Annotated in this window: 56 protein-coding genes, 4 tRNA genes and 1 pseudogene (1 of these 61 running past the window's edge); 50 read left to right on the forward strand and 11 right to left on the reverse strand. The window is 69.4% G+C overall.

Annotation, left to right across the window (positions count from 1 at the left end; translation table 11 throughout):
* The 10 genes and pseudogenes from ABD329_RS32900 to ABD329_RS32945 form a co-directional block, all read left to right on the forward strand.
* Positions 1 to 634: pseudogene (locus ABD329_RS32900) on the forward strand (hypothetical protein); the annotation flags it as partial.
* Positions 631 to 1596, forward strand: a complete 966-nt coding sequence (locus ABD329_RS32905) for an NADH-quinone oxidoreductase subunit H (RefSeq protein WP_198278509.1) — start codon at positions 631 to 633, stop codon at positions 1594 to 1596. The pseudogene ABD329_RS32900 and the gene ABD329_RS32905, both read left to right, overlap by 4 nt.
* Entirely contained in the window at positions 1596 to 2264 is a 669-nt protein-coding gene (locus ABD329_RS32910; protein WP_246618634.1) for a NuoI/complex I 23 kDa subunit family protein, read from the forward strand. The genes ABD329_RS32905 and ABD329_RS32910 overlap by 1 nt, the downstream gene beginning before the upstream one ends.
* Positions 2261 to 2896, forward strand: a complete 636-nt coding sequence (locus ABD329_RS32915; RefSeq protein ID WP_198278508.1) for an NADH-quinone oxidoreductase subunit J family protein — start codon at positions 2261 to 2263, stop codon at positions 2894 to 2896. The genes ABD329_RS32910 and ABD329_RS32915 overlap by 4 nt, the downstream gene beginning before the upstream one ends.
* A complete protein-coding gene (nuoK, locus tag ABD329_RS32920; protein ID WP_198278507.1) occupies positions 2896 to 3297 on the forward strand; it encodes an NADH-quinone oxidoreductase subunit NuoK in 402 nt (133 codons plus the stop codon). Before ABD329_RS32915 ends, nuoK begins: the two co-directional genes overlap by 1 nt.
* Entirely contained in the window at positions 3294 to 5312 is a 2019-nt protein-coding gene (locus tag ABD329_RS32925) for an NADH-quinone oxidoreductase subunit 5 family protein (RefSeq protein WP_198278506.1), read from the forward strand. The genes nuoK and ABD329_RS32925 overlap by 4 nt, the downstream gene beginning before the upstream one ends.
* Before the next feature lie 3 nt (positions 5313 to 5315).
* Positions 5316 to 6905 (forward strand): complex I subunit 4 family protein, encoded by a 1590-nt coding sequence (locus ABD329_RS32930; RefSeq protein ID WP_198278505.1) that lies wholly within the window; start codon positions 5316 to 5318, stop codon positions 6903 to 6905.
* Positions 6902 to 8461: an NADH-quinone oxidoreductase subunit N gene (locus tag ABD329_RS32935; RefSeq protein ID WP_198278504.1), complete on the forward strand. Its 1560-nt coding sequence runs from the start codon at positions 6902 to 6904 to the stop codon at positions 8459 to 8461. Before ABD329_RS32930 ends, ABD329_RS32935 begins: the two co-directional genes overlap by 4 nt.
* A gap of 146 nt (positions 8462 to 8607) precedes the next feature.
* Entirely contained in the window at positions 8608 to 9474 is an 867-nt protein-coding gene (gene htpX, locus ABD329_RS32940; RefSeq protein ID WP_198278503.1) for a zinc metalloprotease HtpX, read from the forward strand.
* Positions 9471 to 9863 carry a YccF domain-containing protein gene (locus tag ABD329_RS32945; protein ID WP_198278502.1) on the forward strand — a complete coding sequence of 131 codons (393 nt, stop codon included), beginning with the start codon at positions 9471 to 9473 and terminating at the stop codon, positions 9861 to 9863. The genes htpX and ABD329_RS32945 overlap by 4 nt, the downstream gene beginning before the upstream one ends.
* A gap of 74 nt (positions 9864 to 9937) precedes the next feature.
* On the opposite strand, the gene ABD329_RS32950 is transcribed toward ABD329_RS32945, so the two are convergent.
* Positions 9938 to 10426, reverse strand: coding sequence for a YajQ family cyclic di-GMP-binding protein (locus ABD329_RS32950; protein WP_037963620.1), 489 nt, complete (start codon positions 10424 to 10426; stop codon positions 9938 to 9940).
* Between the two features lie 189 nt (positions 10427 to 10615).
* Between ABD329_RS32950 and ABD329_RS32955 the strand changes: the two genes are divergently transcribed.
* Positions 10616 to 10697 (forward strand) — tRNA-Tyr (locus ABD329_RS32955).
* Between the two features lie 84 nt (positions 10698 to 10781).
* Here the strand turns inward: ABD329_RS32955 and ABD329_RS32960 are convergent.
* The 3 genes from ABD329_RS32960 to ABD329_RS32970 form a co-directional block, all read right to left on the reverse strand.
* Positions 10782 to 11072 carry an ANTAR domain-containing protein gene (locus ABD329_RS32960; protein ID WP_309142785.1) on the reverse strand — a complete coding sequence of 97 codons (291 nt, stop codon included), beginning with the start codon at positions 11070 to 11072 and terminating at the stop codon, positions 10782 to 10784.
* A gap of 155 nt (positions 11073 to 11227) precedes the next feature.
* Complete coding sequence (locus tag ABD329_RS32965; protein WP_309142784.1) at positions 11228 to 12226, reverse strand: helix-turn-helix transcriptional regulator; 999 nt, start codon at positions 12224 to 12226, stop codon at positions 11228 to 11230.
* Positions 12227 to 12360: 134 nt separating this feature from the next.
* Positions 12361 to 13875, reverse strand: coding sequence for a glycoside hydrolase family 30 protein (locus ABD329_RS32970; RefSeq protein WP_198278501.1), 1515 nt, complete (start codon positions 13873 to 13875; stop codon positions 12361 to 12363).
* Between the two features lie 362 nt (positions 13876 to 14237).
* Here ABD329_RS32970 and ABD329_RS32975 point away from each other — a divergent pair, with 362 nt between their 5' ends.
* Positions 14238 to 14684 carry an MscL family protein gene (locus ABD329_RS32975; protein ID WP_198278500.1) on the forward strand — a complete coding sequence of 149 codons (447 nt, stop codon included), beginning with the start codon at positions 14238 to 14240 and terminating at the stop codon, positions 14682 to 14684.
* A gap of 54 nt (positions 14685 to 14738) precedes the next feature.
* Here the strand turns inward: ABD329_RS32975 and ABD329_RS32980 are convergent, their stop codons facing one another.
* Entirely contained in the window at positions 14739 to 15977 is a 1239-nt protein-coding gene (locus tag ABD329_RS32980) for an amidohydrolase family protein (RefSeq protein ID WP_344317325.1), read from the reverse strand.
* A 174-nt stretch (positions 15978 to 16151) separates the two neighbouring features.
* On the opposite strand from ABD329_RS32980, the gene ABD329_RS32985 reads away from it, so the two are divergent.
* Together ABD329_RS32985 and ABD329_RS32990 are read left to right on the forward strand one after the other, a co-directional pair.
* Positions 16152 to 16997, forward strand: coding sequence for a DUF1206 domain-containing protein (locus tag ABD329_RS32985; RefSeq protein WP_344317326.1), 846 nt, complete (start codon positions 16152 to 16154; stop codon positions 16995 to 16997).
* 168 nt (positions 16998 to 17165) lie between these two features.
* Entirely contained in the window at positions 17166 to 17624 is a 459-nt protein-coding gene (locus ABD329_RS32990) for a DUF3574 domain-containing protein (RefSeq protein ID WP_344317327.1), read from the forward strand.
* 25 nt (positions 17625 to 17649) lie between these two features.
* Here ABD329_RS32990 and ABD329_RS32995 read toward each other — a convergent pair whose 3' ends face one another.
* Entirely contained in the window at positions 17650 to 18315 is a 666-nt protein-coding gene (locus ABD329_RS32995; RefSeq protein WP_344317328.1) for an NAD(P)H-binding protein, read from the reverse strand.
* 24 nt (positions 18316 to 18339) lie between these two features.
* A complete protein-coding gene (locus ABD329_RS33000; protein WP_344317329.1) occupies positions 18340 to 19620 on the reverse strand; it encodes an amidohydrolase family protein in 1281 nt (426 codons plus the stop codon).
* Between the two features lie 227 nt (positions 19621 to 19847).
* Between ABD329_RS33000 and ABD329_RS33005 the strand changes: the two genes are divergently transcribed.
* The 6 genes from ABD329_RS33005 to ABD329_RS33030 all read left to right on the forward strand — a co-directional run bounded on the left by ABD329_RS33005 (position 19848) and on the right by ABD329_RS33030 (position 22439).
* Positions 19848 to 19920 (forward strand) — tRNA-Thr (locus ABD329_RS33005).
* A 59-nt stretch (positions 19921 to 19979) separates the two neighbouring features.
* A tRNA-Met gene (locus ABD329_RS33010) sits at positions 19980 to 20052 on the forward strand.
* An 87-nt stretch (positions 20053 to 20139) separates the two neighbouring features.
* Positions 20140 to 20304, forward strand: a complete 165-nt coding sequence (rpmG, locus tag ABD329_RS33015; protein WP_009715907.1) for a 50S ribosomal protein L33 — start codon at positions 20140 to 20142, stop codon at positions 20302 to 20304.
* An 84-nt stretch (positions 20305 to 20388) separates the two neighbouring features.
* A complete protein-coding gene (locus ABD329_RS33020; RefSeq protein WP_344317330.1) occupies positions 20389 to 20859 on the forward strand; it encodes an FAS1-like dehydratase domain-containing protein in 471 nt (156 codons plus the stop codon).
* Complete coding sequence (locus tag ABD329_RS33025) at positions 20856 to 21290, forward strand: MaoC/PaaZ C-terminal domain-containing protein (RefSeq protein ID WP_344317331.1); 435 nt, start codon at positions 20856 to 20858, stop codon at positions 21288 to 21290. Before ABD329_RS33020 ends, ABD329_RS33025 begins: the two co-directional genes overlap by 4 nt.
* Positions 21291 to 21383: 93 nt before the next feature.
* Complete coding sequence (locus tag ABD329_RS33030) at positions 21384 to 22439, forward strand: UDP-N-acetylmuramate dehydrogenase (protein WP_344317332.1); 1056 nt, start codon at positions 21384 to 21386, stop codon at positions 22437 to 22439.
* A gap of 33 nt (positions 22440 to 22472) precedes the next feature.
* Here ABD329_RS33030 and ABD329_RS33035 read toward each other — a convergent pair whose 3' ends face one another.
* Both ABD329_RS33035 and ABD329_RS33040 read right to left on the reverse strand, forming a co-directional pair.
* Entirely contained in the window at positions 22473 to 23492 is a 1020-nt protein-coding gene (locus ABD329_RS33035; RefSeq protein ID WP_344317345.1) for an adenosine deaminase, read from the reverse strand.
* A 143-nt stretch (positions 23493 to 23635) separates the two neighbouring features.
* Positions 23636 to 24874: a pyridoxal phosphate-dependent aminotransferase gene (locus ABD329_RS33040; RefSeq protein ID WP_344317333.1), complete on the reverse strand. Its 1239-nt coding sequence runs from the start codon at positions 24872 to 24874 to the stop codon at positions 23636 to 23638.
* A 181-nt stretch (positions 24875 to 25055) separates the two neighbouring features.
* On the opposite strand from ABD329_RS33040, the gene ABD329_RS33045 reads away from it, so the two are divergent.
* The 16 genes from ABD329_RS33045 (at position 25056) to ABD329_RS33120 (ending at position 44877) form a co-directional block, all read left to right on the forward strand.
* A tRNA-Trp gene (locus tag ABD329_RS33045) sits at positions 25056 to 25128 on the forward strand.
* 107 nt (positions 25129 to 25235) lie between these two features.
* Entirely contained in the window at positions 25236 to 25526 is a 291-nt protein-coding gene (secE, locus tag ABD329_RS33050) for a preprotein translocase subunit SecE (protein ID WP_037952862.1), read from the forward strand.
* 84 nt (positions 25527 to 25610) lie between these two features.
* Positions 25611 to 26459 (forward strand): transcription termination/antitermination protein NusG, encoded by an 849-nt coding sequence (gene nusG, locus ABD329_RS33055; protein ID WP_344317334.1) that lies wholly within the window; start codon positions 25611 to 25613, stop codon positions 26457 to 26459.
* 179 nt (positions 26460 to 26638) lie between these two features.
* The gene (gene rplK, locus ABD329_RS33060; RefSeq protein WP_020869305.1) at positions 26639 to 27073 is read left to right on the forward strand and encodes a 50S ribosomal protein L11; all 435 of its coding nucleotides are present in this window, start codon (positions 26639 to 26641) and stop codon (positions 27071 to 27073) included.
* Between the two features lie 95 nt (positions 27074 to 27168).
* Positions 27169 to 27888, forward strand: coding sequence for a 50S ribosomal protein L1 (rplA, locus tag ABD329_RS33065; protein ID WP_344317335.1), 720 nt, complete (start codon positions 27169 to 27171; stop codon positions 27886 to 27888).
* A 145-nt stretch (positions 27889 to 28033) separates the two neighbouring features.
* On the forward strand, positions 28034 to 28924 hold the full coding sequence (locus ABD329_RS33070) for an SCO4651 family lipoprotein (RefSeq protein WP_486388704.1): 891 nt from the start codon (positions 28034 to 28036) through the stop codon (positions 28922 to 28924).
* 276 nt (positions 28925 to 29200) lie between these two features.
* Complete coding sequence (gene rplJ, locus ABD329_RS33075; protein ID WP_020869302.1) at positions 29201 to 29764, forward strand: 50S ribosomal protein L10; 564 nt, start codon at positions 29201 to 29203, stop codon at positions 29762 to 29764.
* Between the two features lie 84 nt (positions 29765 to 29848).
* Positions 29849 to 30238 (forward strand): 50S ribosomal protein L7/L12, encoded by a 390-nt coding sequence (rplL, locus tag ABD329_RS33080; protein ID WP_037952872.1) that lies wholly within the window; start codon positions 29849 to 29851, stop codon positions 30236 to 30238.
* Positions 30239 to 30846: 608 nt separating this feature from the next.
* A complete protein-coding gene (gene rpoB / locus ABD329_RS33085) occupies positions 30847 to 34329 on the forward strand; it encodes a DNA-directed RNA polymerase subunit beta (RefSeq protein ID WP_344317337.1) in 3483 nt (1160 codons plus the stop codon).
* A gap of 98 nt (positions 34330 to 34427) precedes the next feature.
* Complete coding sequence (locus tag ABD329_RS33090; protein WP_086880015.1) at positions 34428 to 38327, forward strand: DNA-directed RNA polymerase subunit beta'; 3900 nt, start codon at positions 34428 to 34430, stop codon at positions 38325 to 38327.
* A 330-nt stretch (positions 38328 to 38657) separates the two neighbouring features.
* Positions 38658 to 39029, forward strand: coding sequence for a 30S ribosomal protein S12 (rpsL, locus tag ABD329_RS33095; RefSeq protein ID WP_014054153.1), 372 nt, complete (start codon positions 38658 to 38660; stop codon positions 39027 to 39029).
* A gap of 2 nt (positions 39030 to 39031) precedes the next feature.
* Entirely contained in the window at positions 39032 to 39502 is a 471-nt protein-coding gene (gene rpsG / locus ABD329_RS33100) for a 30S ribosomal protein S7 (protein WP_014178748.1), read from the forward strand.
* Between the two features lie 38 nt (positions 39503 to 39540).
* Positions 39541 to 41661: an elongation factor G gene (fusA, locus tag ABD329_RS33105; protein WP_037952877.1), complete on the forward strand. Its 2121-nt coding sequence runs from the start codon at positions 39541 to 39543 to the stop codon at positions 41659 to 41661.
* 225 nt (positions 41662 to 41886) lie between these two features.
* Positions 41887 to 43080 carry an elongation factor Tu gene (gene tuf, locus ABD329_RS33110; RefSeq protein WP_020869272.1) on the forward strand — a complete coding sequence of 398 codons (1194 nt, stop codon included), beginning with the start codon at positions 41887 to 41889 and terminating at the stop codon, positions 43078 to 43080.
* Between the two features lie 116 nt (positions 43081 to 43196).
* The gene (locus ABD329_RS33115) at positions 43197 to 43775 is read left to right on the forward strand and encodes a hypothetical protein (protein ID WP_344317338.1); all 579 of its coding nucleotides are present in this window, start codon (positions 43197 to 43199) and stop codon (positions 43773 to 43775) included.
* The gene (locus ABD329_RS33120; RefSeq protein WP_344317340.1) at positions 43768 to 44877 is read left to right on the forward strand and encodes an SRPBCC family protein; all 1110 of its coding nucleotides are present in this window, start codon (positions 43768 to 43770) and stop codon (positions 44875 to 44877) included. The genes ABD329_RS33115 and ABD329_RS33120 overlap by 8 nt, the downstream gene beginning before the upstream one ends.
* 442 nt (positions 44878 to 45319) lie before the next feature.
* Here ABD329_RS33120 and ABD329_RS33125 read toward each other — a convergent pair whose 3' ends face one another.
* Positions 45320 to 47473 (reverse strand): PIG-L family deacetylase, encoded by a 2154-nt coding sequence (locus tag ABD329_RS33125; RefSeq protein WP_344317341.1) that lies wholly within the window; start codon positions 47471 to 47473, stop codon positions 45320 to 45322.
* A gap of 205 nt (positions 47474 to 47678) precedes the next feature.
* The gene (locus ABD329_RS33130) at positions 47679 to 48485 is read right to left on the reverse strand and encodes a DUF3152 domain-containing protein (RefSeq protein ID WP_344317342.1); all 807 of its coding nucleotides are present in this window, start codon (positions 48483 to 48485) and stop codon (positions 47679 to 47681) included.
* Positions 48486 to 49029: 544 nt separating this feature from the next.
* Between ABD329_RS33130 and rpsJ the strand changes: the two genes are divergently transcribed.
* The 14 genes from rpsJ to rplE form a co-directional block, all read left to right on the forward strand.
* Complete coding sequence (gene rpsJ, locus ABD329_RS33135; RefSeq protein ID WP_003948644.1) at positions 49030 to 49338, forward strand: 30S ribosomal protein S10; 309 nt, start codon at positions 49030 to 49032, stop codon at positions 49336 to 49338.
* A 13-nt stretch (positions 49339 to 49351) separates the two neighbouring features.
* Positions 49352 to 49996: a 50S ribosomal protein L3 gene (gene rplC, locus ABD329_RS33140; protein ID WP_020869262.1), complete on the forward strand. Its 645-nt coding sequence runs from the start codon at positions 49352 to 49354 to the stop codon at positions 49994 to 49996.
* 8 nt (positions 49997 to 50004) lie between these two features.
* Complete coding sequence (rplD, locus tag ABD329_RS33145; protein WP_037952891.1) at positions 50005 to 50658, forward strand: 50S ribosomal protein L4; 654 nt, start codon at positions 50005 to 50007, stop codon at positions 50656 to 50658.
* The gene (rplW, locus tag ABD329_RS33150) at positions 50658 to 50984 is read left to right on the forward strand and encodes a 50S ribosomal protein L23 (protein ID WP_020869260.1); all 327 of its coding nucleotides are present in this window, start codon (positions 50658 to 50660) and stop codon (positions 50982 to 50984) included. Before rplD ends, rplW begins: the two co-directional genes overlap by 1 nt.
* A 47-nt stretch (positions 50985 to 51031) precedes the next feature.
* Entirely contained in the window at positions 51032 to 51868 is an 837-nt protein-coding gene (rplB, locus tag ABD329_RS33155) for a 50S ribosomal protein L2 (RefSeq protein ID WP_198277580.1), read from the forward strand.
* Between the two features lie 12 nt (positions 51869 to 51880).
* Positions 51881 to 52162, forward strand: coding sequence for a 30S ribosomal protein S19 (gene rpsS, locus ABD329_RS33160; RefSeq protein ID WP_020869258.1), 282 nt, complete (start codon positions 51881 to 51883; stop codon positions 52160 to 52162).
* 40 nt (positions 52163 to 52202) lie between these two features.
* On the forward strand, positions 52203 to 52550 hold the full coding sequence (gene rplV / locus ABD329_RS33165) for a 50S ribosomal protein L22 (protein WP_059148970.1): 348 nt from the start codon (positions 52203 to 52205) through the stop codon (positions 52548 to 52550).
* A complete protein-coding gene (gene rpsC, locus ABD329_RS33170; protein ID WP_037952894.1) occupies positions 52550 to 53380 on the forward strand; it encodes a 30S ribosomal protein S3 in 831 nt (276 codons plus the stop codon). Before rplV ends, rpsC begins: the two co-directional genes overlap by 1 nt.
* A 4-nt stretch (positions 53381 to 53384) precedes the next feature.
* Complete coding sequence (gene rplP / locus ABD329_RS33175) at positions 53385 to 53804, forward strand: 50S ribosomal protein L16 (protein ID WP_014178774.1); 420 nt, start codon at positions 53385 to 53387, stop codon at positions 53802 to 53804.
* The gene (gene rpmC / locus ABD329_RS33180) at positions 53804 to 54028 is read left to right on the forward strand and encodes a 50S ribosomal protein L29 (protein ID WP_009715874.1); all 225 of its coding nucleotides are present in this window, start codon (positions 53804 to 53806) and stop codon (positions 54026 to 54028) included. Before rplP ends, rpmC begins: the two co-directional genes overlap by 1 nt.
* Positions 54028 to 54315: a 30S ribosomal protein S17 gene (rpsQ, locus tag ABD329_RS33185; RefSeq protein ID WP_014054172.1), complete on the forward strand. Its 288-nt coding sequence runs from the start codon at positions 54028 to 54030 to the stop codon at positions 54313 to 54315. The genes rpmC and rpsQ overlap by 1 nt, the downstream gene beginning before the upstream one ends.
* A gap of 100 nt (positions 54316 to 54415) precedes the next feature.
* The gene (gene rplN, locus ABD329_RS33190; protein WP_003998823.1) at positions 54416 to 54784 is read left to right on the forward strand and encodes a 50S ribosomal protein L14; all 369 of its coding nucleotides are present in this window, start codon (positions 54416 to 54418) and stop codon (positions 54782 to 54784) included.
* Positions 54785 to 54787: 3 nt separating this feature from the next.
* Positions 54788 to 55111, forward strand: coding sequence for a 50S ribosomal protein L24 (gene rplX, locus ABD329_RS33195; RefSeq protein WP_198277579.1), 324 nt, complete (start codon positions 54788 to 54790; stop codon positions 55109 to 55111).
* Positions 55111 to 55652 carry the 5' portion of a 50S ribosomal protein L5 gene (gene rplE, locus ABD329_RS33200; protein ID WP_020869255.1) on the forward strand. The gene runs 19 nt beyond the window's last position, so 542 of the gene's 561 nt are visible here — the first part of the coding sequence; its start codon is at positions 55111 to 55113; its stop codon lies beyond the right edge, outside the window. The genes rplX and rplE overlap by 1 nt, the downstream gene beginning before the upstream one ends.

Below are 55652 nucleotides of genomic sequence, written 5' to 3' on the forward strand. Positions count from 1 at the left end.
CGCCGGTGGGCGGGGCGCGGCCGACGAGCCGTCGGCGCCCCAAGCCCCGACGCGCCCGCGGCGCCCCGCGCCGCAGCGCCGCTCGTCCGACGCCCCCTGGCACCACGCGCGCCCCGCGCGTGAGCCGAAGGCACCGGAACCGGAAGCGGAGACCGAGGCGAGCGGAGACGGACGCGGCGCGAAACCCGACCCCGCGCCCGACACCCCGGCCACCCCGGACGCCGCGCCCGACGCCCCGGGCACCCCGGACGCCGCGCCCGACGCCCCGGGCACCCCGGACGCACCGGCCACCTCGGACCCCGTGCCCGGCACCTCGGGCACCCCGGACGCCGCACCCGGCGCCCCGGATGCACCGGCCACCCCGGACGCCGCGTCCGGCACCTCGGGCATGCCGGTCGTCCCGGATCCCGCACCGGACGCGCCCGACACCCCGGACGCCGCACCCGACGCCCCGGGCACCCCGGATGCACCGGCCACCCCGGACGCCGCACCCGGCACCCCCGGTACCCCGGGCGCGCCGGACGCCGACGCCCCCGACGCACCCGGCACCCCGGACACACCGGATACACCGGACACCCCGGACGAGGCCGCCCCCGGCCACGACACCGACGACCAGCCAGGAGGCACCGCGTGAACGACGTCCTCGACGTCGCGCTGCGACTGCTCGCCCTCCTGCTCGCCTTCCTCGTGCTGCCCCTGGTCGTGGGGCAGACCGAGCACAAGGTCATGGCCCATATGCAGGGCCGTCTCGGGCCGATGTACGCGGGCGGCTTCCACGGATGGGCCCAGCTGGTCGCGGACGGCGTGAAGTTCGCGCAGAAGGAAGACGTCGTACCGGCCGGAGCCGACCGGCGGGTCTTCCAGCTCGCGCCCGCCGTCGCCCTGCTGCCGTACCTCCTCGTCCTCGTCGCGATCCCGATCGGCCCCGCCGAGGGCGCGGTCGGCCAGGTCCTGGACGCGGGCATCTTCTTCGTGCTCGCCGTGATGGGCGTCGGGGTGCTCGGCTCGCTGATGGCGGGCTGGGCCTCGGCGAACAAGTTCTCCCTGCTCGGCGGCCTGCGCACGGCCGCCCAGCTCATGGCGTACGAGCTGCCGATGCTGCTCGCCGCCGCCTCCGTGGCGATGGCGGCGGGTACGGTCTCGCTGCCCGGCATCCTCGACGCGTTCGAGTGGTGGTGGGTGCCGTGGCAGATCGTCGGCGGGCTGGTGTTCTTCACCGCCGGTCTCGCCGAGCTCCAGCGCCCGCCGTTCGACGCGCCGATCGCCGACTCCGAGATCATCTTCGGTGCGTACACCGAGTACACGGGCCTGCGGTTCGCGCTCTTCCTGCTCGCCGAGTACGCGGGCATCGTCGTCCTGTGCGGGCTGACCACCGTCCTCTTCCTCGGTGGCTGGCACGGGCCGTCCGCCGACGGACTCGGCTGGCTGTGGACCCTGCTGAAGACGGCCGTCCTCGCCTTCATCGTGATCTGGCTGCGGGTCAGCTATCCGCGGCTGCGCGAGGACCAGCTCCAGCGGTTCGCCTGGACCTGCCTCATTCCGCTCTCACTGGCCCAGATCGCCCTCACCGGCGTCGTCAAGGTGGTGATCTCCTGATGGGCATCCCCGGATCCGGTCTGGCCAAGGGCCTGGCCGTCACCCTCCGCACGATGACCCGGAAGTCGCACACCGCGCAGTATCCGGACGCGCAGCCCGAGCTGCCGCCCCGCACCCGCGGGGTGATCGGGCTGTTCGAGGAGAACTGCACGGTGTGCATGCTGTGCGCCCGCGAATGCCCGGACTGGTGCATCTATATCGACTCGCACAAGGAGACCGTGCCCCCGGCCGCTCCGGGCGGGCGCGAGCGCAGCCGCAATGTGCTGGACCGGTTCGCGATCGACTTCGCGCTGTGCATGTACTGCGGTATCTGCATCGAGGTGTGCCCTTTCGACGCGCTGTTCTGGTCGCCGGAGTTCGAGTACGCGGAGGAGGACATCCGCGACCTCACCCATGAGCGGGACAAGCTCCGCGAGTGGATGTGGACGGTGCCCGCGCCGCCCGCGCTCGACCCGCGCGCGGAGGAGCCCAAGGAGATCGCCGCCGCCCGTAAGGCCGCCGACAAGCTCGCCGCCGCCGAGGCCGCAGAAGCCGCGGAGGCCGCACAGGCCGCCGAGGCCGCACAGGCCGAGGCCGAGCGCGGATCCGGCGGGACCGCCGGTAACGGCAACGGCAACGGCAACGGCAGCGGAAACGGGACCGAGAACGGAAACGGAGCCGCCTTGTGAGCCCTGCGGTCCACTTGGCCGCCACCGGCCACGGGTTCCTGTCGCCGACCGGAGTCGAGATCGCCTTCCTGCTGGTGGGCATCGCGACCTTCGGCGCGGCCGTCGTCACCGTCACCACCAAGCAGCTGGTGCACGCCGCCCTGTGGCTGGTGGTGGCGCTCGGCGGTCTCGCCGTGGAGTACCTCCTGCTCACGGCGGAGTTCATCGCCTGGGTGCAGGTGCTGATCTACGTCGGGTCCGTCGTCGTCCTCCTCCTCTTCGGGCTGATGCTCACCAGGGCCCCCATCGGCCGCTCCCCGGACGCCGATTCGGGCAACCGCCCGGCCGCGCTCGCGGTGGCCGTGGCCGCCGCGGGCGTTCTGGTGTGGGTGGTCGTGGACGCCTTCCGGACCACCTGGATCGAGCTGGACAAGGGCGTGCAGGGCTCCACCGCCGTCTCCGGCGAGAGCCTCTTCCGCCACTGGGTGCTGCCGTTCGAGGCGCTGTCCGTACTGCTCCTCGCCGCGCTCGTGGGCGCGATCGTCCTCTCCCGCAAGAGCGGTGCCGACAGCGGCGGCGCCGGAAGCGGTGGTGCCGACAGCGGCGGCGCCGACAGTGGCCGGACCACCGGCCACGGCAAGGAGAAGCGCTGATGCACCTCGCCTACCCCGCCGTGCTCGCCGTCCTCCTCTTCTGCACCGGTCTGTACGGCGTCCTCGCCCGCCGCAACGCGATCCTGGTGCTGATGTCGGTCGAGCTGATGCTCAACGCCGTCAACCTCAACCTCGTCGCCTTCGACGTCTGGCTCCGCGACACCCTGCACGCGGGCCAGGCGCTGACCCTCTTCACCATCGCCATCGCCGCCGCCGAGATCGGCATCGGCCTCGCCATCGTCCTGCTCGTGTATCGCAACAGCGGCACCTCCGACGTCGATCGGCTGCGGGACCTGGCCGACCCCCCGTCAGCCGGCCAGGACCCGATGGACGACAGCATGGCAGCCCCCACTGACAACGCCGCCGACCAGGCACGACGCGCCCGGAGGCAGACCGCGTGACGACCACGACCGCCGCCGCTCTCGTCCCCCTCCTGCCGTTCCTCGGCGCCGTCGCCGGGCTCCTGCTGGGCCGCCGCGCCCCCGGTTTCGTCCGCCCCCTCGCGGTGCTGCCGACCCTCGCCGCGGCCGGGCTCGCCGTGCTCGTGGCCGTGCGGCAGGGCGGCGGAGCGGGCGGTGGCACGGCCCCGCTCACCGCCGCGACCCGGCTCGCCGACACCGGCTCGGTCCCCGTCGACCTGGCCCTCCAGATCGACGGCTTCGCCGCCCTGGTCGCGGTCCTCGTCGCCGTCGTCGCCTGCTGTGTGCAGATCTACTCGACCGGCTATCTGCGCGACGACCCCCGCTACCCCTCCTACGCCGCGCTCGTCTCCCTCTTCACCGCCGCGATGCTGCTCGTCGTCTACTCCGACGACCTGATCGTGCTGCTCGTCGGCTGGGAGATCATGGGCATCTGCTCGTACTTCCTGGTGGGCCACTACTGGGAGACCGCGGCCGCGCGCTCCGCGTCCCTGAAGGCGTTCCTGGTCACCAAGCTCGGCGACGTTCCGTTCCTGATCGGCATCTTCGCGCTCGCGGGCGACACCGGCACGTTCCGCGTCAGCGAGATCCACACCCGGCTGACCTCCGAGACCGCCGGGGTGCCGCTGGACCACCCCACCCTGATCGCGCTGCTGCTGCTCGCCGGGGTGGCGGGGAAGTCCGCGCAGTTCCCGCTGCACACCTGGCTGCCGGACGCGATGGCCGGTCCCACCCCGGTCTCCGCGCTGATCCACGCGGCCACCATGGTCGCCGCCGGTGTCTATGTGGTGGCCCGGCTGCTGCCCGTCTTCGCCTCCTCCGCCGCCGCGCTCGCCGTACTGGCCGCCATGGCGGCCGTGACGATGGTCGGCTCGGCGCTCGCCGCGCTCGCCCAGGACGACATCAAACGCGTCCTCGCCTACTCGACCGTCGGCCAACTCGGCTATATGACGGGCGCCCTGGCCGTCGACGACCGCGGCGCCGCCGTCTTCCACCTCATCACCCACGGCGCGTTCAAGGCGCTGCTGTTCCTCGGCGCGGGCGTGGTGATCCACGCCGCGGGCAGCAACTCCCTGGCCGCCATGTCCCGGATGAGCGGTCTCGCCCAGCGCATCCCCGACGCCTTCTGGACGATGACGGTCGCGCTGCTCGCGCTCGCCGCCATCCCGCCCTTCGCGGGCTTCTTCTCCAAGGAGGCCGTCCTCGGCGCGGCCGAGCACGCCGCCACCGGCCACACCTCCGGCGTCCCGGCGGGCGTCGGCTGGACCGTGCTCCTCGCCGGGCTGCTCACCGCGCTCCTCACCGCCGGATACGCGGCCCGGCTGTGGCTGCTCGCCTTCCGCGGCCGGGGCGAGCCCGTCCCCGACCACGGCAAGCAGCCCGTGGCCATGAACGTCGTCCTGTGGGTGCTGTTCGTCCCCACGGCCGCCCTCGGCCTCGCCTACGGCAGGCTGCCCGACTGGTTCGACGGCGAGTCCCTCACCCCGACCCTCACCACGTCCGTCCTCGGCACCGGGCTGGCCCTCGGCGGTGCCCTCGTCATGTACGGCGCCTGGCGGCACAGCTCGGCGCGGGCCCGCCGGGTCCCGATCGGCGCGGTGGCCGCCCACCCCGAGGCCGCCGACGCCGTCTCCGAGGCCGAGGCCATCGCCACCCACGAGGCGGCCTACGGCTCCATCGCGGGCGCCAACGACCCCGCCGACCCCGGGCGGCTGCTCCTGGGCCCGCTGCACCGCCACGCGGCCGTCGGCTTCCACCTCGACGCCGTCTACGGCGCCCTGTTCGTCCGGCCCGTGCGGGCCGCCGCCCGGCTCGTCCGCTTCCTCGACCGCGAGGTCGTCGAGACGTACGTACGCGGCGCGGGCGGTGTGCCCCGGCTGCTCGGCGCGGCCGTACGGCGTGCCCAGACCGGCAATGCGCAGACCTACCTCGGCGCGCTGCTCGCGGGCTCCCTCGTCCTGGCCGTGGCCGCCGTCCTCGTCGCAGCGGGAGCCTGACCCGTGAACCACACCGTCCTGCAATACCTCCTCGCGGCCGTCGTCGTGCTCCCCCTGCTCGGCTCCGTCGCCGCCCTGCTCCCGGCCCCGCCCGGACTGCGCGGCAGCGGCCCCGACCAGGCCGTCATGCGCCACGGCGTGACCGTCACCGGCGTGGTACTCGCCGCCGCCATCGCCCTGGCCGCCGGTTTCGACCACGACCACCCGGCCAGGATGCAGGCCCAGACCGACATCGGCTGGATCCCGGCCCTGGACATCCGCATCCACCTCGGCGTGGACGGCGTCTCGCTGCCGCTGCTCGTGCTGACCGCGCTGCTGACCTTCCTCAGCGCGCTCTACGCCTACTTCAACCGGCCCTCAGGGCCGTCCCCCAAAGCCTTCGTCGCGCTGCTGCTCCTCCTGGAGTCCGGCACCCTGGCCAGCTTCGCGGTGCTGGACCTGATGCTGTTCTTCCTGGCGTTCGAGATGGTCCTCATCCCGATGTACTTCCTCATCAACCGGTGGGGAGGCGCCGAACGGGAACGCGCCGCCTGGCGGTTCATCCTCTACACGCTGCTCGGCTCCGTGGTCATGCTGCTCGGCCTCCTCCTCGTCGGGCTCAAGGGCGGCACCTTCGACATGGTGGCACTCGCCACTGACAACGGTGGCAAGCTCAGCCACACCACCCAGCTCATCGCGGCCCTCGCCATCATCGCCGGACTCGCCGTCAAGGCCCCGATGTGGCCGCTGCACAGCTGGCTGCCCGACGCCCACACCGCCGCCCCCACCGTCGGCTCGGTGCTGCTGGCGGGCGTGCTGCTCAAGATGGGCACGTACGGCCTCGTCCGCATCGTGCTGCCGATGACCCCCGACGCGGCCCACACCTACGCGCCCTACCTCGCCGCGTTCGCCGTCGTCGGCATCATCTACGGATCCCTCGCCTGCCTCGCCCTCTCCCGCACCGGCGCCAAGGGCGACCTCAAGCGGCTGATCGCGTACTCCTCCGTCGGCCACATGGGCTTCGTGCTGCTGGGCATCGCGACCCTCACCCCCACCGGGGTGAACGGCGCGCTCTTCGCCAACATCGCCCACGGCCTGATCACCGGACTGCTCTTCTTCCTGGTCGGCGCCCTCAAGGACCGCTCCGGCACCACCGACCTCGACCAGCTCTCGGGCACCAGCGGCGCCGCCCTCTACGGCAGGGCGCCGCGCCTCGGCGGGCTGCTCGCCTTCGGCGCGGTGGCCTCCCTGGGGCTGCCCGGACTCGCCGGGTTCTGGGGCGAGATGCTCGCCATGTTCGGCGCCTTCGACCCGGCCGACGGGCTCAGCCGCCCGGCGTATCTCACCTATATGGCGCTCGCCGCCTTCGGCACCCTGCTCACCGCCGCCTACATGCTGATCGTCGTACGGCGCGTCTGCATGGGCGACCATCCGATCGAGCCCGGCACCGGGACCGAGGCCGAGCGGCCCGCCCTGGCCGACGTCCACGGCCATGAATTCGCCGCCTGGAGCCCCCTGGTGGCCCTCACCGTCCTCGCCGGACTGTGGCCCGCGGCCCTCCTCGGCCTCACCGACCCGGCCGTGCAGCAGCTCCTCGCGGGAGGCACCCGATGACTCCGAACGCCTCGAGCCTCGCCACGAGCCTCGTCCAGTCCGTCGACTGGCTCGCCGTCGCACCGCCCACCATCGCGGCCCTGGCCGGCCTCGCCGTCCTCGTCGCGGACCTCTTCCTGCCCGAGCACAGGAAGCACCTGCTGGGCTGGGGAGCGATAGCGGGACTGGCCCTGGCCGCGCTCGCCCTGCTGCCGCTGCTGGACGGCGACCGCTCCACCTTCTGCCTGACCACCGGCGCCCACGTGTGCGGCTACACGGCCGACACCTTCGCGCTCGTCATCCAGTTCCTGGTGCTCGGCGGGGCGCTGCTCACCGCGCTGCTGTCCTTCAGCTCCCTCGACGATCTCAAACTCCCCGCAGGCGAGTTCTGGTTCCTGTTGCTGTCCTCCGCCGCCGGGGCCGCCCTGCTGCCCGCCTCCCGCGATCTGGCCACCCTGGTCATCGCGCTCGAGGTGGCCTCGCTCCCGGCCTTCGCCCTCGTGGGCCTGCGCCGCGGCGACCGCCTCTCCTCCGAGGCCGCGCTGAAGTTCTTCCTCTCCTCGGTCACCGCGACCGCCGTGATGCTGCTCGGCGTCAGCTTCGTCTACGCCGCCACCGGCAGCCTCCACCTGTCCCGGATCGCCGACGCCCTCACCCATGTCGACCCTCGGCTGGACACGCTCGCCCAGGCGGGCGTCGTGCTCACCCTGGTGGGCTTCGCCTTCAAGACCGCCGCCGTGCCCTTCCACTTCTGGGTGCCCGACACCTATGTGGGCGCGCCGGTGCCCGTCGCCGCGTATCTGTCCGTCGTCGGTAAGGCGGTCGGGTTCTCCGGCCTCATCCTGGTGACCGTCCTCGCCTTCCCCTCCTACGCCGATGTGTGGGGCCCGGCCGTCGCCGTCCTGGCCGCCCTCACCATGACCGCGGGGAACGCCGCGGCGCTGCGCCAGCGCCCGGAGCGCTCCTTCAGCGCCGTACGGCTGCTCGCCTGGTCCTCCGTCGCCCAGGCGGGCTATCTGCTGGTCCCGATCGCCGCGGCCGGCTACGCCGACTCCGGCGAGGAGGCCTCCCGCGCCATCGGCTCCACGGTCGCGTACGCCCTGATGTACGCGGTCGTGAACCTCGGCGCGTTCGCCGTGGCCGCCCTGGTGGCCCGTACGAGCCCGGCCAACCGGCTCACCGACTACCGCGGTCTGTACGCGGCCCGTCCGGCCGCCGCCCTGGCCCTGGGCTTCTTCCTGCTGTGCCTGGCCGGGCTGCCCCCGGGCGTCATCGGCCTCTTCGCCAAGGTGACCGTCTTCTCGGCGGCGGTGGACGCGGGTCTGGGCTGGCTCGCGGTGGTGATGGCGTTGAACGTGGTGGTGGCGCTGTACTACTACCTCCAGTGGACGGCGGTGCTCTTCCGCGCCCCGGAGCCCGCCGCGGAGACGGAGCCCGTGCCCGCCGCCGGGGCGGCCGTCGCCCGCCCCCGAGCCGTCCCCCTTACGGTCGCCATCGCCCTCACCGCAGCTGCCGGAATCGCCCTCTCCGGAGCCCCGCAACTCGTCCTCCGGTTCGCCTCGAGCACCCTGCTGTAAGCACCCCCGCGGGCCGCGCGGGTCCGCGCCCATGTGCACAAGGGAACTGGTGCCCTTCGCCTGGCGTTGACTTTTTCAGGAGGGTCCACTGGAAGGTGGAGACACCAGGCAAAGGGTTCCCCTGCGGCACATCGGGAGGGCACACCGTGCACCGCCGGCACAACGGGCTGAAGACCGCCGTACTCCTCGGTGGTCTGTCCGCGCTCATCATCGTCATCGGCAGCCTCTTCGGCCGTACCGGACTGATCATCGCGGTGATCGTCGCACTCGGGACCAACGCGTACGCCTACTGGAACAGTGACAAGCTGGCCCTGCGCGCGATGCGCGCCCGCCCCGTCAGCGAGTTCGAGGCACCGGGGCTGTACCGGATGGTGCGCGAGCTCTCCACGGCCGCGCGGCAGCCGATGCCCCGGCTCTACATCTCCCCGACCGAGGCCCCCAACGCCTTCGCCACCGGCCGCAACCCCCGTAACGCGGCGGTCTGCTGCACCGACGGCATCCTGCGGCTGCTGGACGAGCGCGAGCTGCGCGGGGTCATCGGCCATGAGCTCAGCCATGTCTACAACCGCGACATCCTGATCTCCTCGATCGCGGGCGCGCTCGCCAGCGTCGTGATGTTCCTGGTGAACTTCGCCTGGCTGATCCCCATGGGCCGGTCCGACGACGACGAGGGCCCCGGCTTCCTCGGGATGCTGCTGATCATGATCCTCGGTCCGCTCGCGGCCTCCATCATCCAGCTCGCCGTGAGCCGCTCCCGCGAGTACGAGGCGGACGCCTCCGGCGCCCAGCTCACCGGCGACCCCCTGGCCCTCGCCAGCGCCCTGCGCAAGCTGGAAGCGGGCACCAAGCAGCTTCCGCTGCCGCCCGAGCCCCGTCTGGAGACGGCCAGCCATCTGATGATCGCCAACCCTTTCCGCGCCGGTGAGGGCATGGCCAAGCTCTTCTCCACACACCCGCCCATGCGGGAGCGCATCACCCGCCTCGAACAGATGGCAGGAGGCCGCCGACCGTGAAAACGCTCCTGAACCTGATCTGGCTGATCTTCTCCGGCATCTGGATGGCGATCCTCTATCTCCTCGCCGGGCTCCTGCTCTGCGTCACCATCATCGGCATCCCCTTCGGGATCGCCGCCTGGCGCATCGCCGGGTTCGCCCTGTGGCCCTTCGGCCGCACCGCCGTCCCCCGCCGCGACGCCGGAGCCCCCTCCTGCGTCGGCAATGTCCTCTGGCTCGTCCTCGCGGGCTGGTGGCTGGCGCTCGGCCACCTCGTCACCGGCGTGGTGCTCTGCGTCACGATCATCGGCATCCCCCTGGGCCTGGCCAACTTCAAGCTCATCCCGATCTCGCTGGCCCCCCTCGGCCACGAAATCGTCCCCACCGATCAGCCCTTCGCCCACCGCTGACCGGCGACGCCGAGAACGCCAGGGGCGGCACGGCCATTGCCGCACCGCCCCTGCCGCACCGGTCCGGGCCCCGCCTACCGGTAGTTCACGAACTGCACCGCGAAGTCGAGGTCCTTGCCCTTGATCAGGGCGATCACGGCCTGAAGGTCATCCCGGCTCTTCGAGGTCACCCGCAGCTCTTCGCCCTGCACCTGCGCCTTGACGCCCTTGGGGCCCTCGTCGCGGATGATCTTGGCGACCTTCTTCGCGTTCTCCTGTGAGATCCCCTCCTGCAACGAGGCGAAGATCTTGTACTCCTTGCCCGACGCCTGGGGCTCACCCGCGTCCAGGGCCTTCAGCGAGATCCCGCGCTTGACCAGCTTGGACTGGAAGACGTCGAGGATCGCCTTGACCCGCTCCTCGGAGTTGGCCCGCATCTCGATCCGCTCGCCCGACCACGCGATCGAGGCGCCGACGTTCTTGAAGTCATAACGCTGGGAGATCTCGCGGCTCGCCTGGTTCAGGGCGTTGTCGACCTCCTGCCGCTCGACCTTCGAGACGATGTCGAAACTGGAGTCGGCCATCTTGAGTTGGCTCCTCGTACGTAGATCCGTCAGTGGCACGGCCCAGCGGGCCGCTCCGGCCAGCCTAGCGATCTCGGCCATGATCGAGAGGCGATCAACCGGGTGGCGAAGCACCCCCGCACATCAGGTATTGTTTACGTCGTTGCCAGGGAGCAGCGCCGCGAGAGCGGGGCACCTGGCCACATCCCAGGCGGTGTGCCCGAGTGGCCAATGGGAGCGGACTGTAAATCCGTCGGCTTAGCCTACCCAGGTTCGAATCCTGGCGCCGCCACACCTGGGAAACGGCCCCCGAGCTGCGAAAACGCAGTCGGGGGCCGTTTTCGTTCGGGGGATGGACGGGTCGGCGGCGCGTGGGTCAGGCGCGGGCCAGGGCCGCCTCCAGGGCCTGCTGGATGTTCTCGGAGAGCCGGCCGGAGTACGGCCACTGGACGATCTCTTCGGCGATCAGGCGCAACTTGGTGTTGGTGTTCTGGGACACCGTCCTGAGGACGTCCCAGCCCTGCCCCGGAGGCAGGCGGCCGTGGGTGATGACCACACCGATCGCCTGGTCGATGACGGCGTGGGAGTCCACTGCCTGCCGCAGCTGCCCGACTTCCTCCTCCAAGATGGCGATCTTCTTGAGCAGGTCATCCCTCTCGATCGCCACGTACTGCCTTTCGATCGGGAAGTGGGGCGCGGCGTCAATGGGCAATGCCGCAGCTGTCCACTCTCCAGAAGCGGGCCGGTCCGTGGCGATCCGGCAAACGCACGTTCGGGCGCCTCGCGGGACAGAAAACGAAGGCGGGGGCGGAGCCCGGTGGGTCAGCTGCGCAGCGTGGCGCTCGGGGAGGTGCGGTAGGTCTCGCGGTACAGGGCGGCGAAGCGGGCCGGGTGGAAGAAGCCCCAGCGGGTGGCGATGTCCGTCACCGTGGCGGTCTCGGGGGCGGCGGTCGCCAGGTCGTGGTGGGCGTGTGCCAGGCGTACCCGGCGTACGTATGCCATCGGCGTGGTGTCGAGGTGTCTGCGGAACGCGTACTGGAGGGCGCGGATGCTGACATGCGCGGCGGCCGCGATGTCGGCGACGGTAAGGGGCTCATCGGCGTGGTCGTCGATATGGCTGAGCGCGCGCTGGAGCGTGCCGGGGTGGGCGTCGTTGCGGTCGGACGCGGTGGGGTCGGTGAGCGCGGTGTTGGGGAAGGCCGTCAGTACGCTGCCCGCCAGGAGCTGGCTGACGGTGGCCCTGATCAGCGGCTGGTCGGCGATGGCGGGGTCGGCCAGGGCGTGGTCGCGCACATAGGCGATGGTGCGCCGCAGATGCCCGGCGGCGGCCGCGGAGTGCGGCCGGTGCCCGGTCAGCCGGACCGGCTGCGGGGTGCGCTGCTCGACGGTGGCGGCGACCTGGCTCAGCAGGGCGGGGTCGAGCATGGTGATGTTGTAGCGGGCGTTGCGGACCCGCCCCGAGTAGGGAAGGTCCGGCGGGGCGAGGGACACCACGTCGCCGGGGCCGAAGGCATCCTCGACACCGGGGTAGACATGGTCCTCGATGGTGCCGGAGTGGACGACGCACAGGCAGATCCTGCCGAGCGGGCTGACGGCGTAGCTCATGTCGAAGTCGAGATCGAGCTCGTCCACGGTGATCGACTCGATGTTGTCGCGCCGGATCCGTGCCCGGTTCGCGCTCGGGGTGCTGCTGCCGATGCGCATTTTGGCGTAGGCCTTGCTGAGGAACTCCTCGGTTCTCTCCAGGTCGTCACTGTCGAAGACCAGCGTGCTCATGGCGACCTCGCCCTCCGGCGTCCAAGCGATATCGTCCTGGAACACACATTACGGGCTGCTGACGGTGCGTCTCCCACTGCTGCCGTGCCGGCGGCCACGCCGGAGGAATGGCCCCTGAGTCCCCGGAACGTGGTCAGGGGCCATTGGCGCGTGGGCAGGGCCGGGTACCGGCGCCGCGCTTAGGACGGCGTGCCGGTCCAGGTGAAGGTGGCGGAGGCCCGGGCGGGAAGCTGGTAGCTGAAGGACTGGCCGCCCCAGTTGACCTTCAGCGTCTGCTGGCCGCCGGTGTCGTTGTAGGCGATCAGCGCCTTGGAGCCGTCAGGGTTCTTCCAGGCCACGTTCGGGACGGTCGAGCTGGCGGTGGAGTCGATGCGGCGGGCGCCCGGCTTCACGAACTTCGTGAGGTGGCCCATCGTGTAGTACTCGACGGTGTAGTCGACCCGGCCGCTCTGGCCGTCGCCGTTGTGCACGGTGACCAGGCCGGTGCAGGTTCCGCAGCCGCCGTTGTGCGGACCCTTGTTCTGATCGACCGCGAGGCTCCACTTGATCCAGCTCTTGCCCCAGTTGCGGGTGTAGTCGATCAGGTTGTGCATGTCTTCCTGCTGCTGATTGGCGATCCAGGTGCCGCCGGAGTGCTCGGTGTCGAAGGCGTCCACGTTCGGGTACTGGTTGTGGACCGTCGTCTGCTGGCCGACGTCGCCGCCGTAGCCGTGCCAGGCGATGCCGCCGAAGTTGGGGTGGTTGCGGATGGCGGCGTCGTCCACGACGGGCGCGCCGTAGCCCGACCACTGGTCCCAGTTCCAGTCGAGGGCGAGCACCTTGGTCTTCAGGCCCGCGTTCGCCAGCTTGGGCAGCAGCTCACTCTTGGTGAAGTAGGTGAGCCCGGAGCCGTTCCACTGCATCGAGGGGTAGCCGGAACAGCAGGTGGGCTCGTTCTGCACGGTCACGTAGTCGATCGGCACCCCCCGGCTCTGGTACTCCTGGATGTACTTCACGAAGTAGTTCGCGTAGGTGCCGTAGTACTGGGCCTCCAGCCAGCCCTGGTTGAGCTGGTCGTTGTCCTTCATCCAGGCCGGGGCGGTCCACGGCGAGGCCATGACCTTCAGCGCCGGGTTGAGCTGCCTGGCCTGCTTCGTCAGCGGCAGGACGTCGGCCAGGTCGTGGTTGATGGAGAACCTGGCGAGGCCGGGGTCGGTCTGCCCGGCCGGCACATCGTCGAAGGTGTAACCGAAGCGGGCCAGGTCGGAGCCGCCGAGCGGGTTGCGCAGGAAGCTCACCCCGATGCCGTCCGTGGGCGAGAAGAGCTTGCGCATCACCTCGTCGCGGGTGTTCTGGCTCAGCGCGCCGCTGCTGTTGAACAGCCATGCGGCGGTGTCCGTGAACGACGCCCCGGCGCCCGAGAACTCCTGGTACGTCCTGGATTCATCGACGGTGACACCGCCACCCCCGCCCGAACCGAACCGGATGGGCGCCTGCTGCTCCAGGCCCTTCACGACGGTACGGCCGTCGGAGCCGGAGGTGGTGGTCAGATAGACGTTGACGGTCTCGCCGGCCCTGGCCGAGCCGGGGTGGGCCGCCTGGGCGCCCGCCGGTGCGGTCAGCCAGGGGCAGACGGCCACGGCGGCCGCCGCGAGGGCGCCCACGAGGGTGGAGCGCGGTGTGAGGCGTTTTGTCATGAGCCTGACAGATCTCATAACGGTCGATGCCTTCCTGTGCGGACAGGGGCGGCCGGTGCGGTCACGGCCGTGCGGAGGGAGGAGCGAGTCCGGTGGCCGGTGTGTTCACGGCCGTGTCGGACGGAGCGCCGGTGTGGTCACGGTGCTCGGTGACTGAATGATTCAAGGCCGGGCGAAGGACGTCAATCCTCGCGGCACGGCTTATTTCATCATGTGACTTAAGCCGTTTTGGAAAGTCCTCGGCGGCCGGGGTCCGGTTCCGGCGTCGCGCGCGGGGATCTGCCGCCGTACGGGCGGCCGTCCGTCGTGGCGCACCGTGGGCTCCGTGAGACCGCTCCTAGGGTGGTGATTCCCCCGTACCAGGACAGAGAGGGCGGATCGTGCTCAGGGGCTTCAAGAACTTCCTCATGCGCGGTGATGTCATCGTTGTCGCCGTCGGCCTGGTCACAGCGCTGGCGTTCTCGACGCTGATCAAGGCGTTCACCGACTCCGTGATCAACCCGATCATCGCCCGGCTCCAGGGCGGCAAATCGGTCGGCCTGGGCTGGCAGCTGGGCGCCCAGGGGAACACCTCGACCTACCTCAACATCGGGTCGTTCATCTCCGCCCTGATCTACTTCATCATCTTCATGGCGGTCATCTACTTCCTGATCGTCGTGCCGTACAAGTACACCCAGCGCCGCCGGGGCGCGGAGGTCTTCGGGGAGCCGGGCCCGCTCAAGACCTGCCCGGAATGCCTCGCCGAGGACATCCCCGAGGCGGCGCGCAAGTGTCGCTACTGCGGCTCGGACCAGCCGCGCACGAGCGAGCCGCCGCGCACGGCCTAGCCGCCGCGCACGGCCTGGTCGTCGCGCACGGCCTGGTCGCCGTCCCCGCCGGGCCTAGCCGCCCGCCCCCGGCTGCCGCCCCCGGTCGAGGTCCAGCTCCAGCATCCGGATCGCGTTGCCGCGGAGGATCTTGTACGTGGTCTCGGGGGAGAGGTCGGCCACATGTTCGGCGGCGATGCGGCGGGTGTGCGGCCAGGTGGAGTCGACGTGGGGGTAGTCGGTCTCGAAGGTGGCGTTGTCCACGCCGACCGTGTCCAGCGAGGCGACCCCGTGCTTGTCGCGGAAGAAGCAGCAGTAGATCTGCCGGTAGTAGTACGTGGACGGCGGCTCGGGGATGAGGCCGCGGACGCCGCCCCAGGCGCGGTGCTCCTCCCAGACGTCGTCCGCGCGCTCCAGGGCGTAGGGGATCCAGCCCATCTGGCCCTCGGCGTAGGCCAGCTTCAGGCGCGGGAAGGAGACCAGGACGCCGCTGAAGAGGAAGTCCATCATCGACGCCATGGCGTTGTTGAAGCTCAGCGCGGCCTGGACGGCCGGCGGGGCGTCGGGGGAGGCGGCGGGCATCTGGGAGGAGGAGCCGATGTGCATGCACACGACCGTCCCCGTGGCCTCGCACTCGGCGAAGAAGGGGTCCCAGTAGCCGCTGTGGATGCTGGGGAGTCCGAGGTAGGTGGGGATCTCGCTGAAGGTCACCGCGCGGACGCCGCGGGCCGCGTTGCGGCGGATTTCCCGCACGGCGAGGTCGACGTCCCACAGGGGGATCAGGCAGAGCGGGATGAGGCGGCCGCCGCTGTCGCCGCACCACTCCTCGACCATCCAGTCGTTGTACGCGCGGACGCACGCCAGCCCGACCTCCTTGTCCTTCGCCTCGGCGAAGGTCTGGCCGCAGAAGCGCGGGAAGGTCGGGAAGCACAGTGACGCCTCGACATGGTTGAGGTCCATGTCGGCGAGCCGGTCCTTGGGGTCCCAGCAGCCGCGGCGCATCTGCTCGCGGGTGATGCCGTCGAGGGTCATCTCGTCGCGCGAGAAGCCGACGGCGGCGATGATCCGCTTGTAGGGGAAGAGGTCGCCCTCGTAACTCCACCAGTCGGTGAGCTGGCCCTCCGGGTCGGTGGTGAACTTGTACTTGCCACCGATGTAGGCCAGTTCGCCGATCCCGGCCGTCAGGGGCTTGGGGCCGCGGTCCCGGTACTTGGCCGGGAGCCAGGTCTCGAAGAGGTGCGCGGGCTCGATCACATGGTCATCGACGCTGATGACCAGGGGCAGCTCGGTGGTGCCGTTCGTCTCGCCGGTCATCTCGCCATCTCTCCCCGGTCTCCTCGTGGTGGTCCTGTCCGTTCCCCTCGATCTGACGGTTCGTCAGATTTCGATGGCGGCAGAGTAGGGCGGATCGCTTTAACCAACAAGAGAAAGTCCCGTTTCCGCGTGTACGTCCAGGGCAGACGATGAGCGACAACTGGGGAGGAAACGGTGAACGCATCGTCGATCGCACGCGGATTGGGTTCGGCAACGCGCACACGGACCCCGCAGGAGGCGGGCACCCGGGCCATCGAGGCGGCGGCCCGCTGGGGGCTGGCCACCCGGGGCGTGCTCTATCTGCTCATCGGCGTCCTGGCGCTGCGCATCGCCTCGGGCGACCACGGCGAACAGGCCGACCGGGGCGGGGCGCTCCAGATCCTCGCCAAGCAGCCGTTCGGCGCGGCGCTGGTCTGGGCGGTCGGCATCGGGCTTGTCTGCATGGCGCTGTGGCGGCTCTCCGAGGCGGTCTTCGGGGCCGCGGGACCGGACGGGCGCGCGGCCCGGAAGCGGCTGGCGGGGGCGGCCCGTGCGGGCTTCTACGGCGTCGTCGCGTACTCGGTGCTCTCCTTCGCCACCGGCGAGCAGGGCAGCGGCTCCAGCGACCGGCAGTCGAAGGACGTGACGGCACGCGCGCTCGACCTGCCGTACGGCCGGTGGCTGGTCGCCGCCGCCGGTGCCGCGGTGGCCGTGGCGGGGATGTGGATCGCGGTACGGGGGATTCGGTGCGGCTTCCGCAAGCACCTCAAGGTGGGCGCGATGTCCCGGCGGGCGCGGCGGGCCGTGGAGGCGCTCGGGATCTGCGGCGGGGTGGCCCGCGGGGCGGTGTTCGCGGTGGCGGGCGGCTTCGCGCTCACGGCCGCGGTGCGCTACGACCCGGGCAAGGTGAAGGGCATCGACGACACGCTGCGGACCTTCGCCGGGACGGCGGCGGGACCCTGGCTGCTGATGGCGGTGGCGCTGGGGCTGGCGCTCTTCGGGGTGTTCTCGTTCGCGCTGGCGCGGTGGCGCAGGGTCTGAGCGACGACCCGGGCCGGGCGGTCCCGGGCCGGGCCGCTGCCGCCTGACGCCGGGTCGGGCCAGGCCCCCGGCGCCTCCCACGAATACGCCCCCGCCTCGCACGGATGTGCACCGAAAGGCGGTCTTCCCGAGGGCCCCCGGCGCCGGGACGATCGGACGATGCCGACCATGAAGCCACGCGTCCGTCTCGCCGCCGTCGGAGCGGCCTTCGCGCTCGCCGCCGCCACCCCCGTCGCCGCGTACGCCGCGCTGGACGACCCGCCCGCCGCGGCGGCCTCCGGCGCCGTGGGCCGGGGCAAGCCGTACGTCGAGACCCGGCTCTTCTTCGGCACCGAGCGCCCCGACGGCGGGCCGCCCGTCACCGAGAAGCAGTTCCTGGCCTTCGTGGACCGGCGGATCACCCCGCGCTTCCCCTCCGGCCTGACGATCCACGACGCCCGGGGGCAGTGGCGGGACCAGAACGGGACGATCGAGCGGGAACGCTCGTACGAGGTGGTCCTGCTCTACCCGGCGTCCGAGGCGGGAACCCAGGACCCGCGGATCGAACGGATCCGGACGGCCTACGAACGCCAGTACGCCCAGGAGTCCGTGGCCCGGGCCGACGCCCCGGCCCGGGTGGACTTCTGAGGGCCGGGCCGGGCCGACCCGGCCCTCATCCCCGCTCGGCGACCGCCGCCACCGCGTCCGCCACCGGCGTGTCGCCGTTGATCAGCTCCAGCGTGCGGCCCGCCGTACGGGGCTCGTCCAGCAGGGCGACCAGGACCGCCGCCACATCGTCGCGGGTGATCTCGGCGCGGCCCGTGTGTTCGGCCAGCTTCACCCGGCCCGTGCCCGGGTCGTTCGTCAGCCGGCCCGGGCGCAGCACCGTCCAGTCGAGGCCGTCCCGGGCGCGGATGTCGTCGTCCGCCGCGGCCTTGGCGCGCAGATAGGCGGCGAAGACCGGGTCGGTGTCCGGCGGTGGCTCGTGGGACGCGCCCATCGAGGAGATGATCAGGAACCGCCGGGCCCCGGCCCGTTCGGCCGCGTCCGCGAAGAGCACCGCGGACCGGTGGTCGACGGTCTCCTTACGGGCGGCACCGCTGCCGGGGCCCGCGCCGGCCGCGAAGACCGCCGCGTCCGCGTTCTCCAGGTGTTTGACCACGTCCTCCAGCGAGGCCGACTCGAGGTCGCAGACGACCGGTTCGGTGCCCGACGCCAGGAGGTCGCCCGCCTGCTCCGGCTTGCGGACGATGCCCGCCACTTCGTCTCCGCGCGCGGTGAGCAGCCGCTCCAGCCGCAGCGCGATCTGTCCATGTCCACCAGCGATGACAATGCGCATGATCCCGACCGTACGCCGTGCGGCCTACTGTTGCTCGCCGCCGCTCTGCGGCCGTGCCTGCCGGGGCAGATCCAGCGCCGCCGCGGCCGCCGAGTCGCAGTACTCCCGCACCGCGCTGGTACGGGCCACCACCCGCCCCCGGTGCACCACGACCCTGCTGTACGCGAGCGAGAGCACCCCCGCGAGGCCGTCCCCGCGCACCGCGAGCAGCTCCGCCGGGAACCCGGCCTCCACCCGCACCTCGGCGAGCCCCATCGCGGCCCGCGCCCGCGCGCACACCGCCTCGTACGCCTCCTCGGGGCGCAACTCGCCCCGGGACGCCAGCAGAAAGGCGGCCTCCAGGGGATCGCCGCGGCCCACGGGGTTCACCGCGTCCCGCAGCGCCCCGCTGCCCGCGGCCACCCGGACGCCCGCGGCGCGCAGCAGCCGCACCGGCGCGCAGGCACGGGCGCGCGCTCCCCGCATGCCCTGGTGCTCCAGCCCGGCGCAGTCGCCCTGGGGGAGGCAGACGACGGTCACCCCGGCCGCCGCCAGCCGCTCGGCGATCCTCCCCGCCGTCTCCGCGGGCAGCCGCGACAGCCCGCCGCAGGGGCCGATCGTGACGCCCGGCCGCAGGCCCCCGGCCATCGCCGCGAGCCGGGCGAGGCGGGCCGGGTCGTCACCGTCCGTGTGCAGATCGACGGCGCAGCCATGGCGCACGGCGAGGTCGAGGACGGCCTCGGCGTGGCCGGTCGGATCCGGGTCGAGGTCGGGGCAGCCGCCGATGACCGACGCGCCCATCCCCACCGCGTCCCGCAGCATCGCCAGACCCTCCGCCCCCGCGGTGCCGGTCAGCACCCGGGGCACCGCCACCGCGCTCAGCTCCGTGAGCCCGCGCAGCGTCCGGCCGGCCTCCAGGACCGCCTCCAGGGAACGCAGTCCGTGCACCCCGCCGACGCGGACATGGGTGCGCAGCGCCGTGGCGCCGTGGCCGAGCTCGAGCAGGGCGGCCTCGACGGTGCGGCGCTGGACATCCCCCGGGGCGTACGGGACCGGGCCCGCCATGTCGGCCGTAAGGGCGGTGTCGCAGTGGGCGTGGGGTTCGGCGGGGGCGGGCAGCAGCAGATAGCCGCCGAGGTCCAGCCGGGTGCCGGGGACGAGGCTGCCCGCCGTGCCGACGGCCTCGATCCGCCCGCCGCTGAGCCGGACGTCCACGGTGCGCCCGTCGGCGAGCCGGACGCCGCCGAGCACCAGAGCGGTGGGCTCACCGGGGGCCGCTCCGCCGTTCCTGGGTGGCTGTTGCGGCTGCTGCTGGCTCTCGGGCATCGCGCTCCTGGGTTCGCGCCGGGCACGCGACGGGTGACGCGCCGGGCACGCGCCGGATGCGTGCGCAGCCAAGATCACGCGGGTGCGAAGCGAAGCCTAGGACGAGGTGCGCGCGGCTTCGCGGAGGAGCCGAATAGTCGTACCGGTGTGGTGCATGAGTCCAGGGTGACGAGGGGCCGATACGGATTTCACCTTCGGCGGCCGACCGTGTAATGTCTTCATCGCTCGCCCCAATAGCTCAGTCGGCAGAGCGTCTCCATGGTAAGGAGAAGGTCTACGGTTCGATTCCGTATTGGGGCTCTGATGTGTGAGGCTTCCCGTTCCGCTACGCTGGTCGAGCGGGGAGTCACTCGCATCGCAGCGGTGTAGCTCAGTCGGTAGAGCAAGCGGCTCATAATCGCTGTGTCACCGGTTCAAGTCCGGTCACCGCTACTGACAGTAGCCGATTGCGGGGTCGGTCCTTCGATCGGCTACTCTTTCTGCGTTAATCCCCTAGCCCGTTCGTCAAGGAGCACTCACGTGGCTGCCACCGACGTCCGCCCGAAGATCACGCTGGCCTGCGTGGAGTGCAAGGAGCGGAACTACATCACCAAGAAGAACCGGCGCAACGACCCGGATCGTCTTGAGATCAAGAAGCACTGCCCGCGTTGCAACGCGCACACCGCGCACCGTGAGACGCGATAGCAATAAACTCTCATTCGAGGCCGCCCCCACTCGCGGGGGGCGGCCTCGTTTCGTTGGTAATTCAATCGCAGGAGGTGCGCGCCGATGGCGCTCGACCAGTCCTTCGTGGGGCGGACCTACCCGCCCACCGCCGCCTACGAGGTCGGCCGGGAGAAGATCCGGGAATTCGCCGAGTCCCTCGGTGACACCAATCCGGTCTACACCGACCCCGACGCGGCCCGGGACCTCGGCTACCCCGATGTGATCGCCCCGCCGACGTTCATCTTCACGATCACCTTCAAGGCGGCCGGGAAGCAGGTTGTCGAGGATCCGCAGCTGGGACTGGACTACAGCCGGGTGGTCCACGGCGACCAGCAGTTCCAGTACACCCGCCCGGTCCGCGCGGGGGACCGCCTGAAGGTCACCTCGATCATCGACTCGATCAAGTCGCTGGCCGGCAACGACATCCTGTCCGTCCGCGGCGAGGTCCACGACGAGGCGGGTGATCATGTAGCGACGTCGTTCACGACGCTGGTGGCCCGCGCCGCTGACGCAGAGGTGGAGGAGAGCAGATGACGGCCAAGATCTCGTATGACGCCGTGGAGGTCGGTACCGAGGTGCCGACGCGCGAGTTCCGGGTCAACCGCGCCGACCTCGTGCGCTACGCGGGCGCGTCGGGCGACTTCAACCCGATCCACTGGAACGAGAAGTTCGCCAGGGAGGTCGGCCTCCCCGACGTCATCGCGCACGGCGCCTACACCATGGCCGAGGCGGCCCGGGTGGTGACCGAGTGGGCCGGCGACCCCGGCGCCCTCGTCGAGTACGGCGTCCGCTTCACCCGACCGGTCGTGGTCCCCAACGACGACAAAGGCGCGGTCATCGAGATCGGCGCCAAGGTCACCGCCAAGCTGGACGACGAGGCCCGTACGGTGCGCCTCGACATCACGGCGACCAGCGCCGGCCAGAAGGTGCTGGGCCGGGCCCGCGCCGTGGTACGGCTCGGCTGAGCCCCCGACCGCGCCCGTTGCGGCCCCCGGACTCCCCACACCGGGGGCGGCCGCCTCGAGGAGCCCAGGGGGCGCCCCCGTACTCTTGAGCGCGTGCAGGAACTCCACGACGCCCCTCTCGCGCCCCTCACCACCTTCCGTCTCGGCGGCCCGGCCAACCGGCTGCTCACGGCCACGACCGACGACGAGGTCATCGCCGCGGTCCGCGCGGCCGACGCGGCCGGGACCCCGCTGCTGGTGATCGGCGGCGGCAGCAATCTGGTCATCGCCGACAAGGGCTTCGACGGCACCGCCCTGCACATCGCCACCAGCGGCTTCACACTCGACGGCACCCGCCTGGAGCTCGCCGCGGGCGAGAACTGGTCGGCCGCCGTGGCCCGTACGGTCGAAGCGGGGCTCGCGGGCATCGAATGCCTCGCCGGGATCCCCGGCTCCGCGGGCGCGACGCCCATACAGAACGTCGGCGCCTACGGCCAGGAGGTCTCCGCCACGATCACCGAGGTGATCGCCTACGACCGCCGCGCCGACGAGGTCGTCACGATCCCGAACGCCGACTGCGCCTTCTCCTACCGCCACAGCCGCTTCAAGGCCGACCCCGACCGCCATGTGGTGCTCCGGGTCCGCTTCGAGCTGGAGGACGCGGGCGGGCTCTCCGCGCCCGTCCGGTACGCCGAGACCGCGCGGGTGCTCGGCGTCGAGGTGGGGGACCGGGTACCGGCCGCCGTCGCCCGCGAGACGGTCCTGGGGCTGCGCGCGGGCAAGGGCATGGTGCTCGACCCCGGAGACCACGACACCTGGTCCGCGGGGTCGTTCTTCACCAACCCGGTGCTCGACCAGGACGCCCACGCCGCCTTCCTGGCCCGGGTCGCCGAACGGCTGGGCCCGGACACCGCGCCGCCCGCCTTCCCGGCGGGCGACGGCCTGATCAAGACCTCCGCGGCCTGGCTGATCGACCGGGCGGGCTTCACCAAGGGCTACGGCACCGGCCCGGCCCGGATCTCCACCAAGCACACGCTCGCCCTCACCAACCGGGGCGAGGCCACGACCGAGGACCTGCTGGCGCTGGCCCGCGAGGTGGTGGCCGGGGTCGAGGAGGCGTTCGGGATCCGGCTGGTCAACGAGCCGGTGACGGTCGGCGTGAGTATCTGAGACTCACAAGCACAGTGTCACGTGACGCTGTGCTCAGCCCGCCAGCCAGCCGTCGATGTCCGCCAGCATCCGCGTCCGGACGTCCTCCGGCGCGGCCGAGCCGCGCACCGACTGACGTGCCAGCTCGGCCAGTTCGGCGTCCGTGAAGCCGTGGTGCTCGCGCACCAGCTCGTACTGCGCCGCCAGCCGCGAGCCGAACAGCAGTGGGTCGTCCGCCCCGAGCGCCATCGGCACCCCCGCGTCGTACAGCGTGCGCAGCGGGACGTCCTCCGGCTTCTCGTAGACCCCGAGCGCCACGTTCGACGACGGGCACACCTCGCAGGTCACCTCGCGCTCGGCGAGCCGGGCGAGCAGCCGCGGGTCCTCCGCCGCGCGCACCCCGTGGCCGACCCGGGCCGCGCCGAGGTCGTCCAGGCAGTCCCGCACGCTGCCGGGGCCCGACAGCTCGCCGCCGTGCGGCGCCGCCAGCAGCCCGCCCTCCCGGGCGATGGCGAAGGCCCGGTCGAAGTCGCGGGCGAATCCGCGCCGTTCGTCGTTGGAGAGGCCGAAGCCGACCACGCCGCGGTCCGCGAAGCGCACCGCGAGCCGGGCCAGGGTGCGGGCCTCCAGCGGATGCTTCACGCGGTTGGCGGCGACCACCACCCTGATCCCGAGCCCGGTCGCCGCGGAGGCGCCCTCGACCGCGTCCAGGATGACCTCCATCGCGGGGGTCAGCCCGCCCAGGCGCGGGGCGTACGAGGTGGGGTCCACCTGGATCTCCAGCCACTGGGCCCCGTCCCGCACGTCCTCCTCGGCCGCCTCGCGCACCAGCCGCCGGATGTCGTCGGGCTCCCGCAGACAGGAGCGTGCGATGTCGTACAGCCGCTGGAAGCGGAACCAGCCGCGCTCATCGGTGGCGCGCAGCTTCGGCGGCTCACCGCCGCTCAGTGCCTCGGGGAGATGGACGCCGTACTTGTCGGCGAGTTCGAGGAGGGTTCCGGGGCGCATGGAGCCGGTGAAGTGAAGATGCAGATGCGCTTTGGGGAGCAGGAGTACATCGCGTGCCATCTCCAGATACTGCCGCACGTCCGGACCCGTCGGTACCGCTTTCCCCTAACGGGGCGGCGCACGCATGCGGAACGGGCCGGAATCCGCCCCGCGGATTCCGGCCCGTTCCTCGTCCGTCTGTACGGATCGTGCGTACGAGAGCCGGCGCCTTACGCGCTCGCCTCGCCCAGCAGCTTCTGAAGCCGGGAGACGCCCTCGACGAGGTCCTCGTCGCCCAGCGCGTAGGACAGCCGCAGATAGCCCGGGGTGCCGAACGCCTCACCCGGCACCACCGCGACCTCGGCCTCCTCCAGGATGATCTCGGCCAGCTCCACGGTGGTGCGCGGCCGCTTGCCGCGGATCTCCTTGCCGAGCAGCCCCTTGACCGAGGGATAGGCGTAGAAGGCGCCCTCCGGCTCCGGGCACTCGACGCCGTCGATCTCGTTCAGCATCCGCACGATGGTGCGGCGGCGGCGGTCGAACGCCTCGCGCATCGCGGCCACGGCGTCGAGGTCGCCCGAGACGGCGGTCAGCGCGGCGACCTGAGCGACATTGCTCACATTCGAGGTGGCGTGCGACTGGAGGTTGGTCGCGGCCTTGATGACGTCCTTGGGGCCGATGACCCAGCCCACCCGCCAGCCGGTCATCGCGTACGTCTTGGCGACACCGTTGACCACGACGCACTTGTCGCGCAGCTCGGGCACCACGACCGGCAGCGAGTGGAACTCCGCGTCGCCGTAGACCAGGTGCTCGTAGATCTCGTCGGTCAGCACCCACAGCCCGTTGTCGGCCGCCCAGCGGCCGATCTCCTCGATCTGCGCACGGCTGTAGACCGCGCCGGTGGGGTTCGAGGGGGAGACGAAGAGCAGCACCTTGGTGTTCTTGGTGCGGGCCGCCTCCAGCTGCTCGACGGAGACGCGGTAGCCGGTCGTCTCGTCGGCGACGACCTCCACCGGGACACCGCCGGCCAGCCGGATCGACTCCGGGTAGGTGGTCCAGTAGGGCGCGGGGACGATGACCTCGTCGCCCGGGTCCAGGATCGCGGCGAACGCCTCGTAGATCGCCTGCTTGCCGCCGTTGGTCACCAGGACCTGGGCCGCCTCGACCTCGTACCCGCTGTCGCGCAGCGTCTTCGCGGCGATCGCGGCCTTGAGCTCGGGGAGGCCGCCGGCCGGGGTGTACCGGTGGTACTTCGGGTCGCGGCACGCCGCGGCCGCGGCGTCGACGATGTAGTCGGGCGTGGCGAAGTCGGGCTCACCGGCGCCGAAGCCGATCACCGGACGGCCCGCGGCCTTGAGGGCCTTGGCCTTGGCGTCGACGGCGAGGGTCGCGGACTCGGAGATCGAGCCGATCCGGGCCGATACCCGCCGGTCGGTCGGGGACTGTACTGGGGGAGTAGCAGCGGTCATAGATGCATCGTCGCAGACGGGCGAAATGGGTGGCACACGGGTTTGCGGCGACTTCGCGCGCTTCTCGTTCGACGCCCGGCCGTCAAGCACGTACACTCACTCGTCGTTGGCCGATCAACAGCCGGATCCGACCGCACACTCCGTGCAGCCGGGTGTATGCGGTAGGTTGGGAGTGCCGCAAAGGGTCGTAGCTCAATTGGTAGAGCACTGGTCTCCAAAACCAGCGGTTGGGGGTTCAAGTCCCTCCGGCCCTGCTACACGCACTGTGATGAGGGTGCGTGCATGCGTACGCAAGGACAAGCACCGCTGTGCGGCCGGGCCGGACGCGGCACGGCCACGACCCGGATTCAGGTGAGGACGAGTGACGGAAGCCCTTGGCTCCACCGCGACGCCTGAGAGCGGTCGTCCCGAGGATGAGGAGACGACCAAGCGGGGTCGTCGTGGTGGCAAGCGCGCGAAGAAGGGGCCCTTCGGTCGGCTCGCGCTCTTTTACCGCCAGATCATCGCTGAGCTGCGGAAGGTCGTCTGGCCCACGCGCAGTCAGCTGTCGACGTACACCAGTGTGGTGATCGTTTTCGTCGTCATCATGATCGGCATCGTGACCGTGATTGACTATGGGTTCAACAACGCCATCAAGTACGTCTTTGGCTGAGACCCTCGCGAAAGGCGGCGGCCGTCCCGGCGTCGCCTGTTTCGCACGTTCCACCCCCTTTGAAGCCAGGAAGAAGCAGCCACAGTGTCTGACCCGAACCTGAACGACGCCGCCGAGCCCGTCGAGTCCCGTGAGGACGAGCTCGACATCGTCGAGGCGGCGGACTCCGACCAGGCTGAAGCGGCCGACGCCTCGGCGGGCGTTCCCGCCGAGGTCGACGCGCTGCGCGTCGAGGACGAGGACGCCCTCGAGACCGAGTCGGCCCAGGCGGACGACGAGGTCGAGACCGAGGCCGAAGCCGAGGTCGAGGTCGAGGTCGACCCGGTCGAGGCGCTCCGTGAGGAGCTGCGCGGGCTGCCCGGCGAGTGGTACGTGATCCACACCTACGCGGGCTACGAGAAGCGCGTGAAGGCCAACCTGGAGCAGCGTGCCGTCTCGCTGAACGTCGAGGACTTCATCTACCAGGCCGAGGTCCCCGAGGAAGAGATCGTCCAGATCAAGAACGGCGAGCGCAAGAACGTCCGGCAGAACAAGCTGCCCGGCTATGTGCTCGTCCGCATGGATCTGACGAACGAGTCGTGGGGCGTCGTCCGCAACACCCCGGGCGTCACCGGCTTCGTGGGCAACGCCTACGACCCGTACCCGCTGACCCTGGACGAGATCGTCAAGATGCTCGCCCCGGAGGCCGAGGAGAAGGCCGCCAAGGCCGCCGCCGAGGAGAGCGGTGTGCCGGCGCCGAGCCGCAAGGTCGAGGTCCAGGTGCTGGACTTCGAGGTGGGCGACTCGGTCACGGTCACCGACGGCCCGTTCGCGACCCTCCAGGCGACGATCAACGAGATCAACGCCGACTCGAAGAAGGTCAAGGGCCTGGTCGAGATCTTCGGCCGGGAGACCCCGGTCGAGCTGAGCTTCGACCAGATCCAGAAGAACTGAGTCTTTCAGGACTGAGTCTCTTCGCAGGAACTTCCGACAGGTCAGACGGGCTTTCGCGGCCGGTCTGACCTGCTCGGTTTTAAGGCGCACAGCTATACCCGTTATCGTTGTGCGGTATGCCTCCATCCGGATGATCCGGTTCGGAGGCGAACAACCTCTCACTAGGACCCGGAGAGAGCATGCCTCCCAAGAAGAAGAAGGTCACGGGGCTGATCAAGCTCCAGATCCAGGCCGGCGCCGCGAACCCGGCCCCGCCGGTCGGCCCCGCGCTGGGTCAGCACGGCGTCAACATCATGGAGTTCTGCAAGGCCTACAACGCCGCGACCGAGTCGCAGCGCGGCATGGTCGTGCCGGTGGAGATCACGGTCTACGAGGACCGCTCCTTCACCTTCGTGACCAAGACTCCGCCGGCCGCCAAGCTGATCCTCAAGGCCGCGGGCGTGGAGAAGGGCTCCGGCGAGCCGCACAAGACCAAGGTCGCCAAGATCACCCGCGACCAGGTGCGTGAGATCGCCACCACCAAGATGCCCGACCTGAACGCCAACGACCTGGACGCCGCCGAGAAGATCATCGCCGGCACCGCCCGCTCCATGGGCATCACGGTCGAGGGCTGACACCCCACGCGCGAGGGCCGACAGCCCCCGCGGCCACCTGTGGCAGGGCCAAGCGCTGGCCCGGACCACGAACTCCACAGACATCAGGAGCAAGAGTGAGCAAGCGCAGCAAGACCCTCCGCGCTGCGGACACCAAGATCGACCGGGAGCGCGCATACGCCCCGCTCGAGGCCGTCCGTCTGGCGAAGGACACCTCCACCACCAAGTTCGACGCGACCGTCGAGGTCGCCATGCGCCTGGGCGTCGACCCGCGCAAGGCCGACCAGATGGTCCGTGGCACCGTGAACCTGCCGCACGGCACCGGTAAGACCGCCCGGGTCCTGGTCTTCGCGACCGGTGACCGTGCAGCGGCCGCGGAGGCCGCGGGCGCCGACATCGTCGGCTCCGACGAGCTCATCGACGAGGTGTCCAAGGGCCGCCTGGACTTCGACGCCGTCGTCGCCACCCCGGACCTCATGGGCAAGGTCGGCCGCCTCGGCCGGGTGCTCGGTCCGCGTGGTCTGATGCCGAACCCGAAGACCGGCACCGTCACCCCGGACGTGGCCAAGGCCGTCACGGACATCAAGGGCGGCAAGATCGAGTTCCGCGTCGACAAGCACTCGAACCTGCACTTCATCATCGGCAAGCTCTCGTTCGACGAGACGAAGCTGGTGGAGAACTACGCCGCGGCGCTCGAGGAGATCAACCGTCTCAAGCCGTCCGCCGCGAAGGGCCGCTACATCAAGAAGGCGACCCTGACCACCACGATGGGCCCTGGCATCCCGCTGGACGCCAACCGCACCCGCAACCTGCTGGTCGAGGAAGACGCCGTCTGAGGCAGCCCCTGATCAGCGCACCACGGTGTGCAACCGCCGGGCCCCCGCACCGCGTCGAAGGTGCGGGGGCCCGGCTCTTCCGTTGTCGGCCCCCTCCGCTAGAGTCACTCCAGGCGTAAAAGAGAAATAAAAACTAGGGGGAGCCGTGCGCGGTACTCATGTCGGTGCGCGATGGGCGATAGCCGCTGGAAGCCTCGTTCTGATGGTCGGCCTCACCGCGTGCGGGAGTGAGAAGTCCGACGGCGACAAGGCCGGCGACAAGACCGGCGGCGACAAGTCCGGGCAGTCCGCGATGAGCCCGTTGGCGGCGCTCAAGCTCGCCTCGCAGCAGACGGACAAGAAGAACTCGGCCAAGGTCGAGGGCACCACCAAGATGGGCGAGCAGAACTCGCGGATGTCCGGCGACATGGACTGGGCCGACGGCATCCGGGCCAACATGTCCATCACCCAGAACGGCGGCGCCATCGCCTCCTCCCCGATCGCGGGCAAGCCGATGGACGCCAAGTACACCCCGGACGCCATGTTCCTGAACATGGGCGACGAGTTCGCCGCCCAGGCGGGCGGCGGCAAGCACTGGGTGAAGTACGACTACGACGTGCTGGCCCAGAAGGCGGGCCCCTCGGGCGCCTTCCTGAAGGACCAGATGCAGAACAACAACCCGTCGCGCTCGGTGGAGCTGCTGCTCGCCACGGGCAAGGTCAAGAGCGTGGGCAGCGAGGATGTGAAGGGCGTCAAGGCCACCCACTACACGGGCACGGTCAAGGTCTCCGAGATCGCCAAGATGCAGTCCAAGGAGCTCAGCCAGTCCGACCTGGACGCGCTCCAGAAGCAGCTGGAGACCTCCGGTATGGACACCGAGACCATCGACCTGTGGGTGGACGAGGAGAACCTGCTGGTCAAGAAGCGTGAGCAGGCGCAGAGCAAGAGCGGCGCCTACGACTCCACGGTCTTCTACTCGGACTACGGCACCAGCGTGACCGTCACCGAGCCGTCCTCCTCGGACACCGTGGACTTCCAGGACATGCTCCAGCAGTAGAGCCGATTTGCCTGGCCGCGGCCCGTTCGCGTAACCTCTCAACGAAGCCAAAGACCGCTGGTTGTCGCCGTGTCCCGCGAGGGATCCGGTGGCTGAAGGATCCGCTAGCTGCGGGCGACCTGCGTAGGTGACTTAAGGTTGCACTCCCGAACGGGCCGTGGGTCCGTGCCGGTCGAGTTACGCCCCGAGCGCCTGCGCCGGGGCGTTTTCGCGTTGTCTCAGTCTCCTTCCTTCAGACCGAAGCGGTCCTCATCACCCGGAAGGAGGCCGAGGCTCATGGCGAGTCCTGACAAGGTCGCAGCCGTCGACGAGATGCGGGAGAAGTTCCGCAACGCGAACGCGGCCGTTGTGACCGCGTATACCGGTCTCACCGTTGCGCAGCTGAAGGAGCTGCGCCGTTCGCTCGGTGAGAACGCTCAGTACCGTGTGGTGAAGAACACGCTGACCAAGATCGCGGCCAACGAGGCCGGGATCAACCAGCTCGACGACCTGTTCTCGGGTTCGTCGGCCGTCGCCTTCGTGACCGGTGACCCGGTCGAGGCGGCGAAGGGTCTCCGTGACTTCGCCAAGGACAACCCCGCTCTCGTGATCAAGGGCGGTGTCCTTGATGGCAAGGCGCTGTCCGCCGACGAGATCAAGAAGCTCGCGGACCTCGAGTCCCGTGAGGTGCTGCTCGCCAAGCTGGCGGGTGCGATGAAGGCCAAGCAGTCCCAGGCTGCCGCGCTCTTCCAGGCCCCGCTGTCGAAGTTCGTCCGGACCGCCGAGGCGCTCCGGCAGAAGCAGGCCGAGCAGGGCGGTGCCGACACCCCGGCTCCCGCCGAGGCCGAGGCCGCCGAGTAATCAGGCCCCGGTCGCAGCGGGCCCGGAAGCCCGCCGACATGTACATCCGGCACCACCTGCCGAATTAGTGGAAGGACCGCCACCATGGCGAAGCTCAGCCAGGACGACCTGCTCGCGCAGTTCGAGGAAATGACCCTCATCGAGCTCTCCGAGTTCGTGAAGGCCTTCGAGGAGAAGTTCGACGTCACCGCCGCCGCCCCGGCCGCCGTGGTCGCCGCCGCTCCGGGTGCCCCGGGCGCCGCTGCCCCGGCCGAGGAGGAGAAGGACGAGTTCGACGTCATCCTCACCGGCGCCGGCGACAAGAAGATCCAGGTCATTAAGGTCGTGCGTGAGCTGACCTCCCTGGGTCTGAAGGAGGCCAAGGACCTCGTCGACGGCACCCCGAAGCCGGTCCTCGAGAAGGTCAACAAGGAGCAGGCCGACAAGGCCGCCGAGTCCCTCAAGGGCGCCGGCGCCTCCGTCGAGGTCAAGTGACCCCTCGAGGTCGGATGACCTCGCGGCCCGCCGCCACACGCCCGTAGGACGTCCGGCGGCGCGGCCCGGTTCCACGCCTGGGGCGATCACCCGTTCGGGTGGTCGCCCTTCGGCGTTCCCGTGACGGTTACATTGCCTTATGGGGTTGTGGAGGTAGGGTGATCTTCGTTGCCCGTCGCCACGCCCTGTGACGATCTCGCCGGAGTGGGGGGCCTTGACGAACGGCACGCAGCGCGCAATTCTCAGGACGCGACGTCACAGCGATCCGAAAGTCCGAGGCATGGATCGTCGGCGAAGCGGGCAGTATCGATATGCGCATCGACAGCGCGGGCTGCCGACAGGGCGTGAGAAGACAACGAGGGGCGCGCCCCCTCACCGGAGGGAGAGATTGGCACTGCCGGTCTCAGAAACTCGGCGCTGGACATCAGTGTGCCAAGTGGCTACACTGACCCTTTGCGCTGCCTGTTAGCTGCTCCCTGCCCGTCACCAGGGGCATACCTACCTTCGAGCACTACTGATGAAAAGGCCCTGACCAGGGATTTCATCCATGGGCTCTCGGTGGGACCGGTACGCGCGTAGTGAGTCCGAGCCCTCGGAAGGACCCCCTCTTGGCCGCCTCGCGCAACGCCTCGACTGCCAATACGAACAATGGCGCCAGCACCGCCCCGCTGCGCATCTCCTTTGCGAAGATCAAGGAGCCTCTCGAGGTTCCGAACCTCCTCGCGCTTCAGACCGAGAGCTTCGATTGGCTGCTCGGCAATGCCGCGTGGAAGGCTCGCGTCGAGGCTGCGCTGGACAGCGGTCAGGACGTCCCCACCAAGTCCGGTCTGGAAGAGATCTTCGAGGAGATCTCCCCGATCGAGGACTTCTCCGGGTCGATGTCCCTGACTTTCCGTGATCACCGTTTCGAGCCGCCGAAGAACTCGATCGACGAGTGCAAGGAGCGTGACTTCACCTACGCCGCTCCGCTCTTCGTCACGGCCGAGTTCACCAACAATGAGACCGGTGAGATCAAGTCCCAGACGGTCTTCATGGGCGACTTCCCGCTCATGACCGACAAGGGCACCTTCTGCATCAACGGCACCGAGCGTGTCGTCGTCTCGCAGCTGGTCCGCTCGCCGGGTGTCTACTTCGACTCCTCCATCGACAAGACGTCCGACAAGGACATCTTCTCGGTCAAGGTCATCCCCTCCCGTGGTGCCTGGCTGGAGATGGAGATCGACAAGCGCGACATGGTCGGTGTCCGCATCGACCGCAAGCGCAAGCAGTCCGTCACCGTCCTCCTGAAGGCGCTCGGCTGGACCACCGAGCAGATCCTCGAGGAGTTCGGCGAGTACGAGTCCATGCGCGCCACCCTGGAGAAGGACCACACCCAGGGCCAGGACGACGCGCTGCTCGACATCTACCGCAAGCTGCGCCCGGGCGAGCCCCCCACGCGGGAGGCCGCGCAGACGCTGCTGGAGAACCTCTACTTCAACCCGAAGCGCTACGACCTGGCCAAGGTCGGCCGCTACAAGGTCAACAAGAAGCTGGGCGCCGCCGCTCCGCTGGACGCGGGCGTGCTGACGGTCGAGGACATCATCGCCTCGATCAAGTACCTGGTGAAGCTGCACGCCGGTGAGACCGAGACCGTCGGGGACAACGGCCAGTCCGTGGTCGTCGAGACCGACGACATCGACCACTTCGGCAACCGGCGCATCCGTAACGTCGGCGAGCTGATCCAGAACCAGGTCCGCACGGGTCTGGCGCGCATGGAGCGGGTCGTCCGCGAGCGCATGACCACTCAGGACGTCGAGGCGATCACGCCGCAGACCCTGATCAACATCCGGCCGGTCGTCGCCTCCATCAAGGAGTTCTTCGGCACCAGCCAGCTGTCGCAGTTCATGGACCAGACGAACCCGCTGTCGGGTCTGACCCACAAGCGCCGTCTGAACGCGCTCGGCCCCGGTGGTCTCTCCCGTGAGCGGGCGGGCTTCGAGGTCCGTGACGTGCACCCCTCGCACTACGGCCGCATGTGCCCGATCGAGACGCCCGAAGGCCCGAACATCGGTCTGATCGGCTCGCTCGCCTCGTACGGCCGGGTCAACGCGTTCGGTTTCATCGAGACCCCGTACCGCAAGGTGGTCGACGGTGTCGTCACCGACGAGGTGCACTACCTGACGGCCGACGAGGAGGACCGCTTCGTCATCGCGCAGGCCAACGCGCCGCTGACGAACGATCTGCACTTCGCCGAGAACCGCGTCCTGGTCCGCCGCCGTGGCGGTGAGGTCGACTACATCCCCGGCGACGACGTCGACTACATGGACGTCTCGCCGCGCCAGATGGTGTCGGTCGCGACCGCGATGATCCCGTTCCTGGAGCACGACGACGCCAACCGCGCGCTCATGGGCTCGAACATGATGCGCCAGGCCGTGCCGCTGATCAAGGCGGAGTCCCCGCTGGTCGGCACCGGCATGGAGTACCGCTGCGCGGTCGACGCCGGCGACGTCATCAAGGCCGAGAAGGACGGTGTCGTCCAGGAGGTCTCCGCCGACTACGTGACGGTGGCCAACGACGACGGCACCTACACCACCTACCGGGTGGCCAAGTTCTCCCGCTCCAACCAGGGCACCTCCTTCAACCAGAAGGTCGTCGTGGACGAGGGCGCGCGGGTGATCGCCGGCCAGGTGCTGGCCGACGGCCCGTCCACCGAGGACGGCGAGATGGCGCTCGGCAAGAACCTCCTGGTGGCGTTCATGCCGTGGGAGGGCCACAACTACGAGGACGCGATCATCCTCAGCCAGCGTCTGGTGCAGGACGACGTCCTCTCCTCGATCCACATCGAGGAGCACGAGGTCGACGCCCGGGACACCAAGCTGGGCCCCGAGGAGATCACCCGGGACATCCCGAACGTCTCCGAGGAGGTCCTGGCCGACCTCGACGAGCGCGGCATCATCCGCATCGGCGCCGAGGTCATCGCCGGGGACATCCTGGTCGGCAAGGTCACCCCGAAGGGTGAGACCGAGCTGACCCCGGAGGAGCGCCTGCTGCGCGCGATCTTCGGTGAGAAGGCCCGTGAGGTCCGTGACACCTCGCTGAAGGTGCCGCACGGCGAGACCGGCAAGGTCATCGGCGTGCGCGTCTTCGACCGCGAGGAGGGCGACGAGCTGCCGCCGGGCGTGAACCAGCTGGTCCGCGTCTACGTGGCGCAGAAGCGCAAGATCACCGACGGTGACAAGCTCGCCGGCCGCCACGGCAACAAGGGCGTCATCTCCAAGATCCTTCCGGTCGAGGACATGCCGTTCCTGGAGGACGGCACGCCGGTCGACATCATCCTCAACCCGCTGGGTGTCCCGTCCCGAATGAACCCGGGGCAGGTCCTGGAGATCCACCTCGGCTGGCTGGCCTCCCGGGGCTGGAAGGTCGAGGGCTCCGAGGAGTGGATGCAGCGGCTCCAGGCGATCGGCGCGGACGAGGTCCAGCCCGGTACCAACGTCGCGACCCCGGTCTTCGACGGCGCCCGTGAGGATGAGATCGCCGGTCTATTCGACTCGACGATCCCGAACCGCGACGGCGACCGCCTGGTCCAGTCGTCCGGCAAGGCCCGGCTGTTCGACGGCCGCTCCGGCGAGCCGTTCCCGGACCCGATCTCGGTCGGCTACATGTACATCCTCAAGCTGCACCACCTGGTGGACGACAAGCTGCACGCCCGGTCCACCGGTCCGTACTCGATGATCACCCAGCAGCCGCTGGGTGGTAAGGCTCAGTTCGGTGGCCAGCGCTTCGGCGAGATGGAGGTGTGGGCGCTGGAGGCTTACGGCGCCGCGTACGCCCTCCAGGAGCTGCTGACCATCAAGTCCGACGACGTGACCGGCCGCGTGAAGGTCTACGAGGCCATCGTCAAGGGCGAGAACATTCCCGAGCCCGGCATCCCCGAGTCCTTCAAGGTGCTCATCAAGGAGATGCAGTCCCTGTGCCTCAACGTGGAGGTGCTGTCGTCCGACGGCATGTCCATCGAGATGCGCGACACCGACGAGGACGTCTTCCGCGCTGCGGAGGAGCTCGGTATCGACCTGTCCCGGCGCGAGCCGAGCAGCGTCGAAGAGGTCTGACGGGTCTGGCCGGGGCACTCGCCACAGAGCGCCCCGGCCTCTCCCCGGACCCCCAGTCAGACCCGAAGACACGACCCTGAAAGAGGGATTGACGACAAGTGCTCGACGTCAACTTCTTCGACGAGCTGCGGATCGGCCTCGCCACCGCTGATGACATCCGTCAGTGGTCCCACGGTGAGGTCAAGAAGCCGGAAACCATCAACTACCGCACCCTCAAGCCCGAAAAGGACGGACTCTTCTGCGAGAAGATCTTCGGTCCGACCCGGGACTGGGAGTGCTACTGCGGGAAGTACAAGCGCGTCCGCTTCAAGGGCATCATCTGTGAGCGCTGCGGTGTCGAGGTCACCCGCGCCAAGGTGCGCCGTGAGCGGATGGGCCACATCGAGCTGGCCGCTCCCGTCACCCACATCTGGTACTTCAAGGGCGTGCCCAGCCGTCTGGGCTACCTGCTCGACCTCGCCCCGAAGGACCTCGAGAAGGTCATCTACTTCGCCGCCTACATGATCACGTGGGTGGACGAGGAGCGCCGCACGCGCGATCTGCCCTCGCTGGAGGCCCATGTCTCCGTCGAGCGCCAGCAGATCGAGCAGCGTCGCGACGCGGACCTCGAGGCCCGCGCCAAGAAGCTGGAGGCGGACCTCGCCGAGCTCGAGGCCGAGGGTGCCAAGGCCGATGTGCGCCGTAAGGTGCGCGAGGGCGCCGAGCGCGAGATGAAGCAGCTGCGCGACCGCGCCCAGCGCGAGATCGACCGTCTCGACGAGGTGTGGAACCGCTTCAAGAACCTCAAGGTCCAGGACCTGGAGGGCGATGAGCTGCTCTACCGCGAGCTGCGTGACCGCTTCGGCACGTACTTCATGGGCGGCATGGGCGCCGCGGCGCTCCAGAAGCGCCTGGAGTCCTTCGACCTCGACGAGGAGGCCGAGAAGCTCCGCGAGATCATCCGGACCGGCAAGGGCCAGAAGAAGACCCGTGCGCTCAAGCGCCTGAAGGTCGTCTCCGCCTTCCTCCAGACCCGGAACAGCCCCAACGGCATGGTGCTGGACTGCATCCCGGTGATCCCGCCGGACCTGCGTCCGATGGTGCAGCTGGACGGTGGCCGCTTCGCGACCTCCGACCTGAACGACCTGTACCGCCGTGTGATCAACCGGAACAACCGGCTGAAGAGGCTCCTGGACCTCGGTGCCCCCGAGATCATCGTCAACAACGAGAAGCGCATGCTTCAGGAGGCCGTTGACGCCCTCTTCGACAACGGCCGCCGTGGCCGCCCGGTCACCGGCCCCGGTAACCGTCCGCTGAAGTCCCTCAGCGACATGCTGAAGGGCAAGCAGGGCCGGTTCCGTCAGAACCTGCTCGGTAAGCGCGTCGACTACTCGGCCCGTTCGGTCATCGTCGTCGGCCCGCAGCTCAAGCTGCACCAGTGCGGTCTGCCCAAGGCCATGGCGCTGGAGCTCTTCAAGCCGTTCGTGATGAAGCGCCTGGTGGACCTGAACCACGCGCAGAACATCAAGTCGGCCAAGCGCATGGTCGAGCGCGGCCGCACGGTCGTGTACGACGTGCTCGAAGAGGTCATCGCCGAGCACCCGGTGCTGCTGAACCGTGCGCCCACCCTGCACCGCCTCGGTATCCAGGCGTTCGAGCCGCAGCTGGTCGAGGGCAAGGCCATTCAGATTCACCCGCTCGTCTGCACCGCGTTCAACGCGGACTTCGACGGTGACCAGATGGCCGTGCACCTGCCGCTGTCCGCGGAGGCGCAGGCCGAGGCCCGCATCCTGATGCTGTCCTCGAACAACATCCTCAAGCCGGCCGACGGCCGTCCGGTGACCATGCCGACCCAGGACATGGTGCTGGGCCTGTTCTTCCTCACCACCGATGAGGAGGAGCGCGAGGTCGTCGGTGAGGGCCGTTCCTTCGGCTCCACCGCCGAGGCGATCATGGCGTTCGACGCCCGGGAGCTCTCGCTCCAGGCGAAGATCGACATCCGCTTCCCGATCGGCACCGTCCCGCCCCGTGGCTGGACCCCGCCGGTGCCCGAGGAGGGGGAGCCCGCCTGGCAGCCCGGTGACAGCTTCCGGCTGCGCACCACGCTGGGCCGCGCGCTCTTCAACGAGCTGCTGCCCGAGGACTACCCGTTCGTCGACTACTCGGTGGGCAAGAAGCAGCTCTCCGAGATCGTCAACGACCTCGCCGAGCGCTACCCCAAGGTCATCGTCGCGGCGACGCTGGACAACCTGAAGGCGGCCGGTTTCCACTGGGCCACCCGCTCCGGTGTCACCGTCGCCATCTCCGACGTGGTCGTGCCCGAGGCCAAGAAGGCCATCATCGAGGGCTACGAGGCGCAGGACGAGAAGGTCCAGAAGCAGTACGAGCGCGGTCTGATCACCAAGGACGAGCGCACCCAGGAGCTGATCGCGATCTGGACCAAGGCGACCAACGAGGTCGCCGAGGCGATGAACGCGAACTTCCCGAAGACCAACCCGATCTTCATGATGGTCAACTCGGGCGCGCGCGGAAACATGATGCAGATGCGTCAGATCGCCGGTATGCGTGGTCTGGTGTCCAACGCGAAGAACGAGACCATCCCGCGGCCCATCAAGGCGTCGTTCCGTGAGGGTCTCTCCGTGCTGGAGTACTTCATCTCCACCCACGGTGCCCGTAAGGGTCTCGCCGACACCGCCCTGCGTACCGCCGACTCGGGTTACCTGACCCGTCGTCTGGTGGACGTCTCGCAGGACGTGATCATCCGCGAGGAGGACTGCGGCACCGACCGCGGCCTCAAGCTGGCGATCGCGACCACGGGCGCGGACGGCGTGCTGCGCAAGACGGAGGACGTCGAGACCAGCGTGTACGCGCGCTGCCTCGCCGAGGACATCGTCGTGGACGGGAAGGTCCTGGCCCCGGCCGGTACCGACCTGGGCGATGTGCTCATCGACGAGCTGGTCCGTCACAACGTGGAGACGGTCAAGACCCGCTCGGTGCTCACCTGCGAGTCCGCCGTCGGCACCTGCGCCATGTGCTACGGCCGCTCGCTGGCGACCGGCAAGCTGGTGGACATCGGCGAGGCGGTCGGCATCATCGCCGCCCAGTCCATCGGTGAGCCCGGCACCCAGCTGACGATGCGTACCTTCCACACCGGTGGTGTGGCCGGTGACGACATCACCCAGGGTCTGCCGCGTGTCGTCGAGCTCTTCGAGGCCCGTACGCCCAAGGGTGTCGCCCCGATCTCGGAGGCGGCCGGCCGGGTCCGGATCGAGGAGACCGAGAAGACCAAGAAGCTCGTCGTCACCCCGGACGACGGCTCCGACGAGACGGCCTACGGCGTCTCCAAGCGGTCCCGTCTGCTGGTGGGCGAGGGCGACCACGTCGAGGTCGGCCAGCCGCTGACCGTGGGTGCCGTCAACCCGCACGACGTGCTGCGCATCCTCGGCCAGCGCGCCGTCCAGGTGCACCTGGTGGGCGAGGTCCAGAAGGTCTACAACTCGCAGGGTGTGTCGATCCACGACAAGCACATCGAGATCATCATCCGGCAGATGCTGCGCCGGGTGACGATCATCGAGTCCGGCGACGCGGAGCTGCTGCCGGGCGAGCTCGTGGAGCGCTCGCGCTTCGAGGGTGAGAACCGTCGTGTGGTCCAGGAAGGCGGCCACCCGGCCTCCGGCCGTCCGCAGCTGATGGGTATCACCAAGGCCTCGCTGGCGACCGAGTCCTGGCTGTCGGCGGCGTCCTTCCAGGAGACGACCCGGGTGCTCACCGACGCGGCGATCAACGCCAAGTCGGACTCCCTGATCGGCCTCAAGGAGAACGTGATCATCGGTAAGCTCATCCCGGCCGGTACGGGCCTGTCCCGCTACCGCAACATCCGGGTCGAGCCGACCGAGGAGGCGAAGGCCGCGATGTACTCGGCCGTCGGCTACGACGACATCGACTACTCGCCCTTCGGCACGGGCTCCGGCCAGGCGGTTCCGCTGGAGGACTACGACTACGGTCCGTACAACCAGTAGGTCGGCGGACGGCTGGTCAGTGTTCACAGGGCGGTCACCCCATGGCGGGGGTGGCCGCCCTGCGGCTATGCTCCGGGTTGGTGTGTCCAGCGCGTGTGCATTTGTTTTGACCGGAGCCGATGCTATAGGTACGCTCTGACCTTGTGCCTGGGGTGTCCCTGGGCTCCTGTGCGCGCTTCCAGACCGCTCGGGGGCCCGAGGTGTCGACACCAACAATCTGCACTCTCTGACTTTCGCAGAGGGCTGCGGTGCGCGACACACCCGACCGCGTGGGTCGGAGAAACTCCAGGTTAGCTTTACCGAGACTGGCACACAGAAACCGGAGAAACGGTGCCTACGATCCAGCAGCTGGTCCGCAAGGGCCGCCAGGACAAGGTCGAGAAGAACAAGACCCCCGCCCTCGCGGGGTCGCCGCAGCGCCGTGGTACATGCACCCGCGTGTTCACCACGACGCCGAAGAAGCCGAACTCGGCGCTCCGCAAGGTCGCGCGTGTCCGGCTGAGCAGTGGGATCGAGGTCACCGCCTACGTCCCGGGTGAGGGACACAACCTCCAGGAGCACTCCATCGTGCTCGTGCGTGGCGGTCGTGTGAAGGACCTGCCGGGTGTTCGTTACAAGATCATCCGCGGCTCCCTCGACACGCAGGGCGTCAAGAACCGCAAGCAGGCTCGCAGCCGCTACGGCGCCAAGAAGGAGAAGTAAGAATGCCTCGTAAGGGTCCCGCCCCGAAGCGCCCGGTCATCATCGACCCGGTTTACAACTCTCCTCTGGTGACGTCCCTCATCAACAAGGTCCTGCTGAACGGCAAGCGCTCCACCGCCGAGCGCATTGTCTACGGCGCCATGGAGGGCCTGCGCGAGAAGTCCGGCAACGACCCGGTCATCACCCTCAAGCGCGCGCTGGAGAACGTCAAGCCGACCCTCGAGGTCCGCTCCCGCCGTGTCGGTGGCGCCACCTACCAGGTGCCGGTCGAGGTCCGTCCCGGTCGCTCCTCCACCCTGGCGCTGCGCTGGCTGGTGGGTTACTCCCGCGCCCGTCGCGAGAAGACCATGACCGAGCGCCTGATGAACGAGCTGCTGGACGCCAGCAATGGTCTGGGCGCCTCCGTCAAGCGTCGCGAGGACACCCACAAGATGGCCGAGTCCAACAAGGCCTTCGCGCACTACCGCTGGTAGTCGCTACCCCATCGAGAACCGAGAGAAGACTGAGCCATATGGCCACCACTTCACTTGACCTGGCCAAGGTCCGCAACATTGGGATCATGGCCCACATCGACGCGGGCAAGACGACCACCACCGAGCGGATCCTCTTCTACACCGGCGTGAGCTACAAGATCGGTGAAGTCCACGATGGCGCCGCCACCATGGACTGGATGGAGCAGGAGCAGGAGCGCGGCATCACCATCACGTCCGCCGCGACGACCTGTCACTGGCCGCTCGAGAACGTCGACCACACGATCAACATCATCGACACCCCGGGCCACGTCGACTTCACCGTTGAGGTGGAGCGCAGCCTGCGCGTGCTCGACGGTGCCGTGACGGTGTTCGACGGCGTGGCCGGTGTCGAGCCGCAGTCCGAGACGGTGTGGCGTCAGGCGGACCGCTACGGCGTTCCGCGTATCTGCTTCGTCAACAAGCTCGACCGCACCGGTGCGGAGTTCCACCGCTGCGTCGACATGATCACGGACCGCCTCGGCGCGGTGCCGCTGGTCATGCAGCTGCCGATCGGCACCGAGGCCGACTTCAAGGGCGTGGTCGACCTCGTCCAGATGAAGGCGCTGGTCTGGTCCGCCGAGGCCACCAAGGGCGAGATGTACGACACCGTCGACATCCCGGACACCCACACCGAGGCCGCCGACGAGTGGCGCGGCAAGCTGCTCGAGGGCGTCGCCGAGAACGACGAAGAGATGATGGAGCTGTACCTGGAGGGCGAGGAGCCCACCGAGGAGCAGCTGTACGCGGCGATCCGCCGTATCACCATCGCCTCCGGCAAGGGCGGCGGCACCACCGTCACCCCCGTGTTCTGCGGCACCGCGTTCAAGAACAAGGGCGTGCAGCCCCTGCTCGACGCGGTCGTCCGGTACCTGCCGTCGCCGATCGACATCGAGGCGATCGAGGGCCACTCGGTCAAGGACCCCGACGAGGTCATCAAGCGCCGTCCTTCCGAGGAAGAGCCGCTGTCGGCCCTGGCGTTCAAGATCGCGAGCGACCCGCACCTCGGCAAGCTCACCTTCATCCGTGTGTACTCCGGCCGCATGGACGCCGGCACCCAGGTGCTGAACTCCGTGAAGGGCAAGAAGGAGCGCATCGGCAAGATCTACCGGATGCACGCCAACAAGCGTGAGGAGATCGACTCGGTGGGTGCCGGCGACATCGTCGCCGTCATGGGTCTGAAGCAGACCACCACCGGTGAGACCCTCTCCGACGCGGCGAACCCGGTGATCCTGGAGTCGATGGACTTCCCGGCCCCGGTCATCGAGGTGGCCATCGAGCCGAAGTCCAAGGGCGACCAGGAGAAGCTGGCCGTCGCGATCCAGCGGCTTGCCGAGGAGGACCCGTCCTTCCGCGTCAAGACCGACGAGGAGACCGGCCAGACGATCATCTCCGGCATGGGCGAGCTGCACCTCGATGTGCTGGTCGACCGCATGCGCCGGGAGTTCAAGGTCGAGGCCAACGTCGGTAAGCCGCAGGTGGCCTACCGCGAGACGCTGCGCAAGCCGGTCGAGCGGTACGACTACACGCACAAGAAGCAGACTGGTGGTTCCGGCCAGTTCGCGAAGGTGCAGATCGCGCTGGAGCCGCTCGAGGGCGATGGCTACGAGTTCGAGAACAAGGTCACCGGTGGCCGCATCCCGCGGGAGTACATCCCGTCGGTGGACGCGGGCTGCCAGGAGGCCATGGAGTTCGGCGTGCTCGCGGGCTACCCGCTGACCGGTGTGAAGGTCACCCTGCTCGACGGTGGCTACCACGAGGTCGACTCGTCCGAGATGGCGTTCAAGATCGCCGGTTCGATGGCCTTCAAGGAGGCCGCCCGCAAGGCCAGCCCGGCCCTGCTCGAGCCGATGATGAAGGTCGAGGTCACCACGCCCGAGGACTACATGGGTGACGTGATCGGCGACATCAACTCCCGTCGCGGGCAGATCCAGTCCATGGAGGACCGGAGCGGCGCCAAGCTGGTCACCGGCCTGGTTCCGCTGTCGGAGATGTTCGGCTACGTGGGCGACCTGCGCAGCAAGACGTCCGGCCGCGCCAGCTACTCCATGCAGTTCGACTCCTACGCCGAGGTTCCGCGGAACGTCGCCGAGGAGATCATCGCGAAGGCCAAGGGCGAGTAAGGCGGGTTCATCCGCATTTCTCACCCTTTAGGCTGGAAGCACAAGGCATCGGGGCATTCCGTCGTGGAGCGCGTTCACCGCGTTCCATGACGGGCCCCGGCCGCCGGCCCCCATACGAATACGGCGAAGGGCATCCCCCTCGGGGTCCTGGCCGGTTCGGTAAGACCACCTGAACCCATCCGCAAAGTGTGGATGCGTACAGAACCACTCCACAGGAGGACCCCAGTGGCGAAGGCGAAGTTCGAGCGGACTAAGCCGCACGTCAACATCGGCACCATCGGTCACATCGACCACGGTAAGACCACGCTTACCGCTGCGATCACCAAGGTGCTGCATGACGCGTACCCGGACCTGAACGAGGCCTCGGCCTTCGACCAGATCGACAAGGCTCCTGAGGAGCGCCAGCGCGGTATTACCATCTCCATCGCGCACGTCGAGTACCAGACCGAGTCGCGTCACTACGCGCACGTTGACTGCCCCGGTCACGCTGACTACATCAAGAACATGATCACCGGTGCGGCGCAGATGGACGGCGCCATCCTCGTGGTCGCCGCCACCGACGGCCCGATGCCGCAGACCAAGGAGCACGTGCTCCTGGCCCGCCAGGTCGGCGTGCCGTACATCGTTGTCGCCCTGAACAAGGCCGACATGGTGGACGACGAGGAGATCCTGGAGCTCGTCGAGCTCGAGGTCCGCGAGCTGCTCTCCGAGTACGAGTTCCCGGGCGACGACGTTCCGGTCATCAAGGTCTCGGCGCTCAAGGCGCTCGAGGGCGACGCCGAGTGGGGCAAGTCCGTCCTCGACCTGATGAAGGCCGTCGACGAGTCGATCCCGCAGCCGGAGCGCGACGTCGACAAGCCGTTCCTGATGCCGATCGAGGACGTCTTCACCATCACCGGTCGCGGTACGGTCGTCACCGGCCGTATCGAGCGCGGTGTGCTGAAGGTCAACGAGAACGTCGACATCATCGGCATCAAGCAGGAGAAGACCTCGACCACCGTCACCGGTATCGAGATGTTCCGCAAGCTGCTCGACGAGGGCCAGGCCGGTGAGAACGTCGGTCTGCTGCTCCGCGGCATCAAGCGCGAGGACGTCGAGCGCGGCCAGGTCATCATCAAGCCGGGCTCGGTCACCCCGCACACCGAGTTCGAGGCCCAGGCGTACATCCTGTCCAAGGACGAGGGTGGCCGCCACACGCCGTTCTTCAACAACTACCGTCCGCAGTTCTACTTCCGTACCACGGACGTGACGGGCGTTGTGACCCTCCCCGAGGGCACCGAGATGGTCATGCCGGGCGACAACACCGAGATGTCCGTCCAGCTGATCCAGCCGGTCGCCATGGAGGAGGGCCTGAAGTTCGCCATCCGTGAGGGTGGCCGGACCGTCGGCGCCGGCCAGGTCACCAAGATCAACAAGTGACCTGACGCTCCCCGGAGCAAAGAGCCCCATTCGCTTATTGCGGGTGGGGCTCTTTCGTATGTGGGTACCCGGCCGTCCACATCGAAGCCGCGTTCGACTTCGGGAGCGAACAGATGATGACAAATGGCAAGATCGCGGTCGCGGTCGTGGGGGGCTACCTCCTCGGGCGTACGAAGAAGGCGAAACTCGCTGTCGGGCTGGGCATGTTGCTGGCCGGCAAGAAGATCACGCTGGATCCGCAACAGCTGAAGAAGTCCCTCGCCGAGGCGCCGCTGCTGAGCGGCCTCAACTCGGAGGTCCGCAAGGAGCTGGTCGACGCCACCCGGCAGGCCGCGACCAAGGCCGTCTCCGGCCGGGTGAGCGGCCTCGCCGACTCGCTGCACGAGCGCACGGCGCTGCTGCGCGGCGAAGGCGGGGACGAGGACGAGGAGGCCGACGCCGAGGACGAGCGGGACCGGGGCGGGGACGAGGAGCCCGCCGACGGGCCGGAGGGCGAGGCGGAACCCGAGCCGAAGCGGAAGCCGAAGGCGCCGAGGTCGCCGCGCAAGGCGGCGGCCAAGGCCCCGGCCCGCCCGGCGAAGAAGACCGCCGCGTCCGGTTCCGGCACGGCGAAGAAGGCCGCGGCCAAGAAGACCACGGCGAAGAAGGCCGCGGCGAAGAAGACCGCCAGGACCGCGGGGGGCCGCAATGGCTGACACGCTCGGCAAGCTCAAGGACGACATCGTCAAGGATCCGGCCACCGACCGCCTGAAGGACGAGCTGCGCGACTATGTCCAGGCACGGGCTACCCATGCGATCTCCGGCCTCGGCTCGGGGCTCGCCAAGGGAGCGCAGTCCCTCTCCGAGGGCAAGTCTCCGGGGCAGGCCCTGATGAAGGCCGGTACGTCCCAGCTGAAGGACTCGCTCAAGGACTCGCTGAAGGAGAAGGTCAAAGGGGTCTTCGGCAAGGGCGGCAAGGGCAAGAGCGGAGGCGGCAAGTCCAAGAGCGTGACGGTCGTCGAGGACATCGACGTCGGGGTGCCGGTCCGCGAGGCGTACAACCAGTGGACCCAGTTCCAGGAGTTCAGCACCTTCGCCAAGGGGGTCGTCAGCGTCGAGAAGGCCGACGACACCAGCAGCAACTGGAAGGTGAAGGTCGCCAAGTCCACCCGCAGCTGGAAGGCGAACGTCACCGAGCAGGTGGCCGACGAGCGGATCAGCTGGACCACGGAGGGTGCGAAGGGCACCGTCAAGGGCGTCGTCACCTTTCACCCGCTCGGCGACAACCTCACGCGGGTGCTGCTGGTTCTCGAGTACTTCCCCAAGGGGCTCTTCGAGAAGACCGGCAATATATGGCGGGCCCAGGGCCGAAGGGCCCGGCTCGATCTGAAGCTCTATCGGAAGTTCATCATGATGCGCGGCGAGGCCACGGACGGCTGGCGCGGCGAGATCCGGGACGGCGAGGTCGTGCAGGACCACGAGACGGCCGTGGAGGAGGAAGAGCGCGAGCAGGCCGACGAGAACGGCGAGGCTGGCGGCGAGACCGGAGCGGGCGAGGAGACCGGGGGAGACGCCGATGAGCCGGACGAGGCGGCCGACGCTGAGGATGAGTACGAGGAGGAACCCGAAGGCGCCGAGCCCGAGGAGTACGACGAGGAGTACGAGGAGGAGCCGGAGGCCGCCGGGGAGCCGGACGAGGCCGAAGAGTCGGAGGAGCCGGAGGAACCCGAGGACGCCGAGGCGTATGAGGAGCCCGAGGAGCCCGAAGAGGAGCTCGAGGAGGAGTCCGGCCGCCGCCCCGCCGCGGCCCGCCGCTGAGCCCCGCCGGCGACCGCCGGACACGACGGGGCCCCACCCGGACGCAAGACGCCGGGTGGGGCCCCGGCCATGCCGTACGAGGGAGCCCGTGGCCGCACGGGGACCGCGAAGGCCGCACGGGGAGCCGGGTCGACGGCCGACTCGGGGATCCGCACGGAACGCGGCCCGGGGACGTCGCCCGGGGACGTCGCCCGGGACGCCGCCCGGGGCGGCGCGCGGCGATGGGGGGCGGACACGCGCTGGGGGCGCGCCCCGGACGACGTGCGCCTGGTGATGCCCCGGCGCGCCGGACCGCGGACGCGGACCCGGGATGTCGCCGAGCGGGACGCGCCGGGACGCGGCCCGGACGACGTTCACCGAGGACGTCGCTCTGGGGGCGCCGGGCGGGGCCGCCCACTGGGCGGGCACCCGTGGGCGGCGGCAGGGGGCGGCGGCAGGGGGGCTACGCCCGCGAGGTGGGGCGGGGGCGCCAGATCCAGGGGGCGGCGTCGGGGGACAGGCCCACCACGCAGACGCCCTGATGGCCGTCGTCCGCCAGGGTGGCCGGGGCGCCGACCGGGGTCAGATGGCCGGGGGAGCGCAGCGGTTTGGCGTCCGGGCCGGTGCCGTACTGGACCTGGACCTCCCCGCCCAGGTCGCGGCCGACCAGCAGCAGCGTCTTCGCCTCGCGGCTGCCGGACGGTTCGGCCACGGTGTGGGCGGCGATCGCCCCGTATCCCTCGAAGTGCCGCACCGTGAGGGAGGTTTCGCCGTGGACGGCGGGCACCGTGGCGGTGGGGGTGCGGTAGATCAGCGCGAGCGTTCCGTCGGGGGCCACCGCGGCGCCCAGCTGATCCCCGCCCGGGCGCGGCAGACCGGACGGCGGGCGCAGGGCGACCGGGCCCCCGGCCCACTCCTGGGCCCAGTGGTGGACGGTGTCGCGGCCGGGGGCGAGGACATGGACCTGCCCCTCGGCGTCCAGGAGCGCGGTCAGCCCGTCCTGGATCTCGGCGCCGCCGAGCCGCTGCCAGGGACCCCAGTGGCCCTTCGCGTCCCGTACTCGGGTGGCCAGGCCCTTGTCCGCGGTCCGTACGAAGAGGTGCACCCGGCCGTCCGGGGTGGCGACCGCCGCCGGGCAGCCGACCCGGCGGCCGTGCTCGGGGTCGCTCTCGGGGGTGCCGAGGCCGGTCCAGGCGCGGAACGGGCCGTCCGGGCGGCGCTGCTCAAGCACCACGATCTCGCGCAGGTCGCCCGCGCCCTGCCCGGCCAGTGCCGCGAACCGCAGCGCGAACAGCACCTGCCGCCCCGCGCTGTCCCGCACCGCGGCGAGCGCCGGGGCGAGCGGTCCGCCGCCGAGCCCCTGCGGCGCCCCGAACCGCCCGCTGCCCGGCCCGGTCTCGCGCCACCGCACGGCCTGGGCGCCGAGCACGCCGTATGCCACGAGCCGCCCCTGGGCGTCCGTGGTGGGCGCGGGCAGCGAGGCGGGATAGCGGTAGTGGGTGGAGCGGATCCAGCCCTTGCGGTTCCGCAGCGGGCGCACCCCGCCCTGGCTGTAGTCGCCGCAGCCGGCCGCGTTGCCGCAGTCCCAGTCCGGCGCACCGCCGTAGGACTTGATCGCCCGGGCCTTCTGGGCGAGCACCGCGGGCGGCAGATTGTGCGGCCAGCGCTGGTTGTAGTAGCCGCGGAACGCGGTGGTGGTGAAGCGCGGGGCGTGCTTGTCCCGCTGTGTGGCGGCGGCCACCCACTGGGCGATCGCCTTCCAGGTGAACAGCGCGACCGGAGTGTGGTCGCGGTGGTCCGAGCAGCCCGGCTGGTCGTTGTCCTTGGGGTGCAGGACGTCGTGCACCTGGAAGTCGGGGTCCGGGTCCAGCGTGTGGATCAGCGTGGGCCGATAGCGGTCCATGATCCCGGCGAGCACGTCGACCAGTGTCTGGTGGCCGTACGAGCTGGGGTGCGCCACGGGGGAGCCGGTGGCCAGGAGGGTGCGCATCACGGTGCCCGGGGTGTCCCACAGCGCCGGGATCCGTACGCCGCCGTCCGACAGCATCGCGATGTTGAGGAAGATCAGCCGGACGCCACGGGCGCCGTTGGCGAGGGTGTTGGTCTCCGCCGTGACCCCGCCGGGCAGCCGCAACACCGACCGCTGCCAGGGCGCGAACTGGTTCAGCCCCATCATCTGCGCGTACGCCTGCCGCAGCCCCTGGTGGCGGGAGGCGGAGTACGCGGCCTTGTCGGCGGGCGGGATCGGCGTCCCCGCCCGATGGTTGATCCCCCGGGCCTCACCGGCCGTGACGTACACGCACACCACCGGAACACCGGAGCGCAGCACATGCTCGGCGTCCGGGTTCATGAAGTACAGATCGTCATCGGGGTGCGCCATGATCTGCAACAGCAGCGCCCGCTTGTCGCCCGCCGTCGAGGTGAACGGCTCCGCCGCCCCGGGCTCACTGGCCCGCGCGGGCTCTGCCGCCGTGCCGCCCGAATGTCCGGCCCCGCATCCGGCGATCCCGGTGACCCCGGCGACCCCCACGGCTCCCCCGGCGGTGAGCGCCGCCAGCGCGGCGAGCGTCTGCCTGCGGGTGGTCCGCGCCCCCCGCGATGTCCATCGACTGTTCAATTTGGTGACCCTGTCACTTCGGCAGCGCGTAGTCTCCGGCTGCTCCGAGTGAAGGGACGGTCGGTGATCTTGACAGGTTGTCCGATGGCCGGGAGGTGTCGGTCACAGATTGGGCACATCGCCGCCACGGGGCCACCGCATACCGCCGGCGGCCGGCCCCTTCACGAGCGACACCGACCTCACCGCGATCGATCACATGCAGTCGTCACGGGACCGCCGGGCCCTCGATGTACCTGCCATTCGCGCTGTAGGGCCACTCGTTCGCGACACAGCCCTTGAGCCCGTAGATCTGCTGCATCATCACCGGCGCCCGTTTGCCCTTCCCGGGGCAGCTCTCGTGGCCGTGGCCGATGCGGTGGCCGACTTCGTGGTTGACGATCAGCGCCCGGTAGCCGCCGATGGGGCCGGAGAACTCCGGTGAGCCGGTGGTCCAGCGGTCCAGGTTGACCATGATCTGGGTGCCGGCGTCGCAGTTGACCTCGCCATGGGTGTCCAGGCCCACGGCGCCGCAGATCTCGTCGACCGTGTCCGGGGTGGCGATCTTCACCTCGAAGTCGGAGGGGCCGTCGGCGACCAGCTGGAAGGAGTGCTCGCCGTCGCGGGTCCAGCCGCGCCTGTCGGCGAGGATCGCCGAGATCTCGGCAGCGGCCCGCTTCGCGTCGATGCCGGTGCCCTTCTCCACCATGACCTTGAACCGCCGTAGATCGCTTCCCTTGCCGATCACCGCGCCGGAGGACTTCGCGGTGCCGAATTCGCCGGTCGCGGTGGGGCGGGAGCCCGGGCGAGGGGGTCTGGAGGTGGCCGAGATGGCGTCGGGCGGCGGGGGTGTCGCGTGGGCGGAGCGTGTCGTGCCGCCGTCGTCGTCGCGTAACGCGAACACCACCCCGGCGACCAGGGCCGCACCGGCGGCCAGTGCCACCGCCACGTTCCGGGGGCGGGCGCTCCGGGTGCTGCGCCCCCGTCGTCTTGGTGGTGAGGTGGATGGGCCGGGGGCCTGAGCGGTGGAGGTCATGGGGGCGCTTCCAGGGGGTGTCAGTGTCGTGTGTTCCCCTGGAGAGACGTGTGGCGAGGGTGACCGGTTGGGGCTTGTGCCCTGTTGCGCGCGGGGTCACATCGGGGGAGCACAGCCGCACGCGACGTCGTGCCCCGGCCTCCGGTACGCGCCGAGTTTGAAGTGCGCCCCGCGAGGGGTACGCTTCCGGGCCCCTGATTGGCGTCCGGAGCAGCCGCTATGGCACACTAACCAGGTTGCTCGGTTGAGTGCCGATGCTGCGCGCCTCCCGCCGGGAGGACCGGAAGCGAGTCCCACAGTACTCGTCGCCCCTGATCAGGGGCGGAAGTACGGGAATCTTCCGGGAAGCGTCAGCGGGGCCCCAGCCAGGCGCCCGGTGGGTGACTTTCTCCCCCAGCAACCCCCTTCACCAGGGATCTCCGTGCGGAGATTTATGGGAAGGGCTGCGACACGCCCGACCGCGTGGGTCGGAAGTGAGGTGGAGGAGGGGCACGAACGCCATCGGGTCCCAGAGCGTTACGAGAGACAGGACTACGAAGTAGCCATGGCGGGACAGAAGATCCGCATCCGGCTCAAGGCTTACGACCACGAGGTCATCGACTCCTCGGCGAAGAAGATCGTCGAGACGGTGACCCGGACTGGTGCGTCGGTCGCGGGCCCGGTGCCGCTGCCCACAGAGAAGAACGTGTACTGCGTCATCAAGTCGCCGCACAAGTACAAGGACTCGCGCGAGCACTTCGAGATGCGTACGCACAAGCGCCTCATCGACATCCTCGACCCCACGCCGAAGACGGTTGACTCGCTCATGCGTCTCGACCTGCCGGCGGGCGTCGACATCGAGATCAAGCTCTGAGGTGACGCGCGAGATGGCTAAGCAGATCAAGGGCGTCCTGGGCGAGAAGCTCGGCATGACGCAGGTGTGGGACGAGAACAACCGCGTCGTCCCGGTCACCGTCGTCAAGGCCGGTCCCTGCGTCGTGACCCAGGTCCGCACCGATGACGCGGACGGCTACAGCGCCGTCCAGATCGCCTTCGGCGAGATCGACCCGCGCAAGGTGAACAAGCCGCTCAAGGGCCACTTCGCCAAGGCGGATGTGACCCCGCGCCGCCACCTGGTGGAGCTGCGTACCGCCGACGCCGGTGAGTACACGCTCGGCCAGGAGGTCACGGCCGAGGTGTTCGAGTCCGGTGTCAAGGTCGACGTGACCGGCACCAGCAAGGGCAAGGGCACCGCCGGTGTCATGAAGCGCCACGGCTTCGGCGGCCTCGGCGCCGGCCACGGCACCCAGCGCAAGCACCGCTCGCCGGGCTCCATCGGTGGCTGCGCCACCCCGGGCCGCGTGTTCAAGGGCCTGCGCATGGCCGGCCGCATGGGCAATGAGCGGGTCACCACCCAGAACCTGACCGTCCACGCCGTTGACGCGGAGAAGGGTCTGCTCCTGATCAAGGGAGCGGTTCCTGGTCCGAACGGCGGCCTCGTCCTGGTCCGTACCGCGGCCAAGGGGGCCTGAGGTAACCGATGAGCACCATTGACATCCTTTCGCCGGCAGGCGACAAGGCCGGGTCCGTCGAGCTCCCCGCGGAGATCTTCGACGCGCAGGTCAGCGTTCCGCTGATCCACCAGGTCGTCGTCGCCCAGCTGGCCGCTGCCCGTCAGGGCACGCACAAGACCAAGACCCGTGGTGAGGTCCGCGGCGGTGGCAAGAAGCCGTACCGCCAGAAGGGCACCGGCCGCGCGCGCCAGGGTTCGACCCGCGCGCCGCAGTTCGCCGGCGGTGGCGTCGTGCACGGCCCCGTGCCGCGCGACTACAGCCAGCGCACCCCGAAGAAGATGAAGGCCGCCGCGCTGCGCGGTGCCCTCTCCGACCGGGCGCGTCACGAGCGCATCCACGTCGTGACCGGCGTGGTCGACGGCGAGATCTCCACCAAGGCCGCGAAGGCCCTGCTGGGCAAGATCAGCGAGCGCAAGAACGTGCTCCTGGTCGCCGAGCGGAGCGACGAGGCCGCGTGGCTGTCCGCCCGCAACCTGCCCCAGGTGCACATCCTGGAGCCGGGCCAGCTGAACACGTACGACGTGCTCGTCTCCGACGACGTGGTCTTCACCAAGGCCGCCTTCGAGTCCTTCGTGGCTGGTCCCAAGGCCGCTGAGAAGACCGAAGGGAGCGCCGCCTGATGAGTGAGGCGACCGCTGTCACCAGCAAGACCTTCACCGACCCCCGCGACGTTCTCGTCAAGCCGGTGGTCTCGGAGAAGAGCTACGCGCTGCTGGACGAGAACAAGTACACGTTCATCGTCGACCCGCGCGCGAACAAGACCCAGATCAAGCAGGCCGTCGAGGCGGTCTTCTCGGTCAAGGTCACCGGGGTCAACACGATCAACCGGCAGGGCAAGCGCAAGCGCACCCGCACCGGCTACGGCAAGCGCAAGGACACCAAGCGCGCCATCGTGACCCTCGCCGAGGGCGACCGCATCGACATCTTCGGCGGCCCGGTCTCCTGACGGAGATCGGAACGTCCAGAAGTCCGGAATCTTCCGAGGACTGAGAAATGGGTATCCGCAAGTACAAGCCGACGACCCCGGGCCGTCGTGGCTCCAGCGTCGCCGACTTCGTCGAGATCACGCGGTCCACGCCGGAGAAGTCGCTGGTCCGCCCGCTGCACAGCAAGGGTGGTCGTAACAACGCCGGCCGCATCACGGTCCGCCACCAGGGTGGCGGTCACAAGCGTGCGTACCGCGTGATCGACTTCCGCCGTCACGACAAGGACGGCGTCCCGGCGAAGGTCGCACACATCGAATACGACCCCAACCGCACCGCGCGCATCGCGCTGCTGCACTACGCCGACGGCGAGAAGCGCTACATCCTCGCCCCGCGTGGCCTGAAGCAGAACGACCGCATTGAGAACGGCCCCGGCGCCGACATCAAGCCCGGTAACAACCTCGCGCTGCGCAACATCCCGGTTGGTACCACGCTCCACGCCATCGAGCTGCGGCCCGGCGGCGGCGCGAAGTTCGCCCGCTCCGCGGGTGCCTCCGTGCAGCTGCTGGCGAAGGAGGGCGCCATGGCCCACCTGCGCATGCCGTCCGGTGAGATCCGCCTGGTCGACGTCCGCTGCCGCGCCACCGTCGGCGAGGTCGGCAACGCCGAGCAGTCGAACATCAACTGGGGCAAGGCCGGCCGCATGCGCTGGAAGGGCGTCCGCCCGACCGTTCGTGGTGTGGTCATGAACCCCGTCGACCACCCGCACGGTGGTGGTGAGGGCAAGACCTCCGGTGGTCGCCACCCGGTCTCGCCGTGGGGTCAGAAGGAGGGCCGTACGCGCTCGCCGAAGAAGGCCAGCAACAAGTACATCGTCCGCCGCCGCAAGACGAACAAGAAGCGCTAGGAGCGGGTTTAGATGCCGCGCAGTCTCAAGAAGGGGCCCTTCGTCGACGACCACCTGATCAAGAAGGTGGACACGCAGAACGAAGCAGGCACCAAGAACGTCATCAAGACCTGGTCCCGCCGCTCGATGATCGTCCCGGCCATGCTCGGCCACACGATCGCGGTGCACGACGGCCGCAAGCACGTCCCGGTGTTCGTCACCGAGTCGATGGTCGGCCACAAGCTCGGCGAGTTCGCGCCGACCCGCACCTTCCGCGGCCATGAGAAGGACGACCGCAAGTCGCGTCGTCGCTGATCAGCGGAAAAGACTCATGACAGACACCGAAGGGACAACCATGGAAGCCAGGGCCCAGGCGCGGTACATCCGCGTCACGCCCATGAAGGCCCGCCGCGTGGTGGACCTCATCCGTGGCATGAGTGCCACGGAGGCCCAGGCGGTCCTGCGTTTCGCCCCGCAGGCCGCGAGCGTGCCGGTCGGCAAGGTGCTGGACAGCGCCATCGCCAACGCCGCGCACAACTACGACCACACCGACGCCGACAGCCTCTTCATCTCCGAGGCGTACGTCGACGAGGGCCCGACCCTGAAGCGGTTCCGTCCGCGTGCCCAGGGCCGCGCCTACCGGATCCGCAAGCGGACCAGCCACATCACCGTGGTCGTCAGCAGCAAGGAAGGAACCCGGTAATGGGCCAGAAGGTAAACCCGCACGGGTTCCGGCTCGGCATCACCACCGACTTCAAGTCGCGCTGGTACGCCGACAAGCTGTACAAGGACTACGTCAAGGAAGACGTCGCCATCCGCCGGATGATGACGAAGGGCATGGAGCGCGCCGGTATCTCCAAGGTGGAGATCGAGCGCACCCGTGACCGCGTCCGCGTCGACATCCACACCGCCCGGCCGGGCATCGTCATCGGCCGCCGCGGCGCGGAGGCCGACCGTATCCGCGGCGAGCTGGAGAAGCTCACCGGCAAGCAGGTGCAGCTCAACATCCTCGAGGTGAAGAACCCCGAGGTGGACGCTCAGCTGGTGGCCCAGGCCGTCGCCGAGCAGCTCTCCTCCCGCGTCTCCTTCCGTCGTGCGATGCGCAAGTCGATGCAGAGCTCGATGAAGGCCGGTGCCAAGGGCATCAAGATCCAGTGTGGTGGCCGTCTCGGCGGCGCCGAGATGTCCCGCTCGGAGTTCTACCGCGAGGGCCGCGTGCCCCTGCACACGCTCCGCGCCAACGTCGACTACGGCTTCTTCGAGGCCAAGACCACCTTCGGCCGCATCGGCGTCAAGGTGTGGATCTACAAGGGCGACGTGAAGAACATCGCCGAGGTCCGCGCCGAGAACGCCGCCGCCCGCGCCGGCAACCGCCCGTCGCGTGGTGGCAGCGACCGCCCGCAGCGCCGTGGTGGCGAGCGCGGTGGCCGCGGCCGTAAGCCGCAGCAGTCCGCCGCGCCGGCCGAGGCCGGCAAGGCCGAGGCGCCCGCCGCGGCGGCGGCCGAGCCCAGCGCAGCCGGAAAGGAGAGCTGACCCCATGCTGATCCCTCGCAGGGTCAAGCACCGCAAGCAGCACCACCCCAAGCGGTCCGGCATGGCCAAGGGCGGTACGGAGCTGGCGTTCGGCGAGTACGGCATCCAGGCCGTCACCCCGGCGTACGTCACCAACCGTCAGATCGAGGCCGCTCGTATCGCGATGACCCGCCACATCAAGCGTGGCGGCAAGGTCTGGATCAACATCTACCCGGACCGTCCGCTGACGAAGAAGCCCGCCGAGACCCGCATGGGTTCCGGTAAGGGCTCGCCGGAGTGGTGGATCGCGAACGTCAAGCCCGGTCGGGTGATGTTCGAGCTGTCCTACCCGAACGAGAAGACTGCGCGTGAGGCGCTCACCCGCGCTGCTCACAAGCTCCCGATGAAGTGCCGGATCGTTCGGCGCGAGGCAGGTGAGTCGTGATGGCGGCCGGTACCAAGGCGTCCGAGCTGCGTGAGCTGAACAACGAGGACCTCGTTGGCAAGCTGCGTGAGGCCAAGGAAGAGCTGTTCAACCTCCGCTTCCAGGCGGCGACCGGACAGCTCGAGAACCACGGCCGGCTGAAGGCCGTCCGGAAGGACATCGCCCGGATCTACACCCTGATGCGGGAGCGCGAGCTCGGCATCGAGACGGTGGAGAGCGCCTGATGAGCGAGACGAATGTGACTGAGAACGCAACGCAGAACCGCGGCTTCCGCAAGACCCGTGAGGGTCTGGTCGTCAGCGACAAGATGGACAAGACCGTCGTCGTCGCAGTCGAGGACCGCGTCAAGCACGCGCTGTACGGCAAGGTCATCCGCCGTACCAACAAGCTCAAGGCGCACGACGAGCAGAACGCCGCGGGTGTCGGCGACCGCGTCCTCCTGATGGAGACCCGGCCGCTGTCCGCGACCAAGCGCTGGCGCGTCGTCGAGATCCTCGAGAAGGCCAAGTAATTCCTGCGGGCAATAGTCCGCAGGACAGTTCCGCCAGGCTCGGCAGGGGCTGGGTATATCCAGCCCCTGCCGGGAACCGGCAGACGATCAGGAGATAGACGTGATCCAGCAGGAGTCGCGACTGCGCGTCGCCGACAACACGGGCGCGAAGGAGATCCTTTGCATCCGTGTTCTCGGTGGCTCCGGTCGCCGCTACGCGGGCATTGGTGACGTCATCGTCGCCACCGTCAAGGACGCGATCCCCGGTGGCAACGTGAAGAAGGGTGACGTCGTCAAGGCGGTCATCGTGCGCACCGTGAAGGAGCGCCGCCGCCCGGACGGTTCGTACATCCGCTTCGACGAGAACGCGGCCGTCATCCTCAAGAACGATGGCGACCCCCGCGGCACCCGTATCTTCGGCCCGGTGGGCCGTGAGCTGCGCGAGAAGAAGTTCATGAAGATCATCTCGCTCGCGCCGGAGGTGCTGTAACCGATGAAGATCAAGAAGGGCGACCTGGTCCAGGTCATCACCGGTAAGGACAAGGGCAAGCAGGGCAAGGTCATCGCGGCCTTCCCGCGCGAGGACCGCGTCCTGGTCGAGGGTGTCAACCGGGTCAAGAAGCACACCAAGGCCGGACAGACCGCTCGTGGTTCGAAGACCGGCGGCATCGTGACGACCGAGGCCCCGATCCACGTGAGCAATGTGCAGCTCGTGGTGGAGAAGGACGGCAACAAGGTCGTCACCCGCGTCGGATACCGCTTCGACGACGACGGCAACAAGATCCGCGTTGCCAAGCGGACCGGTGAGGACATCTGATGACTGCCACCACCACTGCACCGCGCCTCAAGGCGCGCTACCGCGAAGAGATCCAGGGCAAGCTCCAGGAGCAGTTCTCCTACGAGAACGTCATGCAGATCCCGGGGCTGACCAAGGTCGTGGTCAACATGGGTGTGGGCGACGCCGCCCGCGACTCCAAGCTGATCGAGGGCGCCATCCGCGACCTCGCCACGATCACCGGCCAGAAGCCCGCCGTCACCAAGGCCCGTAAGTCCATCGCGCAGTTCAAGCTGCGTGAGGGCCAGCCGATCGGCGCCCACGTCACCCTCCGCGGTGACCGCATGTGGGAGTTCCTGGACCGTCTGGTGTCGCTCGCGCTCCCGCGCATCCGCGACTTCCGCGGTCTGTCGCCGAAGCAGTTCGACGGCCGGGGCAACTACACCTTCGGTCTCACGGAGCAGGTCATGTTCCACGAGATCGACCAGGACAAGATCGACCGCGTCCGGGGTATGGACATCACCGTGGTGACCACGGCGACCAACGACGAAGAGGGCCGCGCCCTGCTGCGTCACCTCGGCTT

The organism is Streptomyces javensis (assembly GCF_039525925.1).
GTDB lineage: Bacteria > Actinomycetota > Actinomycetes > Streptomycetales > Streptomycetaceae > Streptomyces > Streptomyces asiaticus.

Coding starts and splice junctions, on each gene's coding strand:
- ABD329_RS32910 (WP_246618634.1), top strand. CDS start 1,596: ATGGGCATCCCCGGATCCGGTCTGGCCAAGGGCCTGGCCGTCACCCTC.
- nuoK (WP_198278507.1), top strand. CDS start 2,896: ATGCACCTCGCCTACCCCGCCGTGCTCGCCGTCCTCCTCTTCTGCACC.
- ABD329_RS32935 (WP_198278504.1), top strand. CDS start 6,902: ATGACTCCGAACGCCTCGAGCCTCGCCACGAGCCTCGTCCAGTCCGTC.
- ABD329_RS32950 (WP_037963620.1), bottom strand. CDS start 10,426: ATGGCCGACTCCAGTTTCGACATCGTCTCGAAGGTCGAGCGGCAGGAG.
- ABD329_RS32970 (WP_198278501.1), bottom strand. CDS start 13,875: ATGAGATCTGTCAGGCTCATGACAAAACGCCTCACACCGCGCTCCACC.
- ABD329_RS32980 (WP_344317325.1), bottom strand. CDS start 15,977: ATGACCGGCGAGACGAACGGCACCACCGAGCTGCCCCTGGTCATCAGC.
- ABD329_RS32990 (WP_344317327.1), top strand. CDS start 17,166: ATGAAGCCACGCGTCCGTCTCGCCGCCGTCGGAGCGGCCTTCGCGCTC.
- ABD329_RS32995 (WP_344317328.1), bottom strand. CDS start 18,315: ATGCGCATTGTCATCGCTGGTGGACATGGACAGATCGCGCTGCGGCTG.
- ABD329_RS33000 (WP_344317329.1), bottom strand. CDS start 19,620: ATGCCCGAGAGCCAGCAGCAGCCGCAACAGCCACCCAGGAACGGCGGA.
- ABD329_RS33020 (WP_344317330.1), top strand. CDS start 20,389: ATGGCGCTCGACCAGTCCTTCGTGGGGCGGACCTACCCGCCCACCGCC.
- ABD329_RS33025 (WP_344317331.1), top strand. CDS start 20,856: ATGACGGCCAAGATCTCGTATGACGCCGTGGAGGTCGGTACCGAGGTG.
- ABD329_RS33040 (WP_344317333.1), bottom strand. CDS start 24,874: ATGACCGCTGCTACTCCCCCAGTACAGTCCCCGACCGACCGGCGGGTA.
- rplK (WP_020869305.1), top strand. CDS start 26,639: ATGCCTCCCAAGAAGAAGAAGGTCACGGGGCTGATCAAGCTCCAGATC.
- rplJ (WP_020869302.1), top strand. CDS start 29,201: ATGGCGAGTCCTGACAAGGTCGCAGCCGTCGACGAGATGCGGGAGAAG.
- rplL (WP_037952872.1), top strand. CDS start 29,849: ATGGCGAAGCTCAGCCAGGACGACCTGCTCGCGCAGTTCGAGGAAATG.
- rpsG (WP_014178748.1), top strand. CDS start 39,032: ATGCCTCGTAAGGGTCCCGCCCCGAAGCGCCCGGTCATCATCGACCCG.
- fusA (WP_037952877.1), top strand. CDS start 39,541: ATGGCCACCACTTCACTTGACCTGGCCAAGGTCCGCAACATTGGGATC.
- ABD329_RS33115 (WP_344317338.1), top strand. CDS start 43,197: ATGACAAATGGCAAGATCGCGGTCGCGGTCGTGGGGGGCTACCTCCTC.
- ABD329_RS33120 (WP_344317340.1), top strand. CDS start 43,768: ATGGCTGACACGCTCGGCAAGCTCAAGGACGACATCGTCAAGGATCCG.
- ABD329_RS33130 (WP_344317342.1), bottom strand. CDS start 48,485: ATGACCTCCACCGCTCAGGCCCCCGGCCCATCCACCTCACCACCAAGA.
- rpsJ (WP_003948644.1), top strand. CDS start 49,030: ATGGCGGGACAGAAGATCCGCATCCGGCTCAAGGCTTACGACCACGAG.
- rplC (WP_020869262.1), top strand. CDS start 49,352: ATGGCTAAGCAGATCAAGGGCGTCCTGGGCGAGAAGCTCGGCATGACG.
- rplD (WP_037952891.1), top strand. CDS start 50,005: ATGAGCACCATTGACATCCTTTCGCCGGCAGGCGACAAGGCCGGGTCC.
- rplW (WP_020869260.1), top strand. CDS start 50,658: ATGAGTGAGGCGACCGCTGTCACCAGCAAGACCTTCACCGACCCCCGC.
- rplB (WP_198277580.1), top strand. CDS start 51,032: ATGGGTATCCGCAAGTACAAGCCGACGACCCCGGGCCGTCGTGGCTCC.
- rpsS (WP_020869258.1), top strand. CDS start 51,881: ATGCCGCGCAGTCTCAAGAAGGGGCCCTTCGTCGACGACCACCTGATC.
- rplV (WP_059148970.1), top strand. CDS start 52,203: ATGGAAGCCAGGGCCCAGGCGCGGTACATCCGCGTCACGCCCATGAAG.
- rpsC (WP_037952894.1), top strand. CDS start 52,550: ATGGGCCAGAAGGTAAACCCGCACGGGTTCCGGCTCGGCATCACCACC.
- rplP (WP_014178774.1), top strand. CDS start 53,385: ATGCTGATCCCTCGCAGGGTCAAGCACCGCAAGCAGCACCACCCCAAG.
- rpmC (WP_009715874.1), top strand. CDS start 53,804: ATGGCGGCCGGTACCAAGGCGTCCGAGCTGCGTGAGCTGAACAACGAG.
- rpsQ (WP_014054172.1), top strand. CDS start 54,028: ATGAGCGAGACGAATGTGACTGAGAACGCAACGCAGAACCGCGGCTTC.
- rplX (WP_198277579.1), top strand. CDS start 54,788: ATGAAGATCAAGAAGGGCGACCTGGTCCAGGTCATCACCGGTAAGGAC.